Annotated in this window: 47 protein-coding genes, 1 tRNA gene and 1 pseudogene (1 of these 49 cut by a window edge); 37 read left to right on the top strand and 12 right to left on the bottom strand. The window is 50.5% G+C overall.

From position 1 onward, the window contains the following. Positions 1 to 406: exosortase family protein XrtM (xrtM, locus tag M0R33_RS08075; protein WP_292567642.1), on the top strand; the 406-nt coding region annotated here is incomplete at its 5' end. Next, a complete protein-coding gene (locus M0R33_RS08070; RefSeq protein ID WP_292567639.1) occupies positions 393 to 1,004 on the top strand; it encodes a hypothetical protein in 612 nt (203 codons plus the stop codon). The genes xrtM and M0R33_RS08070, both read left to right, overlap by 14 nt. A gap of 72 nt (positions 1,005 to 1,076) precedes the next feature. Here M0R33_RS08070 and M0R33_RS08065 read toward each other — a convergent pair whose 3' ends face one another. Next, positions 1,077 to 1,646 carry a recombinase family protein gene (locus M0R33_RS08065; RefSeq protein ID WP_292567636.1) on the bottom strand — a complete coding sequence of 190 codons (570 nt, stop codon included), beginning with the start codon at positions 1,644 to 1,646 and terminating at the stop codon, positions 1,077 to 1,079. 220 nt (positions 1,647 to 1,866) lie between these two features. On the opposite strand from M0R33_RS08065, the gene M0R33_RS08060 reads away from it, so the two are divergent. From M0R33_RS08060 to M0R33_RS08050, 3 genes are all read left to right on the top strand, one after another. After that, positions 1,867 to 4,938: a Tn3 family transposase gene (locus M0R33_RS08060; RefSeq protein WP_292567633.1), complete on the top strand. Its 3,072-nt coding sequence runs from the start codon at positions 1,867 to 1,869 to the stop codon at positions 4,936 to 4,938. 19 nt (positions 4,939 to 4,957) lie between these two features. Further along, positions 4,958 to 5,146, top strand: a complete 189-nt coding sequence (locus M0R33_RS08055; RefSeq protein ID WP_292567631.1) for a hypothetical protein — start codon at positions 4,958 to 4,960, stop codon at positions 5,144 to 5,146. A 128-nt stretch (positions 5,147 to 5,274) separates the two neighbouring features. After that, positions 5,275 to 6,132, top strand: coding sequence for a hypothetical protein (locus tag M0R33_RS08050; RefSeq protein WP_292567628.1), 858 nt, complete (start codon positions 5,275 to 5,277; stop codon positions 6,130 to 6,132). 269 nt (positions 6,133 to 6,401) lie between these two features. On the opposite strand, the gene M0R33_RS08045 is transcribed toward M0R33_RS08050, so the two are convergent. Then, on the bottom strand, positions 6,402 to 7,199 hold the full coding sequence (locus M0R33_RS08045; RefSeq protein ID WP_292567626.1) for a retropepsin-like aspartic protease: 798 nt from the start codon (positions 7,197 to 7,199) through the stop codon (positions 6,402 to 6,404). Positions 7,200 to 7,973: 774 nt separating this feature from the next. Here M0R33_RS08045 and M0R33_RS08040 point away from each other — a divergent pair. Continuing rightward, complete coding sequence (locus M0R33_RS08040; RefSeq protein WP_292567624.1) at positions 7,974 to 9,554, top strand: peroxidase family protein; 1,581 nt, start codon at positions 7,974 to 7,976, stop codon at positions 9,552 to 9,554. A gap of 53 nt (positions 9,555 to 9,607) precedes the next feature. After that, a complete protein-coding gene (locus M0R33_RS08035; RefSeq protein WP_292567622.1) occupies positions 9,608 to 11,329 on the top strand; it encodes a lipoxygenase family protein in 1,722 nt (573 codons plus the stop codon). Between the two features lie 338 nt (positions 11,330 to 11,667). On the opposite strand, the gene M0R33_RS08030 is transcribed toward M0R33_RS08035, so the two are convergent. The 3 genes and pseudogenes from M0R33_RS08030 to M0R33_RS08020 form a co-directional block, all read right to left on the bottom strand. Further along, positions 11,668 to 11,793, bottom strand: a complete 126-nt coding sequence (locus M0R33_RS08030) for a hypothetical protein (protein ID WP_292567620.1) — start codon at positions 11,791 to 11,793, stop codon at positions 11,668 to 11,670. A 69-nt stretch (positions 11,794 to 11,862) separates the two neighbouring features. Further along, positions 11,863 to 12,162, bottom strand: a pseudogene (locus tag M0R33_RS08025) (transposase); the annotation flags it as partial. Positions 12,163 to 12,369: 207 nt separating this feature from the next. Continuing rightward, positions 12,370 to 12,879: a transposase gene (locus M0R33_RS08020; protein WP_292567618.1), complete on the bottom strand. Its 510-nt coding sequence runs from the start codon at positions 12,877 to 12,879 to the stop codon at positions 12,370 to 12,372. A 603-nt stretch (positions 12,880 to 13,482) separates the two neighbouring features. Here M0R33_RS08020 and M0R33_RS08015 point away from each other — a divergent pair. From M0R33_RS08015 to M0R33_RS08000, 4 genes are all read left to right on the top strand, one after another. Continuing rightward, a complete protein-coding gene (locus tag M0R33_RS08015; protein ID WP_292567616.1) occupies positions 13,483 to 14,226 on the top strand; it encodes an SDR family oxidoreductase in 744 nt (247 codons plus the stop codon). Between the two features lie 107 nt (positions 14,227 to 14,333). Next, entirely contained in the window at positions 14,334 to 14,750 is a 417-nt protein-coding gene (locus tag M0R33_RS08010; protein ID WP_292567614.1) for a cupin domain-containing protein, read from the top strand. A gap of 37 nt (positions 14,751 to 14,787) precedes the next feature. After that, positions 14,788 to 15,243, top strand: coding sequence for a carboxymuconolactone decarboxylase family protein (locus tag M0R33_RS08005; RefSeq protein WP_292567612.1), 456 nt, complete (start codon positions 14,788 to 14,790; stop codon positions 15,241 to 15,243). Positions 15,244 to 15,480: 237 nt separating this feature from the next. Next, positions 15,481 to 16,233, top strand: coding sequence for an SDR family oxidoreductase (locus tag M0R33_RS08000; protein ID WP_292567609.1), 753 nt, complete (start codon positions 15,481 to 15,483; stop codon positions 16,231 to 16,233). A gap of 43 nt (positions 16,234 to 16,276) precedes the next feature. On the opposite strand, the gene M0R33_RS07995 is transcribed toward M0R33_RS08000, so the two are convergent. Further along, on the bottom strand, positions 16,277 to 17,860 hold the full coding sequence (locus M0R33_RS07995; protein ID WP_292567607.1) for a winged helix-turn-helix domain-containing protein: 1,584 nt from the start codon (positions 17,858 to 17,860) through the stop codon (positions 16,277 to 16,279). A gap of 400 nt (positions 17,861 to 18,260) precedes the next feature. Next, complete coding sequence (locus tag M0R33_RS07990; protein ID WP_292567604.1) at positions 18,261 to 19,385, bottom strand: aminotransferase class V-fold PLP-dependent enzyme; 1,125 nt, start codon at positions 19,383 to 19,385, stop codon at positions 18,261 to 18,263. Positions 19,386 to 19,639: 254 nt separating this feature from the next. Between M0R33_RS07990 and hrcA the strand changes: the two genes are divergently transcribed. From hrcA to greA, 8 genes are all read left to right on the top strand, one after another. Then, positions 19,640 to 20,680, top strand: coding sequence for a heat-inducible transcriptional repressor HrcA (gene hrcA / locus M0R33_RS07985; protein WP_292567601.1), 1,041 nt, complete (start codon positions 19,640 to 19,642; stop codon positions 20,678 to 20,680). 53 nt (positions 20,681 to 20,733) lie between these two features. After that, positions 20,734 to 21,378 carry a nucleotide exchange factor GrpE gene (gene grpE, locus M0R33_RS07980; protein ID WP_292567599.1) on the top strand — a complete coding sequence of 215 codons (645 nt, stop codon included), beginning with the start codon at positions 20,734 to 20,736 and terminating at the stop codon, positions 21,376 to 21,378. A gap of 71 nt (positions 21,379 to 21,449) precedes the next feature. Next, a complete protein-coding gene (gene dnaK / locus M0R33_RS07975) occupies positions 21,450 to 23,384 on the top strand; it encodes a molecular chaperone DnaK (protein ID WP_292567596.1) in 1,935 nt (644 codons plus the stop codon). A gap of 161 nt (positions 23,385 to 23,545) precedes the next feature. Beyond that, on the top strand, positions 23,546 to 24,688 hold the full coding sequence (gene dnaJ, locus M0R33_RS07970; RefSeq protein WP_292567593.1) for a molecular chaperone DnaJ: 1,143 nt from the start codon (positions 23,546 to 23,548) through the stop codon (positions 24,686 to 24,688). A 3-nt stretch (positions 24,689 to 24,691) separates the two neighbouring features. Beyond that, positions 24,692 to 25,501: a 4-hydroxy-tetrahydrodipicolinate reductase gene (gene dapB / locus M0R33_RS07965; protein WP_292567590.1), complete on the top strand. Its 810-nt coding sequence runs from the start codon at positions 24,692 to 24,694 to the stop codon at positions 25,499 to 25,501. 105 nt (positions 25,502 to 25,606) lie between these two features. Beyond that, a complete protein-coding gene (gene carA / locus M0R33_RS07960; protein WP_292567587.1) occupies positions 25,607 to 26,752 on the top strand; it encodes a glutamine-hydrolyzing carbamoyl-phosphate synthase small subunit in 1,146 nt (381 codons plus the stop codon). 17 nt (positions 26,753 to 26,769) lie between these two features. Then, positions 26,770 to 29,991: a carbamoyl-phosphate synthase large subunit gene (gene carB, locus M0R33_RS07955; protein ID WP_292567585.1), complete on the top strand. Its 3,222-nt coding sequence runs from the start codon at positions 26,770 to 26,772 to the stop codon at positions 29,989 to 29,991. A gap of 27 nt (positions 29,992 to 30,018) precedes the next feature. Next, complete coding sequence (greA, locus tag M0R33_RS07950) at positions 30,019 to 30,495, top strand: transcription elongation factor GreA (protein WP_292567582.1); 477 nt, start codon at positions 30,019 to 30,021, stop codon at positions 30,493 to 30,495. 42 nt (positions 30,496 to 30,537) lie between these two features. Here greA and yhbY read toward each other — a convergent pair whose 3' ends face one another. Then, positions 30,538 to 30,804: a ribosome assembly RNA-binding protein YhbY gene (gene yhbY, locus M0R33_RS07945; protein ID WP_292567579.1), complete on the bottom strand. Its 267-nt coding sequence runs from the start codon at positions 30,802 to 30,804 to the stop codon at positions 30,538 to 30,540. 50 nt (positions 30,805 to 30,854) lie between these two features. Here yhbY and rlmE point away from each other — a divergent pair, with 50 nt between their 5' ends. The 9 genes from rlmE (at position 30,855) to M0R33_RS07900 (ending at position 43,697) form a co-directional block, all read left to right on the top strand. Continuing rightward, positions 30,855 to 31,472 carry a 23S rRNA (uridine(2552)-2'-O)-methyltransferase RlmE gene (gene rlmE / locus M0R33_RS07940; RefSeq protein ID WP_292567577.1) on the top strand — a complete coding sequence of 206 codons (618 nt, stop codon included), beginning with the start codon at positions 30,855 to 30,857 and terminating at the stop codon, positions 31,470 to 31,472. 122 nt (positions 31,473 to 31,594) lie between these two features. Next, the gene (gene ftsH, locus M0R33_RS07935; RefSeq protein WP_292567574.1) at positions 31,595 to 33,514 is read left to right on the top strand and encodes an ATP-dependent zinc metalloprotease FtsH; all 1,920 of its coding nucleotides are present in this window, start codon (positions 31,595 to 31,597) and stop codon (positions 33,512 to 33,514) included. Between the two features lie 73 nt (positions 33,515 to 33,587). Continuing rightward, a complete protein-coding gene (gene glmM / locus M0R33_RS07930) occupies positions 33,588 to 34,928 on the top strand; it encodes a phosphoglucosamine mutase (RefSeq protein WP_292567572.1) in 1,341 nt (446 codons plus the stop codon). 54 nt (positions 34,929 to 34,982) lie between these two features. Then, positions 34,983 to 35,729, top strand: a complete 747-nt coding sequence (tpiA, locus tag M0R33_RS07925; RefSeq protein WP_292567570.1) for a triose-phosphate isomerase — start codon at positions 34,983 to 34,985, stop codon at positions 35,727 to 35,729. Positions 35,730 to 35,750: 21 nt separating this feature from the next. Then, complete coding sequence (secG, locus tag M0R33_RS07920; RefSeq protein ID WP_292567567.1) at positions 35,751 to 36,131, top strand: preprotein translocase subunit SecG; 381 nt, start codon at positions 35,751 to 35,753, stop codon at positions 36,129 to 36,131. 11 nt (positions 36,132 to 36,142) lie between these two features. Continuing rightward, a tRNA-Leu gene (locus M0R33_RS07915) sits at positions 36,143 to 36,227 on the top strand. A gap of 199 nt (positions 36,228 to 36,426) precedes the next feature. Then, positions 36,427 to 39,351: a UvrD-helicase domain-containing protein gene (locus M0R33_RS07910; RefSeq protein ID WP_292567565.1), complete on the top strand. Its 2,925-nt coding sequence runs from the start codon at positions 36,427 to 36,429 to the stop codon at positions 39,349 to 39,351. Between the two features lie 55 nt (positions 39,352 to 39,406). Further along, positions 39,407 to 40,282 carry a glycerol kinase gene (locus M0R33_RS07905; protein ID WP_292567562.1) on the top strand — a complete coding sequence of 292 codons (876 nt, stop codon included), beginning with the start codon at positions 39,407 to 39,409 and terminating at the stop codon, positions 40,280 to 40,282. Between the two features lie 115 nt (positions 40,283 to 40,397). Beyond that, positions 40,398 to 43,697, top strand: a complete 3,300-nt coding sequence (locus M0R33_RS07900; RefSeq protein ID WP_292567559.1) for a hypothetical protein — start codon at positions 40,398 to 40,400, stop codon at positions 43,695 to 43,697. Positions 43,698 to 43,779: 82 nt separating this feature from the next. On the opposite strand, the gene M0R33_RS07895 is transcribed toward M0R33_RS07900, so the two are convergent. Both M0R33_RS07895 and M0R33_RS07890 read right to left on the bottom strand, forming a co-directional pair. Continuing rightward, complete coding sequence (locus M0R33_RS07895) at positions 43,780 to 43,968, bottom strand: hypothetical protein (RefSeq protein WP_292567557.1); 189 nt, start codon at positions 43,966 to 43,968, stop codon at positions 43,780 to 43,782. A 138-nt stretch (positions 43,969 to 44,106) separates the two neighbouring features. Further along, positions 44,107 to 44,343, bottom strand: a complete 237-nt coding sequence (locus M0R33_RS07890; protein WP_292567556.1) for a type II toxin-antitoxin system VapB family antitoxin — start codon at positions 44,341 to 44,343, stop codon at positions 44,107 to 44,109. Positions 44,344 to 45,413: 1,070 nt separating this feature from the next. Between M0R33_RS07890 and M0R33_RS07885 the strand changes: the two genes are divergently transcribed. The 9 genes from M0R33_RS07885 to M0R33_RS07845 all read left to right on the top strand — a co-directional run bounded on the left by M0R33_RS07885 (position 45,414) and on the right by M0R33_RS07845 (position 54,943). Further along, entirely contained in the window at positions 45,414 to 45,953 is a 540-nt protein-coding gene (locus M0R33_RS07885) for a Slp family lipoprotein (RefSeq protein ID WP_292567554.1), read from the top strand. A 351-nt stretch (positions 45,954 to 46,304) separates the two neighbouring features. Further along, positions 46,305 to 47,093, top strand: coding sequence for a prolipoprotein diacylglyceryl transferase (lgt, locus tag M0R33_RS07880; RefSeq protein ID WP_292567551.1), 789 nt, complete (start codon positions 46,305 to 46,307; stop codon positions 47,091 to 47,093). 69 nt (positions 47,094 to 47,162) lie between these two features. Then, on the top strand, positions 47,163 to 48,260 hold the full coding sequence (prfB, locus tag M0R33_RS07875) for a peptide chain release factor 2 (protein WP_292567548.1): 1,098 nt from the start codon (positions 47,163 to 47,165) through the stop codon (positions 48,258 to 48,260). A 90-nt stretch (positions 48,261 to 48,350) separates the two neighbouring features. Then, the gene (gene lysS / locus M0R33_RS07870; RefSeq protein ID WP_292567545.1) at positions 48,351 to 49,847 is read left to right on the top strand and encodes a lysine--tRNA ligase; all 1,497 of its coding nucleotides are present in this window, start codon (positions 48,351 to 48,353) and stop codon (positions 49,845 to 49,847) included. Beyond that, positions 49,847 to 50,152 carry a DUF2818 family protein gene (locus M0R33_RS07865; RefSeq protein WP_292567542.1) on the top strand — a complete coding sequence of 102 codons (306 nt, stop codon included), beginning with the start codon at positions 49,847 to 49,849 and terminating at the stop codon, positions 50,150 to 50,152. Before lysS ends, M0R33_RS07865 begins: the two co-directional genes overlap by 1 nt. Positions 50,153 to 50,180: 28 nt before the next feature. Next, positions 50,181 to 50,666: a flavin reductase family protein gene (locus tag M0R33_RS07860; protein ID WP_292567539.1), complete on the top strand. Its 486-nt coding sequence runs from the start codon at positions 50,181 to 50,183 to the stop codon at positions 50,664 to 50,666. A 68-nt stretch (positions 50,667 to 50,734) separates the two neighbouring features. Next, on the top strand, positions 50,735 to 52,675 hold the full coding sequence (gene ftsH / locus M0R33_RS07855) for an ATP-dependent zinc metalloprotease FtsH (RefSeq protein ID WP_292567536.1): 1,941 nt from the start codon (positions 50,735 to 50,737) through the stop codon (positions 52,673 to 52,675). A 22-nt stretch (positions 52,676 to 52,697) separates the two neighbouring features. Next, positions 52,698 to 53,849, top strand: coding sequence for a glutaredoxin family protein (locus M0R33_RS07850; protein WP_292567532.1), 1,152 nt, complete (start codon positions 52,698 to 52,700; stop codon positions 53,847 to 53,849). A gap of 134 nt (positions 53,850 to 53,983) precedes the next feature. Further along, positions 53,984 to 54,943: a GNAT family N-acetyltransferase gene (locus M0R33_RS07845; RefSeq protein ID WP_292567530.1), complete on the top strand. Its 960-nt coding sequence runs from the start codon at positions 53,984 to 53,986 to the stop codon at positions 54,941 to 54,943. A gap of 52 nt (positions 54,944 to 54,995) precedes the next feature. Here the strand turns inward: M0R33_RS07845 and M0R33_RS07840 are convergent, their stop codons facing one another. Both M0R33_RS07840 and M0R33_RS07835 read right to left on the bottom strand, forming a co-directional pair. Continuing rightward, positions 54,996 to 56,297 (bottom strand): ATP-binding protein, encoded by a 1,302-nt coding sequence (locus tag M0R33_RS07840; protein WP_292567528.1) that lies wholly within the window; start codon positions 56,295 to 56,297, stop codon positions 54,996 to 54,998. Further along, on the bottom strand, positions 56,294 to 56,705 hold the 3' portion of the coding sequence (locus M0R33_RS07835; protein ID WP_292567525.1) for a response regulator. 308 nt of this gene lie beyond the right edge of the window; 412 of the gene's 720 nt are visible here — the last part of the coding sequence; its start codon lies off the right edge, out of view — the gene reads right to left on this strand; its stop codon occupies positions 56,294 to 56,296. The genes M0R33_RS07840 and M0R33_RS07835 overlap by 4 nt, the downstream gene beginning before the upstream one ends.

Genomic DNA, 56,705 nt, shown 5'->3' with positions numbered 1-56,705 from the left:
TATTTACTATCACGGCGTGGTGGCGGTTTGCGCCGATCTGGTCAACTGGCTGGTACCGTTGGAACAGGTATTGGCCAAGCAGAATCATCTGCTTTCCGCCAAGGCCGATCTGGAAATCGTGCGCGGCTGCGACGGTGCCGGTGTGTTGTTTTTGGTGGTATCCGCCGTGCTGGTTTTTCCATCCGGATTGAACCGGAAGGTGCTGGGTCTGCTGCTGGGCATCGGCTTGATCTACTTTCTCAATCTGCTGCGTATCTGCGTGCTGTATTTCGTCATTGCTTACCAACCGGGCTGGTTCCAATTGATTCACACTTATGTGGCGCCGACATTGATGGTGGTGCTGGGATGCTGTTATTTTGCCTGGTGGGCGTTCGGTTCGGCGCATCCAATCCATGAACCGGCGTGAATTGCTTTTCCTGACCCTGAAAGGCCTGCTGGCTTGGCTGGTGTTGTCCGGCTTGGTTTTGTATTTTGGAGAAAGGCTGATAACAGGCCTGTTCCCGTTGCTGAAGGCCGTCATGATTTCAATGGCGCCGGATTTATCGCCCAGTTTGCACGTGGTCAAATCGGTGCAATCCCAATTGGATGCATCGATTGAATTATCGGTTTTAGCCTTGAGGCCGATTTATCTGAATGCCGACCATTTCATTCCACCTCCAACCGAATTGAAATCGTCCGCCCATTTGCTGCATAGCTTCGTGCCATTGGTCATTGAAGGATCGATGTTGCTGGTTTGGCCGGTACAGCACTGGCGGCAACGGTTATGGTTACTCGGTTTGGGTTTGCTCTCGGCGGCGTTGGTGATCATGGCGACATTGCCGGCACAGCTATTAGGCAAATTGGAAATATCGTTTCAAGACATTGCCGAATCGGGCAGTAATCCCCGAGCGGTACCTTGGTTCGTGGACTGGATGGTGTTTTGTGAACTGGGCGGCCGTTGGTTGCTAGCGATCGCGGCAGCTTGGTTGTGTATTCAATTACAGCGGGGGTTGCTGCGGAACTGAGCATCATGAATGGCTACAAGTTGCGGGGTGATTTGTGCAGGAAGTGGCAGCGGTGTTACACCGCTCCATCAATTATCCGTCAGGCGATGCTTTTTTGAGAGCGGCCAGGATTCGATAAACGCTGGCCGCCCCGATGTTCAACTGTTGGGCAATGTTGGTTTTCACCATGCCGCTTGCGGCAAGCTTGACGACTTCTTGACGTACTTCAGCTGACAGCGGTGTTCGGCCTTTATATTTACCGGCCGCTTTGGCTTTAGCAACGCCTTCCCGTTGCCGCTCCAGCATCATTTCCCGCTCGAATTGTGCAACACCACCCAAGACGGTCAGCATCAGTTTTCCGGTCGGGGTCTGGGTGTCCATGCCCAGATTCAAAATCCTTAAGCCGACCGCTTTTTGTTCCAACGTTTTGATAATCGCCATGAGGTCGGCAACGGATCGGGCCAGCTGGTCGAGTTTGGTGGCCACCAGCACATCACCCTCTCGGGCGAATTCCAATGCGGCTTCAAGTTGTGCGCGGACGGCAACGGAGGACACTTGCTCCTGAAAGATTTTTTTGCACTGGGCGGCTTCGAGTTCCCGCAATTGTGCTTCAAGACCAGCTATTTGATCGAGCGTTGAGGTTCTGGCATAGCCGATGATCATTTTTCGCTCACTAGGATTTAAGATATTGTGATAGTGTGTCTATCATAAGTCTAAATCGTATCTATTGGTAGGCTTTTATAGCAGCTGCCGACTCTATCGCTAGGCCAAGGTCTATTGATAGACCAAACAGGGAAGATTTTTAGTAGCACGGCAAACTTTAACTATCTTGTGCGCTCATCTTCTGAAATAACTTGTCTTGCATTATTTTAAAAATCATAGTATGGAAAACTTTGAAGATGCCCACATCCCGCCAAGGCGCTCTGATAAAAGTAAACGCATAACTGTTTTATCAGAAACCGAGAAAGCCGCTTTATATGAATTACCAGACTTCGATGATTTTCAGCGCACTGAATTCTTCGAAATGACTGAGAAAGAACATGCCATTGTATTTGGGCGTAACGGCCTACGTGCACAGGTCTATTGCCTTTTACAGATCGGATATTTCAAAGCGAAGCACAGTTTTTTTCAGTTTACGTTACAAGACGTACCTCGGGAAGACATTACTTTTGTCATGGAACGGTATTTTCAAGGGATGGCATTGGCGGAACGCCCATTACCCTCTAAAGAATATTATCTGCAACGCAACGAGATTGTGGATTTATTGGGTTATCGGCTCTGGTTAGAAAGCGATGTGACATCGCTATTGGATAAAGCCACTGAACTGGCGAGGCAAGATGCTACACCGACATTTATCCTGACCGAATTGATTGTCTTTTTAAACAATCAGAAAATTGTGCGCCCAGGGTATACAACCCTACAAACGATCATTGGTGATGCCTTGACTTCCGAGCGCAACCGTTTGGAGCAATTGATCGACGAAATCGTAGATGAATCCGCACGGACCGAGCTTAAAAAACTACTCGTTCGCGAAGACACCTTATCTGGATTGGCAGCCATCAAGCAAGATACCAAGAACTTCAGCTACCAAATGATGGTGGTAGAACGCCAGAAGCGGGCAACGCTGGAGCCTTTGCACCAGATAGCGAAGACACTCCTGCCAAAACTCGAAATTTCGCAGCAAAATAAAAATTACTACGCCAGTCTCGCCAATTTTTACAGCATCTATGACTTAAGGCGATTGAAGCCTGGGCAAACCTATTTGTACCTGTTGTGCTACGCTTGGCAACGTTACCGGCAACTGAGTGATAACCTGGTCAGCAGTTTTTGTTACCAGCTTAAAAAACTGGAAGAAGAAACCAAGAGCGAGTCAAAGCAGCTGTTTAATCAATCCTTATCCAGTAAACAACAGGAGTCGCCACAAGTAGGTCGTTTGATTTTATTGTACGTTGATGAGGCAATTGACGACGCTACCTTATTCGGGACAGTACGCGATCAGGCCTTCAACATCATGCCGAAGGACTCCCTCATCACTGCGGGGCAACGCTTATGCGAAAAATCACCCAGTCAAATGGCTTTTCGCTGGGAGGCCGTCGATAAAGTTGCTGCGCGTTGCAAGAAAAATTTGCGTCCGTTGGCCATGGCCACCGATTTTTCCAGTACCGACCCCCAGAACCCGTGGCTGATGGCGTTGAACTGGATGAAGACCGTTTTTTCCCGCCAACAAACCTTAGCGCAACGGCCAGTTAGCGAAATTCCAGCCGACACGATACCAAATCGCCTGCGTCCCCATTTGCTGATATTGGATGAAGAAGGGAACGCCACCGGTATTCGTGGCGACCGATACGAATTCTGGATTTATCGGCAAATCAGAAAACGCTTCGACATAAACGAACTGTATCTGAATGATAGCGTTGTGAATCGCCGCTTTAGTGACGATCTGGTTTCGATGGAACAGCAAGCCGATGTTCTGAAGAAGCTGGACATCCCCTGGTTGCGTCAACCGTTGGTTGAATCAATTGACGCGTTGTACGCCGAACTTGGTCAGCAGTGGAAACCTTTCGACCGCGAGTTACGGCAAGGTAAACTAAAGCATCTGGAATATGACGCGGCTCGCAAGCATTTGACTTGGCGGAAAAAGCCTAAGGTCAACAAAGATGAGGCTTTAAAGGTGGGATTCTATGCCAAACTTCAAGCGCATGGTATCGCCGATATTTTCCGATTTGTTAATGACCAGTGCCAGTTTCTCTCGGCGCTAACGCCGTTACAACCGCGCTATGCCAAAAAAGTGGCCGATGGGGACAGTTTAATGGCAGTCATTATTGCTCAGGCGCTGAACCACGGCAACCTGAGCATGGCCGAGATCAGCGATATACCGTATCACGTCCTGGATGCCACCTATCAGCAATATTTACGACTCTCCACATTGAAAGCCAGTAATGATCGGATCAGCAATTTCATTGCGGAGTTAAGTATCTTTCCCTATTATTCATTCGGGCTGGAACAACTCTATGGCAGTGTCGATGGGCAACATCTTGAAATGGGAACGCCCACCCTCAAAGCGCGACATTCTAAAAAACACTTTAGGCGGGGGAAAGGCGTTGCCGCTTATACCCTGCTCGCCAATCATATCGCGTTGCAAACTGAATTAATCGGTTCGCATGAACATGAAAGCAATTTTTTATTCGATATTTGCTACAACAATACCTCGAATATCATGCCGACAGCCATTACCGGCGACATGCACAGCATTAATAAAGCCAATTTCGCTATTTTGCATTGGTTCGGCATGAAGCAGATGCCCCGATTCGTTAGTCTTCAAAATCAGCTGAAACACCTCTATTGTGCCGGTGATATTGCAAACTACCACAAATTTTTGATTAAGCCCGCCGGACAGATTAACCGTTCTGTGATTGAATCCGATCAAGCCCATATCGATCAAATCATCGCTACACTGGGCCTTAAGGAAATGACCCAGAGTACATTGATTAGAAAACTGTGCGCATTACCCGCACAAAATCGCACACGGAAGGCCATTTTTGAGTTCGACAAATTGGTGCGCAGCATTTACACCTTAAAGTATTTGCGTGATCCTCAGATAGAGCGTGATGTACATCGTTCGCAAAACCGTATTGAAGCCTACCACCAATTACGTTCATATACCTCCCAAGTCAGCGGCAAAAAGCAATTGATCGGCAGAACGGATCTGGAAGCCGCCATCACCAATCAGTGCGGCAGGCTAATCGCCAATGTCGTTATTGCCTATAACTCGATCATATTATCGCTGCTGGTCGATAAGTATAAAGCTGCCGGAAACGAGAAAGTGATTGCTCAACTCCAGAAAATTTCTCCTGTGGCTTGGCAACATATCCATTTTTTGGGTCATTATGACTTTAAGAACAACCACAACCCAATTAACTTCGAAGCGATGCTGGCCGATATAAAATTTGATTAAGTTATTGATTTAACTAGAAATGGAAAAATTACGCGGTTTTGGGCTTAGAACCCCGAATAGCTTTACGCGCAGCTGGGAAAATAATGCCCAATCTGTTTGCCTGCAAAACGGCGTGCAGAAATTCCAGAGATTGTCTTCCGGCCAAAGCTTTACATCACTTATGGCAAAGGCGGATGACGCTAAGGCAAACAGCAGCAGGATTTTCTAAGCACTTTAATAATAAGTCGTCTTTTAAATTTGTTGGTTAGCGTAAAAACACCTGCAACTTTTACGTTAGGGGAATATGATACCTAACGGTTTTTCCTGCGTGCTAATCACGCGTGCGCGGAGGTTGATATGGCGGGTCAAAAGTATCTAATTGAATTCAATTGTTTCGAGGCGTGCGTTCCCAAAAAACTTCAAGATAACGTGAAGAGGACAATCGTTGGCGCTTTCAAAGACTTCGATGTCGATCTCGATTTTTCCGGAAAAAAATCGGGTCATGATTTACTCGTGAAGTTCACGCGAGAGGTTCCGCCTCACCCTGTTTACGGAGAAAGCTCTCGTCCCTCGATGAATGACGTCATCCTGAGCGGCGATGCGACCGTGTATGTCGGTGGTATGAAGGCCATGCGACTGCAGATGGGTAATCAGTTATGCGAAGCCGCATTTCCCGAAACAGAAGCGAGTCTTGGTTCACTAATTGCCAATACTACAGCGCATGAAACCGCTCACATGCTGGGCTTGGATACAGGCGGTTATGACGATGGAGGGCACACAACCGATCTGAATAACTATATGTGGGATGCTCTTTCGCTACCGGGAGGCAGTACTCGCGTGACCCCGTTTTTCGAGTATGTCGTGGTGCGTGGCGATACGTTGTCGGGGTTGGTTCAGCGTTTCATTCGTGGGACGTTGGATCCCTGTCGTCTTGGTGCGACTAGCCTTACCTATAACGAAGTTTGGGACTTTCCACCAAACAAGGAACCGGGCTTCATTCGTGATCCCAAGAAAGGTGGTGTCATAGGTCGCCGCGCTAACAATCCAAATTGGATCTACCCTGGCGAGAAAGTTGCGTTTCCCAATAGCACGTTGCGGCTCCAGGCTTATCGCCGGAACTTTCCTGGCTTTCTTGGGAAAAAGACCTTCACGGATCAGCAAATTAGGACGATGAAAAAATTTATCGCGGATCGAATTGCGGCCGGTAAGGGCTAGAAGGGTAGCCGCCGTTTGTTGTAAAGCGCCGAATGACGCGTCAGGATCGTTAAAGCGTCAATCAACAACTCGCCTGACTTCTCCATTACATGCTTGGCATTTTCCAATTAGAACCAAGCTATTGCCTAACATTTCCACAGTATAATCGACGATAGTCGTGCGGTCGCTGCATTGAGCACACCAGGTAGAACTTAAGATCGCTGCTTGATGTGATTTGGAAATGGCTCGCCAAAGCTTTTCGGCTTCGAATGAAAATTGCTTAGCCATTGCTAACGGTCACTGTATTTTGTGGTGCAAACTTGCTTGGCATCACAAGTCACCGTTTTTTTGATCGTCGTTGGCCGCTTGAGCGTAGGTTGTATAAGCGGTTGTTCTGCTGTCATTGTATTTGCTCTGCTTGGGGTAGGGGCTGGCACGATTTGTTGTGGCGTTGAACCGTTGGCAACCAGCGTCAGGGTATTGCCGCTTTGGCTCATGTTGAAATACTTTAAGGTATTCATGCCGATCAAAACCTCGTCCAGATGTTGGTTGATGGCTGCATCAAGGTTCCTGATTTCCGCATTGCCGATTTTCAGACTGTTTATTTGGGTGAGTCGGTCAATTACCTTGCCACCTGCTGTGTTCGAGTTGATCTGCGCACCAATAGGTAGCCGAGCGGCATAGGCTAAATTGGCGGGGATTGAGGTTATAGTAGCGCCGGTATCGATCAAAAATGGCATGGGTACGTTATTGATTATCACCGTACCTCGGAAGTGCCCTTGCCGATCCGCTTTTATTTCGATGCCCCCGGAAATTGCCTGAATGGTTTCGGGTACAGCCGGAATTGCAATGGTGGGTAAGGCCGGCTGTTGAGTGGCTTTGAACTTTAAGAGTCTGTCCGCACCATGCCATAGCCCGAATAACATCAGCGCCGGCGTCAAAAGGTACCTAAGGTTACCGGAACTCTTTTTGGCGGGTTTCTGATAACGGCTTGGCTTTCGATTGAGCAACCCATCGAAGTCGCCGTTGTTTGATTTAGCCGCTTCCTTATGCCTTTCCCAGTAATAGTCTCGATCCTGTATGCCCATTTTGCCTCCTCAAGGTTGTAACGTTCGCCCTAATGCGCGCCGATTATCGTCGATGAAGCGTAGTCCGGGTGAGAAGTGTTGCACAAGTACTCTACGTTTCCTAGGTTATTCTTTTAGCGTGGTGAAAGCCGGGCTAGCTTTTGCCTTGCATACCGACCTTTCCGATCTATTTCTGGGTATTCTTGTTAACACCTTTTCGGTTTTAGGCAACATTAATCGTAGGGCGCTTGGATATATTTCGTGCATGTGCGGCTGACGGGAACGGACAAATGCGCCGCCGAGGCAAATTTTTGGCTATCGGTTTTGATCCGCGCCGGAATAGCGACCGGATCAACAAGCAAGTGTTTGTTTAAAGTTGGCTTCAAATTCTACCGGGCTTTGAAAGTCGCTGGTTGTCGGCTGTCTACTACTCGCGCAGGGGATCAGCTAAATTGATTATCTTAAAAATGAAAAATACTTTCATGTTTGCAGATATTTAAGCATTGACAAATCGATGTGCGATTGATACTTTCCGTTCGTAAGTTATTGACCTGTAAGTATTCTGCTCGATTTTCGAATACAGTAATGGCTAATGGCGGTTAGGCGATTCGTTTCCACTTCCTGATTTTGGATTGCACAACCGCCGCCGTGAAGGCTCGCGAATGCGTCTATAATAAAACGCTGTCGAATGCTTCGTAACATTGGCGTCCGGTTTTTGGATGCCTTTCATCTATGGATTCACTTATCCTTCACGGAAAGTAACCATGCATTCTGCAAAATAGCGGAGGTGAAATCATGAGTGACTTCTTATTCGGTCTTTTAATCCGCTTTCCGGGGATAATAGGATTTATATCGCGGATCACCTGGGTCCGGCGATTGATCAGCGATTTCTACATCAATAAGATCGCATATTCCGCTCCGCCGAGGCCGCGTCCGTTTTCCATGGCCTCATCCTACACGACATGGCAATCCTTAACGGATAGGCGCTTTACCGGGCGACATCTTCCCGAAGCCGAGCCTAACGATAATCTACCCAGTGCGGACAAGGTGGTCGATCTGTGGCGTAGAAAAGAGAATATAGAAATACCCTCGAGCAACACCAGTCTGCTGTTTGCTTTTTTCGCGCAATGGTTCACCGATAGTTTTCTGAGGACTAATCTGCTCGATCGCCGCAAAAACACTTCCAATCACGAAATCGACCTGTGTCAGATTTATGGCCTGCGCGAAGAGCTGACCGACATTCTGCGCTTGAAGGAAGGCGGCAAGTTGAAGTATCAGCTCATCGACGGCGAAGTTTATCCGCCCTATTTATTTGATGTCGAGAAAACCACGCGCGAGAATTGGGTGTTCGCCGAACCGGCATTCGAGAATCTGCACCCGCGTTATGCCTTGGAATTTATCTTCAACGACGTGCCGGAAGAACGCCTGAAACGCATGTTCGCGGTCGGCTTGGAACATGGTAATTCGGCGATCGGCTATTCGATTTTGAACACCATCATGCTGCGCGAGCACAACCGGATATGCGATTTGCTGACGGCGGCCTACCCGGAATGGGACGACGAACGTTTGTTCCAAACCGCCAGAAACACCATGATAGTCCTGCTGATAAAAGTGGTGTTACAAGACTACATCAGACAGTTTTCCGGTATTGGATTTACGCTGGACCCGACGCCGGGTATGGCGGAAAAACAGAATTGGTATCGAACCAATTGGATCGCGTTGGAATTCAACCTGCTTTACCGCTGGCACTCCTTGGTGCCTGAACATTTTGCGGTTGGCGATAAACGTTACGCGCTGGATGAATTTCGCAGTAATCCGCCCTTGGTGACCGAATATGGGCTTGGCCCTTTGATCACGGCGGCGTCCAAGCAAAAAGCTGGGCGGATCGGCCTTCACAACACCCACCGTTTCTTCTTCGAGCCGTTTCCGCTCGGCGATGACAAACGCAGCGTGATGGCACGCACCGTCGACATGGCACGCCAGGCCAAGCTCCGCTCCTTCAACGACTATCGGGAAGCCTTCAGCATGCCCCGTTTAAATAGCTTCGAGGAGTTGACCGATGACACTGATCTGCAACAGGAATTGAAGCAACTTTATAACGGCAATATCGACGACCTGGAATGGCATGTCGGCATATTTGCGGAGAAACCGGATGCGAGTTTCATGTTGGGACGGCTGATGGCCAGAATGGTGGGCTACGACGCCTTCACCCACGCACTAACCAATCCGCTGATGTCGGTCCATATCCAAAACCAAAACACGTTCTCCAAAGTCGGACTTTCCGTCATCGATGCAACCGGTGGCCTCGCCGATATCGTTAAACGCAACGTGAAAGATCCTGACAATGTCATTGCCAGCTTTCAATATATCGAGTGACTTGGATGTCAGTCGCAGCCTGAATCGAACCGCAGTCCGGCGCCGCGTACAACATGAATCGCTTATCGTTGCCGGGCGAAAAACCGACCAACAAGGGGGGAGGTATGAAAAACAAACTGCCACAGCAAGAAGATAACATAGCAACACGGGAAAAACGTCGCATTTACCTGGAGCGCATGCAAGCCATCTACGAATATGCCTATGAATATGCCGATACCATCGCGGTGCTGCGTAAGTTATCTTGGCGGGAAATACCCAGGCTGCGCTACCTATACCGGCTGGTTGCGAATCTGGCGCAATTGATCCCCAGCCTGCCGTGCCTGGCATATCAATACCTGCGCTATTTGTTGGGCCTGCCGCTGCGAAATTACCGGGATTACATTTTTTACCCGTTTAGCCCGCCACCCAACCAAACCCTGATCGACCGTTTTCAAGACGATCTGCAATTCGGGCTACAACGCGTCATCGGCGTCAATCCGGTCGCATTGCGGGCCGTATCCAGCCGCCAACCGCTACCGGAAGCGCTGCCAAAGAAGGAGATTCAGCGAATTTTTGCGGAGCAGGTTGACGAAATAAACTATACGGCCGCCGTCAAACAAAAACGGGTTTATTTACTGGATTATGCGGCTTTGCAAGTGTTGCAACAGAACCCGGGAAACATAGACGGAGGGCGTAAACAATACGTTACGACGCCGATCGTGGTCCTGTTTCAGCAAGCCGATGGCATGCTGAAACCGATCGCGATCCAGCTATACCAAGACGGCAGGCCGGACAATCCGGTTTATGCCCCCAACGACGGCGAACTGTGGCTGGCGGCCAAAACCTTCGCGCAAATTGCCGACGGCAACCACCACATCCTACATACCCACGCGACCCGCATCCATTACGTCATGGAAGCAATCATCATGGCCTCCCATCGGCAATTGTACCGTTCTCACCCGCTGTATGTGCTGTTGCGTCCGCATTTGCAATACACCTTGATCGTCAACCACCAGCATACTTTCCTAAGAGACCGAAAAGGCCGGCCGGGCCGCTTTGGCGAATTGTTCGCAGGCGACTATGAAGCCACCACCCAATGCATGGCCGAAGGCATGACCAGCTTCAATTTCGCCGACACGGCCTTTCCGAACGACATCGCTAGGCGTGAGGTCGATAATCCGGAATTGTTTTACCCGTTCCGCGACGACGGCATGCTGTTGTGGAACGCCATTCAAGTCTTTGCGAAAGACTATGTCGATCTCTATTACCAAAGCGATGCGGATGTGTCCGGCGACCGTGAACTACAAGCCTGGGCGAACGACATCACGGCTCAGGACCGCGGCAGGATACCGGGTTTCCCGAACGAATTCGGCTCCAAGCAAGCATTGGCCGGAACCCTAGGCCACTTCATTTTTCTCTGCACGGCCTATCATTCCTGCATTCACTTCAAGCAATATGAATACGCCGGCTTCGTTCCGAACATGCCGTATGCGGCTTATATTCCGCCGCCCGACGGAAAAGCGGCGCCGTGGACCGAAACGGATTTATTCAAGATCCAACCGGCGTTTCGCGCCGCCCTGTCGCAGACCTGGACGTTTTTTCAAACCAATTTTCGCGTCAACCGCATAGGCCAATACGACCTAAACCGCTTCGACCCCGAAGCGCATGCGGTCATCGAGCGATTCCAGAGTGAGTTGGAACGGATAGAAACACAAATCGATCAGGCAAACGCCAGCCGGCCGGTCGCTTATCAACGCCTGAAACCCAGCGAAATCCCCAACGGCGTTACCGTCTGAGGGATAGAACGCCGGCGCTTGAATGATCTGGAGTGGAAGTTAATCGACGCCATTTTCCCCTTGTCCGGAAAGTTTTGCGGCGCCGGTTACCCCCGCGCTTGGCCGCCGTCCCACGTGAACTGCCGTGGCCTCCGCATCGAACACGAACCTGCCGCACCATGAAATCCGGCGGCCGGTTTTCCCAAACGATTCTAGAATCGCCACCTCCGGTGTTGCGCAACGTCACTCCCGCCGATAGGAGGTATTCTCCTTCGAGAGACCGGCGCCCTAACCGATTTCGCCGAATTTCGCCACTCAGCACCGCAGCACCGCAGCCTTTCGCCGTTTGGTATCGTAGTCTAGCTTTGCAGCTCCGCCGCGGCTTTTTCCAGTTGCCTCAGCACGACGAAACCGTCTATCGCCCAAACGCCTGTTAGCAGAATGGCTCCACTCGCGTCGATTGTTTTTGCGGCGGATAATGTCATAAGTTGTATTAAAAATACCTAACCTTACGATTTTTTAAAATCGCTCGTAAATAGAGTTTGCTCAGTAAATCAGCCATAAACATGTCCAAGTCGGCGGGCTAAGCGGGGCTGAGCGCGCGGTGTTAAAACCCATTGTTCCCATACATGTGCAATTGCCTGCATCAAACCAGCAAGATGGCCTTTGCTGAGGACAAAAAAGATCCTTTCCAGGATCAACAGATTCATGACCAGGAAAATGGCATTGATCCAGGCGAATGAGGTGTTGGCACGCTTGGCCCGGATGTAGTTGAGCCGGTAACCCTTTTTGCCTTGGCCGAATTTGCCCTCGATGGGAATGCGTTGCAAATAGTCCTGTCTGCGTTGCGCCTTGGCTTGCTTGACCTGTTCGCGATTGGCGTCGGTGACTTATTTGGGGCGCCCGAGCGGCTTTCCGGCGGTAGGTTCTGGGTTTATTGACAACCTTCAGATCGGCACACAGGGTGTCGATGATGTGTTCACTGAATTCACGTGCTTCGTTCAACAAACTCAAGTCGGTGGGAAACCGGATGGCTTGTTCCACCACGGTGGCATCTAAAATCAATTGGCCGCGATGCGCAGGCTTCGTGGCTTCCGGCTCAGAGGCCGTTTCCGGGGAGTCACTGGGCTTTTCCTCGATTGGGCCGATATCAGGCTCGGAACGCTGAGCCGCGTCAGCCGGTGCTTGCGGATTTCGACCAATAACGATGGTGCAAACGGTGCCGCCGCCTGATAACCAGGCAACCCTACGAAATATTGCAGGTACGGGTTTTTCTGGATCTGGAGCACGGTTTCTACATCCGACAGGCACAGCTTGTGTTTGATGATCACGGCGCCTATCACCAGTCGCGCGTCTTTCAAAGGCCGGCCTCGATCAGCCGACAGGCCTTGATAATAGCTTTCAGCCAGTTCATCCCAAGGGATGCATTCGCTCAGCTTGACCCAGCGATTGTTTTTATCCAAGACCGTTTCAAAGGGCCAGTCGAATTCGGCTATCGTCAGTTGTTTTGAGCTGATGGTTTGAATCATAGGTGCACGGTTTTTGAAGTCAAAGGCCTGTTTTTTGTGCATTAATTATAGAAAATATCATCAAATAAGTACTGATATCAATGAGTTGTATTTGCTGAGTAGACTCTAAGTACTGTTGGGTTTATCAAAATGGACTATGTGAGTTCAGAAGATGAAATGACTCCACGACGAGGTGAATTGCCAGTGCCGAAAGTCAACTCCGGTTCTCTAAACGGAGAAAATGGGCGCAGCCGAACGCATCGTCTGCAATAGTGATCTTCCCCGTCCGGTCTGAAGCGGCGGCCAGCACCGCCGCGTCAATTAGGAACGTTGCAACCGGTTTTCCATCCGAAGGTGACCATGCTTTTAAGCAACGATCATAGCCACCGCAGACAACCAACTGCTGATCTCGAACAATTTGAAGAGTCCTGATTTTAGCTGTATGCAACGACACAATCCTAATCAAGTGCCCGGGTTTTGTTGACCATTACATAAGGCTTGAATCCGTTCGAGCCGGCCATCTGCGTGTATCCTCCTTTTGGACAAAAGCTAGAGGAAATTTCAAGAGTAATTCAAGGTCCTCGCAAGGTCTTCTATCCAACCATCCAGTAACCTTAGCTCACCGATTGCGATGGGCGCGGTCGGTATCACAATGAGGATATAGATATGAAGATAGTTATTATTGGAGGCACCGGTCTCATCGGAACAAAGCTTGTTTACAGACTTCGCCAGAAAGGACATGAGGTTGTAGCGGCGTCACCCAATACGGGCGTCAACACTATTACTCGGGAAGGACTGGCCGAGGTTCTTGTCGGCACTCAAGTCGTCGTCGACGTGGCCAACGCGCCTTCGTTTGAGGACAAGGCCGTGTTGGAGTTCTTCGAGATTTCCGGTCGCAATCTACTCGCCGCGGAGGAGGCCGCCGGCGTCGGGCATCACTTGGCCCTTTCAGTCGTAGGCACCGAGCGGCTACTGGATAGTGGCTATTTCCGCGCCAAGCTGGCCCAGGAAAAACTGGTCAAGACTTCAAAGATTCCGTACACCATTCTTCGCTCGACGCAGTTCTTCGAGTTTGCCAAAAGTATCATTCAGTCTGCCGTCGATGGTGACACGATTTATTTATCGCCTGCGTTGTTTCAACCGATTGCAGCGGATGATGTCGCCGCCGCGCTTGCCGATCTTGCGGTTGGGCTACCCATAAATGGTATGGTCGAAGTCGCCGGTCCGGACCGATTTCCCTTGGACGCATTTGCGCAACAATATCTCGACGCCACCAATGACAACCGTCGAGTGATCGCCGATGTCAACGCCCGCTATTTCGGTACTGAGTTGAACGATCAATCGCTCACTCCGGGCGACGGGCCACGCATCGGCTCAACCCGCTTCGAAGCATGGTTACACAATCAATGATGTCGTTTCGGCACTTTAAACTGGGATAAGACGCCGTGGCGACCGTCAACCAGACGGACCACGACCATGGCTTTGTTCTTTCACCCATCCATAACAGGAGATGAACCATGATTGCAAGATTACTTACTGCCGCGATGCTTGCGGCAACCCATATGAGTGCAGTACCCGCCGCCGATGCCTCGGACGACAGGTCGAAAGTGACGATGGTCTACGACCACGAGCTCCCGAACGTGCCCGGCAAGAGTATGCGTGGCGTGCTGGTCGAGTATGCCCCCGGCGGCACATCGCCCGCGCATACCCACCCGAACTCCGCATTCATCTATGCGACGGTTCTGCAAGGCGCGATCCGGAGCCAAGTCCACGACTGGCCGGTCACTACCTACCGTGCCGGCGAAAGTTTCTCAGAGCATCCCGGCGACCGTCACAGTGTCAGTGAGAATGCAAGCGCTAGCCAGCCTGCGCGCCTGCTCGCCGTGTTCGTTGTCGATACCGACGAAAAAGCGCTGACGACCTTTTCTAAATGACCACAACGTATCCCGATCGGAAACCAAGGAGATCAACATGACTCAGCGACTGAACATTTTTGCCCAAAAGAACGAGGGTATCGACAGCCTCATTGCCGCCGAAACCTGGATTTCAAAACAATTCGACCCCAAGCTGCTCGAACTCGTCAAGGTGCGGGTATCCCAGATCAATGGCTGCGCGCATTGCCTGCATATGCATCGGCAAGACGCGCTCAAACAGGGGGAGGACGAGGTCAGGCTGATGCTCCTGAGCGCCTGGCGCGAATCCGAGCTCTATTCGGAACGCGAACGCACGGCTCTCGGTTGGGCTGAGTCGCTCACCCGAATCGCAGAGAGCCACGCCGCGGATGCCGTCTACGAAGAGGCGAAAAGCACCTTTTCCGAAGACGAGCTCATCGCCCTTTCCATTGGTATAGCCATGATTAATGCCTGGAACAGGCTGGCGATCGGCTTTCGCCTGCAGCATCCGGCGGACCGCAAGCGAGCGGCGTGAGAGGAGGATAATGGTCGCGGGAAGAACAGGCCCTCGGCCTGCCGAATTGCCACGAAACCGGCGTGACCGAGCGAACGGCCCGGCAGCGGAATCGTTCGACCAGGATGCGCGACTCGGCGAGGCCCTGCGGCTATCCTTACCTGCCAGCGATCCGACAATAAGGGTCCGTCCGGATTGGACGGGCCGGACTGGCCTTCGGCAACTTAATGGCCATCCATGATGTAATGAGGAAATGTCATGTCTAGATTGAACGATAAGGTCGTCATTGTTACGGGCGGAAGCTCAGGCATCGGCCGCGCCGCGGCATTGACCTTTGCCAGACAGGGGGCAAAGACGATTATCACGGGTCGCCGCGTGGCGCCGATCGAGGCCGCCGCCGCAGCCCACCCCAACCTTATTGGCCTGGTTGCGGATGCCGCTTTGCCCGACGATGCCGTGCGCACCGTTGCACGGGCCATCGATTCATGGGGCCGCCTCGATGTGCTGGTGAACAACGCCGGCGCGGGTGCCATGCTCCCGCTGGCCGAAGCCACCGCCGATCGAATCGCACACATCCTCGCCGTGAACGTGCTGGGTCCGAGTCTTCTTGCAAGGGCTGCGCTCCCTTATCTGATGGCGACGAAAGGAACGATCATCAATATCTCGAGCACATTCGGCCACAAGCCGGCAGCCGGACTCTCTCATTACGCCGCCAGCAAGTCGGCATTGGAGCATCTCACTCGCTGCTGGGCGCTGGAGCTGGCTCCCCATGGTGTCCGCGTCAATGCTATCGCGGCCGGTCCGACTGAATCGGCCGCGTTAACGGGCATGATGGGGCTCACACCGGAACGGGCTGCAGTCATCAAGGAGCAGGAACGCGAACGCATCCCGCTCAAGCGGCGCGGCAATCCGGATGAAGTGGCCCGCTGGATCGTCTCGCTGGCCGATCCGGCTTCCACATGGGTAACGGGCCAAGTCATTGCGGTCGATGGCGGCCTGGGTCTGGCCTAGGCCGATCGTGCAAGTCCGCCCGAGCGTGTTTTCCGGCCTTTATTTATTCCGGTAATCCTGCTCTTCGCAGGCCGTCTGCGAGCGTGGCGAAATCTTGCGGTCGATGTATCGGCAGCCAGTCTTTCAGATTGGCGATACGCAACGAAGCATCGAGCCGGCGCAAATGGCGCATGGCTCGCCGCGCTTCGTCCATTCGCCCGGCCAACGCATGGCTGGCCGCGATGATGGCGACCACCATCAGGAATGTGGGCAAATCCGTGAAGGCCTTCTCTGCCCATGACGAAGCGATATTGAAGCGCCCGGCGAACAGGTGCGCTGCCGCCAATCCGGCCTGCATTCGGTATATTTCGGGATCAAGTGGGCTCAAACGCATGGCGTGCTCGAAATGTTCAATGGCGCTGTCGGGCTCACCATGCCAGACTCGCAGAAATCCGCCCAGGAACCAGGCTGCAGCCAGGTTCGGGTTGAGTACCAGCGCTCTATCCAACAATGCAATACCGGCATCGAGGTCTCCACTCAGATGCCCAAGCGCATGGCCACTTCGGGTGAGCGCGACGGCATCGTTCTTACCTAATTCCACGGCTTGGTGGGCCAAGCGAGTGCCTTCGGCAATTTCCCGCACAGGGTCCTTCATCCAACCGTTGATTTTGTGCCAGAAATGACACCATGCCGCCATCGCATAAGCGGAAGCGTAATTCGGATCAAGCTCTATCGCCTTCGAAAATAGCAAGAGCGCTTCGTCAATCGCGTTCTTGCTTCCTTTGTGTACGTTCGCCACGCCGCGCAGATAATAGTCGTAGGCGTCGAGGTTTTCAGTGGGTTTCCGCTTGGCGCGTTCAATCTCGGCATGTTCGACCTGCGGCACGATAGCGCCTACTACGCTGGCGGCGACCTGATCCTGGAGATCGAAGATGTCGTCAAGCGTGCTCTCGAAACGCTCCGCCCAGAGATTCCTTCCGGTCGCTGCATCGATCAGCTTGCCGGTGATGCGTACACGGTTTGCAGATTTTCGGACGCTGCCTTCCAGCACATAGCGCACGCCCAGTTCGCGACCCACCTGCCTCATGTCCACGGCGAGGCCCTTATAGGTGAAGCTGGAGTTGCGCGCAATGACATACAGCCAGCGCATGCGCGACAAGGCCGTGATGATATCCTCCACCACGCCGTCCGCAAAATACGCCTGCGCGAAATCGCCGCTCAAATTAAGGAACGGCAAGACGGCAATGGCAGGTTTTTCGGGAAGGACCGGCGCGCTAAGAAGGGACTCAGTCGATTTTGTCAAATCAACCTTTACTGAACTCATGTCCGCCGCCGATGCTGTTTCCTTGACTTCGCCGACGAATCGAAATCCTTTGCGCGCAACCGTTCGGATTAGGCGCTGATCCCGACCATTATCCCCAATCGCCTTGCGCGCTGCGTTAATGTGACTGGTCAGGGTTGATTCCGAAACGATCCGTCCACACCAAACCGCATCAAGCATGTCATCCTTGCTGACCACGCGTTCGCGGTTTTCCACCAGGTAAATCAAGAGATCAAAGACTTGCGGGCCAACAATAATCCCGCCTGTTGCCCCGGTCAACTCCCGCCGAACGGGATCGAGCAAGTAGTCTTCAAATGCAAAATGCACTTTGGCGCTCCTCATTTGGTGCGGGAACATAGCTTTGGTTGCCGGACCATTATCTGAAGCCGGGCGTGGTTATGTCATGTCGCTAAGGGATTGATGATGGCAAGTATACCGTATTATATTTCATAACTATCTTGATTTTATTGAACTTTAACGGCACGAAGGTCGATTGACACAACGAGCGGTGCCGCGACCGGTTTCCCGATAACTCCGGGATGAATACCCTGACGTACAGGACGATGCCGATTTTGAGAGCGGTTAAAAATGGGGGATTACCATTCTGATGAGCTTCAGATTCCTGATTGAGCCGAGCCAGAGTTTTATCAGCTGCCAGGGTTGACAACGCTACTTTGGCTTTGAATACCGGTGAATGTTTTCTTCTCGGTTTTTCGCCGCCATCGCTTTAGATTAGAGCGACCGCAAGTTTCAATGCTCGATCGAGTTCCGTAAAACTGTTATAAAAATGTGGCGAAAAACGGATGCCGCCGCCGCGCAACGCGCATACCACGCCGTTTTGTTGCAAATGTTGATACAGAGCCTGATTGTCGTGACTTTGATGTTTGAACACCACGATACCCGATTTAAGCGGGCTTTGCCGGTTGGACAATAAAACCAGTTGCGGATGATCGGCAATGGCGGCTTTTAAATAATCGCTGCGCTCGATTACCTTTGCCTCGACAGTCTCCATGCCGGTTTCCAACAGCAACGACAAGCTGGCGGATAGCGCTTGGATACCCAGCATATTGGGACTGCCGCATTCGAAGCGGCGGGCGCCGGGGTGAATTTCCCAGGGTACATTTTCGTAATTATGGATATCCTTCATCATGTGCCAACCGTATTGAGTCAGCATGAGTTGTGCTCTGGCTTCGGCCGTGCTGTAAAACACTCCCAGGCCTTCCGGCCCGAACATCCACTTGTGGCCGTCAGCCATTACAAAGTCGGCCTGACAGGCCTGGGCGTCGAATTGCACCGCGCCCAGGCTTTGAATGGCGTCCACGCAAAACAGAATGCCGCGCTGTTTGCAAAATTCACCGATGCGGGGCAAGTCCATGCGCAAGCCGGATGCAAACTGGATCGAGCTGATGGTGAGCAGGCGGGTGCGGTCGTCTACCAACGCAAACAAGGCATCTTCCGGCGTATCCGTGCCGCCGAGATCGGCCTGACGGAATTCCACGCCCTGGTCGGCTAGCGATTGCCAGGGCAAGCGGTTGGATGGAAATTCTTCATTGCTGGAAACGATATTGTCGCCGGACTGCCAGGGTAGGCCATAGGCTACAAAAGACAAGGCTTCCGAGGTGTTTTTCACCAGAGCTATATCCTCAGAGGAGGCGGCATTGAGCAAGGTTTGCAGTTGCCGGCGCAATTCGGCTTCTTTCTTCAGCCAGTCCAAATAAAAATGCGAGCCGAAGCGGCTGTTTTGTTCGGCAAAGGCAATGACTGTATCGCTGGTACGTTTGGGCCAGGGTGCGACGGCGGCGTGGTTGAGATAAATCAGCTGGTCGGTGAGTGGGAATTCCGGATGTTTCATAGGTATGAGCGCATGGGTGTATGAAGGAAAGCGGATTGCCAGGTATTGCCGGTTAGCCAATTTAAGGTTTGGTTTTGTGATTGGCCTTGGATTATCCGCGAAGATGTTGGGCGAAACAACTGGATAGCGGTCGATGCTGTTGGTTTAGGAATTTAGCGGCCAAGCAACACTCAGTTGACAAGGGTATGTCCAGCTGATAGTTTTCTCTGGCACTCTCGTATTTAGAGTGCTAACAGTCGACTTTGGGTGATGGTGTGGCAAGCAATCAGGATTTAAACGAAAGATCGCTCTATTTATTGAAAACACTGGTGGAGCGTTATATTCACGACGGTCAGCCCGTGGGATCGCGGGTATTGTCGAAAGATCCCAATCTAAAGCTCAGTCCGGCCACCATTCGCAATGTGATGGCCGACTTGGAGGACATGGGCTTGATCCATTCACCGCATACCTCGGCCGGCAGGGTGCCAACCGTCAGCGGCTACCGGTTGTTTGTCAACAGTCTGTTGACGGTCAAACCTTTGGAATCCAGCGAACTGGATCAGCTGCAAAATAGTTTGCTGACAGAATACGACGGGCCCGGCGACGTACTGAACAAGGCGTCCCGCCTGCTTTCGGACGTGACCAAAATGGCCGGCGTGGTGACCCTGCCGCGCCGGGAAACCGTGACGCTGCGGCATATCGAATTTTTGCCGATGTCCAATACCCGGGTGTTGGTGATATTTGTCACCGACGGCCAGGAAGTGCATAACAAGATCATTCACACCGACCGGTTATATAGCCCGGCGGAATTGCAGCAAGCCGCCAATTATCTGAATTCGGTGTTTGCCGGACGCAGTCTGGCCAAGATCAGGGATTTGATCTTAAAAGAGATGGATCAGGATCGTAGGCAGGTCAATCAGGGCATGATAGATGCGGTCAATATGGCGCAGCTAACCTTCGCCCAGCAGCCCAAGGACGATTATGTGCTGAGTGGCGAAACCAATTTAATGGGTTTTTCGGAATTATCCGACATGGAACGTTTGAAGCAGTTATTCGAAGCTTTCAGCCAAAAACGCGGGGTGATTCATCTGCTGGATCAGTGCCTGCTGGCTGAAGGCGTACAGATTTTTATCGGCGAAGAATCCGGTTATCGGGCCTTCGATCATTGCAGTCTGGTGACTTCTTCGTATTCCATCAACGATGAAGTGGTCGGCGTGTTGGGTGTGATCGGCCCGACCCGTATGGCTTATGAAAAGGTGATTCCCTTCGTTGATGTCACCGCAAAATTATTGGGCGCGGCCTTGAATAGCAAATAAACGCCCCTATCGTTATAGGCAATTAAAAAATATCACAACCTTTGGAGTGAACTATGAGTCATCAGCAATCAAGCCACGAACAGCAAACCGATAGTGATTTAATCGCTGAAGTGCTTGATCAAACCAACGAGGCCTTGGCTGAGCAAGCAGAAGCAGCGGAAACTGCTCCCGCCAATGAAGAGATTAGTGTCGAGGTTCTGCAGAAACAATTGGAAGAAGCACAAAAGCAGGCTGCCGACAATTTGGATAAGGCCATCCGTACCTTGGCGGAAATGGAAAATCTGAAAAAACGGGTGCAAAAAGATCTGGAAGACGAGCGTAAATACGGTTTGGCCAAGTTTGCCAAGGAATTACTCAGCGTGCTGGATAGTTTGGAGCTGGGCATTCAAGCCGCTACCGGCGACAGTCCGGAAGTGGTGAAACTGCGAGAAGGCAGCGAATTGACCATGAAGCAGTTCGAAACCGTATTCGCCAAATTCAATATAGAAACCGTCGATCCTACCGGACAGCCGTTCAACCCCGAACTGCATCAGGCCATGGTCATGCAGCCGAGCGCCACGGTGGCGCCGAACCACGTCATTACCGTGTTTCAAAAAGGTTATGTATTAAACGGTCGTTTGTTGCGTCCGGCCATGGTGGTAGTCGCCAAAGCCGAAGACAAACCGGCCGATAATGCAAAAATTGATGAGCAGGCTTGAAATTAAAACTATCAACCGCATATCCCACACAAATTCTTATTTAATAACTAATTCAAGTCTGGAGAAATTCAATGGCTAAAATGATCGGCATCGATTTGGGTACCACCAACTCTTGCGTAGCTGTACTGGAAAACGGTACCGCGCGCGTTATCGAGAACAGCGAAGGTGCGCGTACCACCCCATCCATTATCGCCTTTACCGGCGACAACGAAGTGTTGGTAGGTCAATCCGCAAAGCGTCAGGCAGTGACCAATCCTGAAAACACCTTATTCGCCATCAAGCGTTTGATAGGCCGTCGTTTCAAGGAAGACGCGGTACAAAAAGACATCAAAATGGTGCCTTACAAAATTATGGAAGCCAATAATGGTGACGCCTGGGTGGAATGCCACGGAAAAAAAATGGCCCCGCCTGAAGTGTCTTCCCGGGTATTGATGAAACTGAAAAAGGACGCCGAAGCATTTTTGGGTGAAGAAGTCACCGAAGCGGTTATCACCGTGCCGGCTTACTTTAACGACTCGCAACGTCAAGCCACTAAAGATGCCGGCCGTATTGCCGGTCTGGATGTCAAACGCATTATCAACGAACCGACTGCGGCGGCGTTGGCGTTCGGTATGGACAAACCTAAGGGTGACACCACCATCGCGGTTTATGACTTGGGTGGCGGTACGTTTGATATCTCCATCATCGAAATCGCCGAAATCGAAGGCGAGCACCAGTTCGAAGTATTGGCCACCAACGGCGATACCTTCCTGGGCGGTGAAGATTTCGATTTGCGCATCATCGATTTCCTGGCTGGCGAATTCAAAAAAGACAGCGGTATCGATCTGCACAATGACCCATTGGCCTTGCAACGTCTGAAAGAAGCGGCGGAAAAAGCCAAAATCGAGTTGTCGTCTTCCGAGCAAACCGACATCAATCTGCCGTACATCACGGCCGATGCCTCGGGTCCAAAACATTTAAACGTCAAACTAACCCGTGCCAAACTGGAGTCGTTGGTCGACGAATTGATCGAAAGAACCAAAGGTCCTTGCCTGCAAGCGATTAAAGATGCCGGTATTTCCACTGCAAAAATCAACGATGTGATTTTGGTGGGCGGTCAATCGCGGATGCCGAAAGTACAGGCGTTCGTGAAAGAATTGTTTGGCAAAGAACCACGTAAAGACGTTAACCCCGATGAGGCGGTAGCCTTGGGTGCGGCGATTCAAGCCGGCGTATTGGGCGGCGACGTTAAAGACGTATTGTTGCTGGACGTTACGCCACTGTCTTTGGGTATCGAAACCCTGGGCGGCGTGATGACCAAGCTGATCGAGAAAAACACCACCATACCGACCAATGCCTCGCAAGTGTTCTCGACCGCTGAAGACAACCAAACCGCCGTTACCGTACATGTATTGCAAGGCGAGCGGGAAATGGCCTCCGGCAACAAATCGCTGGGCCGTTTCGATTTGCAGGATATTCCACCGGCGCCACGAGGTATTCCGCAAGTCGAAGTGTCTTTTGATATCGATGCCAACGGTATTTTGAACGTCTCCGCGAAAGACAAGGCTACCGGTAAAAAGCAATCGATTATTATCAAAGCCTCCAGCGGTTTGTCCGACGACGAAGTTGAACGCATGGTCAGAGATGCGGAATTGCATGCCGATGAAGACCGCAAGTTGAAAGAACTGGTTTCCGCGCGTAATTCAGCCGAAGGCATGATACACGCCACCGAAAAATCTCTGAAAGAGTTGGGCGACCAAGTTAGCGGCGAAGAAAAATCGGCGATTGAATCCGCAATTAGCGACCTGCAAGGTGCGTTGAAAGGTGATGACAAAGACGCCATTGAAGCCAAAACCAATGCCTTGACCGAATTGTCCGGCAAACTGGCCGAACGGATTTATGCGCAAAAAGGCGGCGCGGAAGCTGAAGCAGGCGAAGCGCATGCTGAAGGTGGCGAGCAACAAGCCGCTGCTGATCACGATGTGGTCGATGCCGAGTTCGAAGAAGTCAAGGACGACAACAAATAAGGGCTTACGGCAAGCGTCTTTACGGCGCTTGCCGATTTTATCCGCAGTCCATAATGGGTGGCGCGCCGAGGGGCGATTCCGCCTCAGGTGCTTAAATGCGTTTTTCTATCCCGAGGTAGCGTGGATTGGCTAACGAAAATTAATAACAAAACCATAACGAAATGGCCGCAAAAGAAGATTTTTACAAATTGCTGGAAGTTGATCGCAACGCCAGTGAAGCCGAGATCAAGAAAAGCTATCGCAAGATGGCGATGAAATTTCATCCGGACAGAAACAAGGATAATCCCGAGGAAGCCGAGAAGAAATTCAAGCTGATCAAGGAAGCATACGAGGTGTTGTCCGATCCTAAAAAGCGATCGGCATACGATCAGTTCGGCCATGCCGGCGTCGATCCGTCCATGGGCGGACGCGGCGGATTCAGTGGCGCGGAGAGCTTCAGCGACATTTTCGGCGATGTGTTCGGCGATATCTTCGGCGGGGCCGGCGGACGGCAACAACGCAGCAATGTACAGCGTGGCTCGGATTTACGCTACAACCTGGAATTAACCCTGGAAGAAGCGGTTGGCGGCACCGAAGCCGTCGTTAAAGTTCCGGTGTTGGTGGCCTGTACCGAATGTAGCGGCTCCGGTGCTAAAAAAGGCAGTAGTCCGGTTATTTGTAGTACTTGCCATGGCCACGGCCAGGTCAGAATGCAGCAGGGCTTTTTTTCCGTGCAGCAAACCTGTCCGACCTGTCATGGTACCGGCAAGCAGATCAAAGACCCTTGTTCGAAATGTTACGGGCAGGGCCGGGTACAGGAAACCAAAACCCTCAATGTCAAAGTGCCGCCCGGCGTCGATACCGGCGACCGGATTCGCTTGGCGGGCGAAGGCGAGGCCGGCCTAAATGGCGGACCATCGGGCGATTTATATGTACAGGTTCAGGTTAAGGATCACACAATCTTTACCCGGGATGGGGCGAATTTGTATTGTGAAGTACCGATCAGCTTCCCAACCGCCTGTTTGGGTGGAGAATTGGAAGTACCGACTTTGGATGGCAAGGTTAAACTGAAAATTCCGGCCGAAACTCAGACCGGCAAGTTATTCCGCTTGCGCAGCAAAGGCGTCAAGCCTGTTCGTGGTGGTCCGACGGGAGACCTGTTGTGCCGGGTGCAGATCGAAACGCCGGTGCGCTTGACCAAGGAACAGCAGGCCCTGGTTGAGCAGTTGCAGGCTTCTTTGAGCGGCGGCGGTAAACAGCACAGTCCGCAGGAGCATGGCTGGATAGACGGCGTCAAAAGCTTTTTCGATAAATTGACGGGATAAGTCATGGTGAAAATTGCCTTGGTCGGCGTGTCCGGTCGGATGGGAGTTTGTTTGGTCAAAGCGGCGGCGTTGTCCGATCGGGCGAAGCTGACGGTGGCGGTGTCGCGTCCGGAAAGTCTGGCGGTGGGTAAGGATGCCGGTGAGCTTGCGGGTATCTCAACCTTGGGATTGTCGGTGGCCAACGACTTGGCGGCTGTTGTCGATCAATTTGATGTTTTGATCGATTTCACCCGGCCCGAAGCGTCGATGGAATATATCGAAATATGCCGACGGGCCGGTAAAAAAATCGTCATCGGCACCACTGGCTATTCCGACGAACAAAAAGCCCGGATTGCCGAAGTAGCCAAACAAATTGCCATCGTCATGGCGCCAAATTTTAGTGTTGGGGTTAATCTTTCGCTGAAATTGCTGGAAATGACGGCCAAAGTAATGGGCGACTACACCGATATCGAGGTCATCGAAGCTCATCACCGGCACAAAGTGGATGCGCCGTCCGGTACGGCTTTGCGCATGGGCGAAGTGGTGGCGGCGACCCTGGGTCGCGATCTGAAGGATTGTGCGATTTACGGGCGCGAAGGCGAGACGGGCGCTCGTGACCGTAAAACTATCGGTTTTTCTACCATACGGGCAGGCGATATCGTTGGCGAGCACACGGTAATGTTTGCCGATGAGGGCGAACGGGTGGAAATCACCCATAAAGCTACCAGCCGCATGACCTTCGCCAATGGGGCGGTCAGGGCAGCGATATGGCTGGAGGACAAGGCCGCCGGGCTTTACGATATGCAGGATGTGCTGGACTTGAAAAATTGTTAATGGACCTATCTGCCATAATTTCGTAAAATCACTACAGTTTTTATCTCTCTGGAACGGGATTAGTCGTCAGGCTCATCCCGTTTTCTACATCTAAGGTGGCCAATCTTGAATAAACCTGCATTACTGGTATTAGAAGACGGTACGGAGTTTCACGGCATTTCAATCGGTGTCGATGGTTGTTCCGTGGGGGAAGTGGTTTTTAATACGGCGCTCACCGGCTATCAGGAAATACTCAGCGATCCTTCTTATGCGCGGCAAATCGTCACGCTAACCTATCCTCACATCGGCAATGTCGGCACTAACAGCGAAGATGACGAGTCGGTGTCGGTATTTGCCAGCGGTCTGGTGATACGCGATTTACCGATGTTGGCCAGCAATTGGCGTATCGAAAAAACCTTGCCGGAATATCTGCGTGAAAACAAAGTGGTGGCCATCGCCGACATCGATACCCGCAAACTGACCCGCTTATTGCGGGACGGGGGGGCGCAACGCGGATGTATCGTGGCTGGCGAGGGAATCGACATTGAAGTTGCTAAGCGTGCGATTGAAGGTTTCCCTGGCTTGCAGGGCATGGATTTGGCTCGGGAAGTTACGACGAGCAGATCTTATGAGTGGCTTGAAAGCGTCTGGAAGCTGGGTGAGGGTCATGCCGAAGCGGCTAATTTTAGTAAGCATGTAGTGGCTTACGATTTCGGCGTAAAACGCAATATTTTGCGCTTGCTGGTCAAGCGTGGATGCCGGGTCACCGTTGTGCCGGCAACGACAGCGGCGGAAAAAGTATTGGCGATGAATCCGGATGGGGTGTTTTTGTCAAACGGCCCCGGCGATCCCGAACCTTGCGACTATGCGATTGAAGCCATCAAAACCATTTTGGAACATAAAATTCCGGTATTCGGTATCTGTTTGGGGCATCAATTACTGGCCTTGGCCAGCGGGGCCAAAACCGAAAAAATGAAGTTCGGCCATCACGGCGCCAATCATCCGGTGCAACACAAAGACAGCGGGCGAGTAATGATCAGCAGTCAGAATCATGGTTTCGCGGTCAGCGCCGATTCTTTGCCGGCTAATTTGCGGGCAACCTACCACTCGCTGTTCGACGGCAGCCTGCAAGGGATAGAACGTACCGATTGCCCTGCTTTCAGTTTTCAGGGGCACCCCGAAGCCAGTCCCGGGCCGCATGATGTCGAAGCCCTATTCGACGATTTCATCGCCTTGATGAATAGTCAGCCGAATCAGTCCCGTACCGCTTAAGTTTAATACAGAGTCCTATGCCAAAAAGAACCGACATTAAATCGATTTTACTACTGGGCGCCGGGCCGATTGTAATCGGCCAAGCCTGCGAGTTTGATTACTCAGGTACTCAGGCCTGCAAAGCCTTGCGCGAAGAAGGATACCGGGTGATTCTGGTCAACTCCAACCCCGCCACCATCATGACCGATCCGGACATGGCCGATGCGATTTATATCGAACCCATCGACTGGCAGACGGTGGAAAAAATTATCGAAAAAGAGCGCCCCGATGCGGTTTTGCCGACCATGGGCGGCCAAACGGCGTTGAATTGCGCTTTGGCGCTGGACAAACACGGCGTGCTGGAAAAGTACGGCGTGGAAATGATCGGTGCCAGCAAGGAAGCCATCAATAAAGCCGAAGATCGCGATTTATTCAATCAAGCCATGCGCAGGATTGGTTTGGAGGTGTCCAAGGCCAAAGTTGCCCACAGCATGGAAGAAGCTTTCGCGGCACAGGAAGAAGTCGGTTATCCGACCGTTATTCGTCCATCGTTTACCATGGGCGGCAGCGGCGGCGGTATTGCCTATAACCGCGAAGAATTCGTCGAGATTTGCGAGCGCGGCTTGTATTTGTCGCCAACCAGCGAATTGTTGATTGAAGAATCGATTTTGGGCTGGAAAGAGTTTGAAATGGAGGTGGTGCGCGATTCCAAGGACAACTGCATCATCATCTGTTCGATCGAAAACTTCGATCCGATGGGGGTGCATACCGGTGATTCGATTACCGTGGCGCCCGCGCAAACCCTGACCGACAAGGAATACCAAATCCTGCGTAACGCTTCGTTGGCGGTGTTGCGGGAAATCGGCGTCGATACCGGTGGTTCCAACGTGCAGTTTGCGGTGAATCCGGACAATGGCCGCCTGATCGTTATCGAGATGAATCCGCGGGTATCGCGTTCTTCGGCATTGGCCTCTAAAGCCACTGGTTTCCCGATCGCCAAAGTCGCCGCCAAATTGGCGGTAGGTTATACGCTGGATGAATTGCGCAATGAGATTACCGGCGACACTACCCCGGCCTCTTTCGAACCCAGCATCGATTACGTGGTCACTAAAGTGCCGCGTTTCGCTTTTGAAAAATTCCCGCAAGCCAATGACCGCTTGACTACCCAGATGAAGTCGGTTGGCGAAGTGATGGCTATCGGCCGGACTTTTCAAGAGTCCCTGCAAAAAGCCTTGCGCGGACTGGAAGTGGGCGTCGACGGCCTGGATGAGATCATCGATCTGGACGACGAAAATAGCGAAGACAGCATTCTGCGTGAGTTACGTTATCCAGGCCCGGAGCGTTTGTGGTATCTGGCGGATGCGTTTCGTAGCGGTATGAGTTTTGACGAGATTCATCAGGCTTCGAAAATCGATCCGTGGTTTTTGGCGCAGGTTGAGGATTTGGTCACTACCGAAAAAACCTTGTCCACCAAAACCCTGGCAACCCTGGAAAAAGGCGAACTGTTGCGTTTGAAGCGCAAAGGTTTTTCCGACAGACGTTTGGCCAAGTTACTGGAAACCAAAGAGTCGGAAGTGCGCAATATCCGCCATAAACAAGGCGTGCGTCCGGTTTATAAGCGCATCGATTCCTGTGCGGCGGAATTTGCCTCGGACACCGCTTATCTGTATTCGACTTACGAGCAGGAATGCGAGGCCAATCCTACCGATAGAGAAAAAATCATTATTCTCGGTGGCGGTCCAAACCGGATCGGGCAGGGTATCGAGTTTGATTATTGCTGCGTGCATGCGGCATTGGCGTTGCGTGAAGACGGTTACGAAACCATCATGGTCAACTGTAACCCGGAAACCGTTTCCACCGATTTCGACACCTCGGATCGGTTGTATTTCGAACCGTTGACGCTGGAAGATGTACTGGAAATCATCGACTTGGAAAAACCCAAAGGCGTTATCGTCCAGTACGGCGGGCAAACGCCGTTAAAATTGGCGCGAGCCTTGGAAGCTGCGGGTGCGCCGATTATCGGCACTTCGCCTGATTCTATCGATTTGGCGGAAGATCGAGAACGTTTCCAGAAATTGTTGGAGCGCCTGAGCTTGTTGCAGCCGCCCAATGCGACTGCGCGTTCTGTTGATCAAGCCATCAATTCAGCCAAAGAATTGGGTTATCCGCTGGTGGTGCGTCCTTCATACGTGTTGGGCGGTCGGGCGATGGAAATCGTCTTTAACGAAGAAGGCCTGCGTCGCTACATGAAAGAAGCGGTCAGCGTCTCCAACGATTCGCCGGTATTGCTGGATAGATTCCTGGATGATGCGGTAGAAATGGACGTCGATGCCATTTACGACGGCGAAACTGTTCTGATCGGCGGCTTGATGGAGCATATCGAGCAGGCGGGCGTACATTCCGGCGACTCGGCGTGTTCAATTCCGCCTTATGATTTGCCTGTGCATCTGCAAGATCAATTGCGCGCTCAGGTTGCAAAAATGGCCGAAGCGTTGGGTGTCTGCGGTTTGATGAATACCCAATTTGCCATTCAGGGCGAGACTATTTATGTGTTGGAGGTTAACCCAAGGGCGTCGCGTACCGCACCATTCGTGTCTAAAGCCACCGGTTATCCGCTGGCCAAAATCGCCGCCCGTTGCATGGTCGGTAAAACCCTGAAACAGCAAGGCATCACCAAAGAGCGTATCCCTGAGTATTTTTCAGTTAAGGAAGCCGTTTTCCCATTCATTAAATTCCCCGGCGTCGATTCCTTATTGGGGCCGGAAATGAAGTCAACCGGTGAAGTAATGGGGGTCGGTAAAACCTTTGGCGAGGCTTTTGCTAAATCGCAAAGAGCGGCTGGTGTCGACTTGAGTCAAAGCGGCAAAGTGTTGATTAGTATTCGCGATGCCGATAAACCTAAATTACCCGATTTGGCTAAGATGTTGATCGACAAAAATTATGAAATTGTCGCAACCCGGGGGACGGCTAAAGTCTTGAAGGCGGCCGGCATTCCATGCCAGGAAATTTTTAAGGTCAATGAAGGCCGACCGAATACGGTGGACATGATCAAAAACGGCGAGATCCAGTTGATCGTTAATACCACCGAGGGCGTCAAAGCCGTGGCAGATTCGTTTACCATGCGCAGGGAAGCCTTGCAGCGCAAAGTGACCTATTACACCACCATGGCCGGAGCGCGTGCGGCATGTTTCGCCCTGGGCGAGTTATCCGCGGGTTCCGTGAATTGTTTGCAGGATTTGCACAAAACCTTTAAAGGATGATGTTAGAAATGTTTTTAGGAGTTGTTTATGAATAAAGTGCCGCTAACAGTGGCTGGTGCCAATAAACTGCGTACCGAGCTGGAAGAGTTAAAAACCGTGGTCAGACCGCGTATCATTCAGGCAATTTCCGATGCCAGAGCGCACGGGGATTTAAAAGAAAATGCCGAGTATCATGCTGCGCGCGAGCAACAAAGTTTTGCCGAAGGCCGTATTGCCGAGATTGAGGGCAAGCTATCCAATGCCAATATTATTGACGTCACTAAAGCCGATGCCAACGGCAAGGTGGTATTTGGCGCCACGGTCAAAATCGAAGATCTGGATTCAGGTAAAGAAGTCAGCTATCAAATTGTGGGCGAGGATGAGGCCAATATTAAGGAAGGTCGCATTTCCGTGGGTTCTCCGATTGCCAGGGCCTTGATCGGCAAGGAAGTGGAAGATGTGGTGACGGTAAAGGCGCCAGGGGGCAATATTGAGTATGAAATTCTTGCGGTTGAGTATATTTAATCGTAAATAAAGACGGGATAGGGAGGTATCACCTCCCTAGCTTTACTTTTTGGGGTTTTTTCTGTAAATAACAATAATTTGCCCAATAGACTGAACCAGTTCCGCGTGAGCCTCCGCGCAAATCTGTTCACTGATGACCTTGCGATCATCTCGTTCGGCACGGATTTTGACTTTGATTAATTCATGCGCATCCAGCGCAAGATTGATTTCTTTCAATACTGCTGGGGTTAAGCCGGATTGCCCAATCATCACCACTGGATTTAGTGGGTGTGCCTGAGCTTTCAACTTCTTCTTCTCAATAGGGTTCACTCTGTTTCCTTTAGCTTTAAAAACCGAACAATTTTACACCAATCGATACTATGTCACGCACTAAAAGTAGTCATCAGTGGATGCAGGAGCATTTTCAGGATGAATATGTCAAAAAAGCGCAAGCGCTGGGTTATCGGTCGCGTGCGGTGTTTAAACTGATTGAAATTCAAGAGAAAGATAAAATTATTCGTCCTGGTATCAATATTGTTGACCTAGGGGCCGCGCCCGGCGGTTGGTCTGAATATGCCAGAAAATTGCTCGGTAAAAACGATAAAGTGATTGCTCTGGATCTACTGGATATCGAGCCGATTGCGGGAGTTGAGTTTATTCAGGGCGATTTTAGAGAAGACGATGTGTTAGAAAAACTTTATAAAGTGCTTGATGGTCAGCCCGTTCACTTGTTATTGTCGGACATGGCCCCAAATATAAGTGGTAACAAAGAGACGGATCAGCCCAGGTCAATCTATTTGGGGGAATTGGCTTTGGATGCGGCGAACAGTATTTTAGTTAAAGGCGGAGTGTTTTTAATTAAAATGTTTCAAGGGGCTGGGTTTGATGAGTACTACAATCAGGTGAGGCAGCGCTTTGCCAGTGTGGTGATTCGAAAACCCAAAGCATCAAGGGCCAGAAGTAATGAAGTCTATATTTTGGCAAAAGGTTTTAAATAGCTTGGTACACTCTACACAGTATCAGGTAAAGTTGGTCGGTAGGATGTAAGGTATTCCTGATAGAATTACTTGGTTTTAATATTTTAGGCCGTTTTACGGCCGGAGCGCGTAAATTGAGCGATATGATGAAAAATTTAGTGCTGTGGGTCGTCATCGCAGTAGTTTTGATGGCGATATTTAACAATTTCGGCTCCAGGTCGATCCGAAGCGATGCCACCTTGTCTTATTCGCAGCTGATCGATGCCGTGAAGGCGGGGCAGGTGCAGCAGGTTTCCATTGCCGACAACACTGTGACAGGCAGAATGCAGTCGGGGGATAAGTTTAAGACTTACATGCCGAATGATCCGCATTTGATTGATGACTTGTTGGCGAATGGTGTGGAGATCGTGGTTCGTCCGCCGGAAGAGCCATCGATGCTGATGTCGATCTTTGTCTCCTTCGGACCGATTTTGCTGTTGATTGCGGTGTGGGTGTTCTTCATGCGGCAGATGCAGGGCGGCGGTGTTGGCGGTCGCGGTGGAGCCATGGGGTTCGGCAAAAGCAAGGCCCGCATGCTGGATCAGGATCAGAATAAAGTCACGTTTGCCGATGTGGCCGGCTGTGACGAAGCCAAGGAAGAAGTGCAGGAGATGGTCGACTTTCTGAAAGACCCGGCCAAATACCAAAAATTGGGCGGTAAAGTGCCGCGCGGTGCTTTAATGGTGGGACCTCCAGGTACCGGTAAAACCTTGTTGGCCCGTGCAATAGCCGGCGAAGCCAAGGTGCCGTTTTTTACTATTTCGGGTTCCGATTTCGTGGAAATGTTCGTGGGTGTCGGTGCCTCCAGAGTGCGTGATATGTTCGAGCAAGCCAAAAAACATGCGCCCTGTATTATTTTTATCGACGAGATAGATGCAGTGGGTCGTTCGCGTGGTGCCGGGCTAGGTGGCGGTAATGACGAGCGCGAACAAACCTTGAATCAGTTGCTGGTCGAAATGGACGGATTCGAAGGTCACGAAGGCATTATTGTTATTGCCGCGACTAACCGTTCCGATGTGTTGGATAAAGCTTTGCTGCGTCCCGGTCGTTTCGACAGACAAGTCGTGGTCGGATTGCCGGATGTCAGGGGCCGCGAACAAATCTTGAATGTGCATTTGAAAAAAGTGCCTGTTTCGGACGATGTCAAAATCAAATATATCGCTCAAGGTACGCCGGGTTTTTCTGGTGCGGACTTGGCTAATCTGGTCAATGAGGCTGCGTTGTTTGCCGCCCGCTTTAACAAGCGTTTGGTCAGCATGGTCGATCTAGAAAAAGCTAAGGACAAGTTGATCATGGGCGCCGAAAGACATTCCATGGTGATGGACGAAAAAGAAAAGAGAATGACTGCTTATCATGAAGCGGGACATGCCATCGTAGGTAAGGTAGTGCCTGAGCATGATCCGGTCTATAAGGTTAGTATCATGCCGCGTGGTCGAGCATTGGGTGTGACCATGTTTTTGCCTGAGCGAGACCAATATAGTGCGAGTAAATGTAAGCTGGATAGTATGATTTCCAGCTTATATGGTGGCCGTATTGCGGAGGAACTGGTGTTCGGTTGGGAGCAAGTCTCAACTGGGGCTTCAAACGACATCGAGCGTGCGACCGAGTTGGCCAGAAATATGGTGACTAAGTGGGGCTTGTCGCAACGCTTGGGGCCATTGGCGTATAGTGAAGAGGAAGGCGAGATATTCCTGGGTCGCTCCGTGACTCAGCATAAATCGGTGGCGGAAGAGACCTCGCATACCATTGATGAAGAAATTCGTTCCATCATCGACAGGAACTATGAGCGTGCCGAAAACATCCTGAAAGAAAACATGGATATACTGCACGCGATGTCCGAAGCGCTGATGAAATACGAAACCATCGATAAGTATCAAATAGAAGATCTGATGAACAGAAAGCCGGTCAGAGAACCGAAAGGTTGGGACGATACCCCGCCCTCTTCAAACAGCGATATTGAGGTCGAACCTTGGAGTGCGGCTGATAAAGATCCGTCTATTGGTGATGCGGCCGAACAAGGCTAATCGTCGGACAATTTAAAAACAGAGAGAGGCTTCGGTCTCTCTTTTTTTTGTAAACAGGAAAGTGGAATTGGCTATGGCAAAAAAATATTTCGGTACCGACGGTATTCGCGGCAAAGTGGGAGAATATCCCATTACGGCGGATTTTATGTTGAAGTTGGGATGGGCGACCGGTCGGGTATTTGCCAAAGAAGGTAGTGGTTTTGTGTTGGTGGGTAAAGATACGCGTATTTCCGGCTATATGTTCGAGTCTGCCTTGGAGGCGGGTTTGTCCGCGGCAGGCGTAGATACTCGCATGCTGGGGCCTATGCCGACGCCGGGTATCGCTTATCTGACTCGCACTTTGCGGGCCAAGGCCGGCATAGTCATCAGCGCTTCACATAACCCGTATTACGATAACGGTATCAAATTCTTTTCCGTGAATGGCACCAAATTGCCGGACGAATTGGAACATCAAATCGAACAATATATCGATGCGCCCATGACCACGGTAGAGTCGGCGAAGCTGGGTAAGGTCAAACGGGTCAGCGATGCCGCGGGACGCTACATCGAATTTTGCAAGGCCACGGTGCCGCCGCATTTGGATTTTAAAGGCATGCGCATCGTCATCGATTGCGCGCACGGCGCCACCTATCATATTGCCCCGCACGTTTTTAGCGAAGTGGGTGCGGAAGTGGTGACCATAGGCGGAGAGCCTGATGGTTTAAACATTAATGACGAATGTGGCGCTACACATCCGGAAGCATTGGCGGCCAAGGTTTGGGAATACCGGGCCGATTTGGGTATCGCATTGGATGGTGACGGCGACAGAATCATTATGGTCGATCATAAAGGCGAGATCGTCGATGGCGATGAGTTGATTTACATCATTGCCAAATCCCGGCAGGAAGAAGGTAAATTGCACGGACCGGTAGTCGGCACCCTGATGTCGAATCTAGGTATGGAGCATGCCTTAAAAGCCCTTGGTATTCCGTTGTTTCGCGCTAATGTCGGCGACCGCTACGTAATGGAGTTGTTGACTGAAAAGAACGGTATGTTGGGTGGGGAAGGTTCCGGACACATTATTTGTCTGGATAAAACCACTACTGGTGACGGCATTGTTTCCGCGTTGCAGGTATTGGCGGAAATGCAGCGCACCGGTAAAAGCTTGCACGAATTAAAGTCCGGCATGAAAAAATATCCGCAGGTCTTGATCAACATCAGAACGGATAAAAAAGTTAAGCTCGACGAAATAGACGCCGTCAAAAAAGCCGTGGATGCGGTCGAGAAAAAGCTGGGAGACAAAGGCCGGGTATTGTTGCGTTCGTCCGGTACAGAGCCTCTGGTGCGCGTGATGGTTGAAGGCGTGGACGAAGATGATGTCAACAAATATGCCAATCAACTGGCCAACGATGTCAGGAAAGCAATCGTATCTTGAACTGAAAGCGTTCAAGGTTTATTATAGGCGGCTTTATTTAGCCTGGAGTATGTGATGCGGCAACCTTTGATCATGGGAAACTGGAAAATGAATGGCTCTCGGGAAGAGGGTGTGCAACTGGCGAAAGCTTTGGCGGACGGCTTGAATGCAGGCAGTCAAGAAGTTGCGGTTTGTGTTCCTTTTGTCTACTTGTCAGATATTCGCGGCGCATTGGCTTCATCACCTATTGCTTTGGGCGCGCAAAACGTAGCCGATCAAGCATCCGGCGCATACACTGGCGAAATTTCAGCGGCTATGCTGGTTGATTGCGGAGTTAAATACGCGTTAGTAGGCCATTCGGAAAGACGCTCTTACTATGGCGATACCAATCAAACCGTAGCCAGCCGTTTTTGCCAGGCTCAGAAACAAAATGTAGTGCCGGTATTGTGCGTAGGCGAAAGTTTGGAAGAGCGCGAACAGAACAAAACTTTCCAAGTGGTTGACCAACAATTGGATGCGGTTATCGATGCTGCCGGCATCGAAGCATTCGAAAATGCCGTTATTGCTTACGAACCCGTTTGGGCAATCGGCACCGGTAAAACAGCCAGTGACGAACAAGCGCAAGAAGTTCATCAATATATCCGTCGACGCATTGCGGATAGAAACCCTGCTATTGCCGGAAAAGTACAGATTTTGTACGGCGGTAGCGTTAAACCAGACAACGCTAAAGGCTTGTTTGCCATGCCGGATATCGATGGTGGCCTAGTAGGCGGCGCTTCGCTGGATGCAAAAGGTTTCTTGCAGATTTGTCATTCAGTTTAGTATTTTTGCTTTAGGATTAATATGCTGTATCAAATTATCATTGTTGTACACATCCTGTTAGGAATTGGGATTATTGGTCTGGTTCTGATGCAGCAGGGTAAAGGCGCTGACGCCGGTGCTGCTTTCGGAAGCGGTGCTTCCGGTTCGGTTTTCGGGGCTCAGGGCTCGGCTTCTTTCCTGTCCAGAACTACCGCAATTTTTGCCAGCTTGTTTTTCGTGACCAGTTTGGGCTTGGCTTTTTTGAGTGGTTATCATGGTAAGAAATCCGACATTATGGATGTGCCGGCGGTTGAAGAAGTGACCTCCGACGTGCCGTTATCGCAAAATAAAGCAGCTGACTCAGTGCCCGTGGCAACACTGCCCGAAGCGCCTGCAATTAAAGAAGTAACACCAGCGGAATAAATGACGATTAAGCCGATGTGGTGAAATTGGTAGACACGCCATCTTGAGGGGGTGGTGACGCAAGTCGTGGCGGTTCAAGTCCGCCCATCGGTACCAATTCAGGGCTTGAATAGTCCGGTAATAACCCGCAAGCTGAAAAGCTTGGCGGGTTTTTTATTGTCCAATGATGAACGACTAAAATAGTAGCATACAGGTAAATGAATGCTCCCTGCCGTTAATTTCCTCCGTTGTTTGCTATTTAAGTAGCTTAATAAACCATATGTTGGTCTTACCCCGGATTATATTTTAAGGAAATATGCTCAATCCTACGCCTGCACCTTTATCTCTCTATCAACTAAGTCACTGGGCTAGGTGGTTTGCGAAAGATGGACGTTTTCATAGTTTTACTCTTGAGCAAGAAACGTTAGTGTTTAGAGATGGGCGCCAGAAGAGGTACGGCATGCATATATTGAGTATTCAGTTAGGCATAGGCCTTGAATCCGGTTGGTTTTGGGATACCTTGCTTTTGACCCAAACAGACGGCCGGACATTACGCTTCGGCGGTGTCGATAAAGCTCAATCGGCATTGTTACAGAGGTCGCTGAAGCGCCATATTAAGCAACATATCCAGCGCTTTTATCGGCAGTTTATCCCTGCATTAATCCAAGCTTCTCAAGACGCCAGATGGCTGTTTTCTAGCAGCCGTTACATTCGTCGCTCCATAGTCGAACATTGGTGCGATAATCATTTGTGGTTGGCGGCGGGACTCAAACGACAGGATTGTCTGCAGCATTTGCCAGCCGAACTTCATCAGGATTACCTGAATATTCGTCCTCTACTGGACAATACGCACCAGCAGGTTGCCAAGTTGAATCAAGGGTTTATCGCTCAACAAGCCCGGCAGTTCAGGGATTTTTTTGATCAGGTCGAAACCAATCCGCTAACCGCAGCGCAACGTAACGCCTGCATCATAGACGAACAGCACAATCTGGTGCTGGCCGGCGCAGGTACCGGCAAGACCAGTACCATGATCGGCCGCGCCGGTTATTTGATCAAAGCCGGCCTGGCAAAACCCGAACAAATCTTGATGTTGGCCTACGCCCGAAAGGCGGCGGAAGAAATGGACGAGCGCATGCAGACAAAGTTAGGCATTCAAAACCTGACGGTAAAAACCTTTCATAGTTTGGGTTTACGCATCATTAGTCAGGTTGAAGGTACCGTGCCGGCCATCGACAAAATGGCGGAAGACGAAGCCCTGCGTGCTGCGTTTGTCGATAACCAAATTCAAAGCCTGCTGGAAGATGAACGCTATCGCTCGCGGCTGCTGACGTATTTTCTGCGTTTTGCCTATCCCTACAAAAGCCAATTCAATTTCAAAAGTTTGGGTGCCTACAACGCTTACATCCTCGAAAATGATATTCGCACCTTGCAAGGCGAACTGGTTAAAAGCTACGAAGAATGCGAGATCGCCAATTTCTTGTATCGGCAAGGGGTCGCCTATCAATACGAGGCCAATTACCAGGTCAATACCTCCGGCCCGGACTACCGCGTCTACCAACCCGATTTCTTTCTACCGGCGTACGGTATTTACATCGAACATTTTGCCGTTAACCAGCATGATCAAACGCCGCCTTTTATCGATCAACCAAGCTACCTGGCCGGCATGGCCTGGAAACGCGAGTTACACGCAAAATATCAAACCACGCTGATCGAAATGAAACAACAAGGGCGACTGACCGAGGTACTCAGCGAAAAATTACTGGCTGCCGGGGTTCAGTTCAAACCCTTGCCGCAAAATGAGTTATTAAGCCAGCTCAATCAATTGGGCCGGGTATCGGAATTCAGCAAACTGATGGCGCAAATCCTCGGCTTGTTCAAAGCCGCCTACCTCGGCATCAAACAACTGGTCGAGAAGGCCGACAAGCACGAAGACCGCGAACGCATGCGTGCTGCCGCGTATTTATTCGAGCCCATCTACCAAGCCTACCAGCAACAGTTACGCGACAACGCCACCATCGATTTTGACGACATGATTGGTCGCGCCATCGACTATGTCGAATCCGGCCGTTTTCCATCGCCTTACCGATATTTGTTGGTGGACGAGTTTCAGGATATTTCCGCCAGCCGGGCACGCTTGCTCCAAGCCTTAATGGCGCAGCAACCGGAAGCCAGCTTATTCGGCGTTGGCGACGACTGGCAATCCATCTACCGTTTTACCGGCAGCGATGTCGCGCTGACCAAAGACTTTCAAGCTTACTTTGGCGACACGGCGACCAGTGTGCTGGATCAAACCTTTCGCTTTAATAATAAAATCGGCGAAGTGGCGTCGCGCTTCATCACCCAAAACCCCAGCCAGATCGAAAAACAAATCCGCAGCTTACGGCTTGTCGAACAGCCTGCCGTATCCCTAATCAATACCAATCAGGATTTAACCGGCATACAGGCGGCGCTCGATGCCATCGCGGGCAAAGCCGAGTCATCCGCCAGTGTCTTGCTGTTAGCGCGCTTCAACTTCAAACGGCCCGATGTCGCCGCCTTAAAGCGCCGTTATCCGCAATTGTCACTGCAATTCATGAGTGTGCATGCATCAAAAGGCAAGGAAGCCGATTACGTGATCGTGTTCAGCTTGGAGAAGGGCGCACATGGCTTTCCGTCGGAAAAAGCTACTCATCCCTTGCTGGAATTATTGCTGCCTCAAGCCGAGGCCTTCGCGCACGCCGAAGAACGTCGCCTGTTCTACGTGGCGCTGACGCGGGCGCGGCATCATGTGTATTTAGTCAGCAACGGCCTTAAGCCGTCGCCATTCGTCAGGGAATTAGTCGACGGCGATTATGCCGTCAGCATCGACGAATTTAGCGGGCCCGGCTTTCAAGAGCAGCTGGCCGATATTCCCTGTCCGGTCTGTAAAACCGGCTGGATGGTACCCCGAGATAGCCAGTACGGCAGCTTTTTCGGCTGCAACCAATATCCACTTTGTAATCACACGCAGCGGGCTTGCCAGTGGTGCGGCGGCGGTTTGAAAACTCATGGCCGCTTTCGTGTTTGTGAAAATCGCCGTTGCGACTTCGTCGAACCGATCTGCCCCCGTTGCCAAGGCGCCATGGTGTTGCGCAAAGGCCCACATGGCCAATTCTGGGGCTGCTCGCATTACCGCAAAAATGCAGCGTTTTCCTGCTCCCACACCGAGCAAACTATTGATTTGCAGGTAGCGAAGGCCAAGAAATCGGTTAAACCGGACTAAATAACTCACCGACAATGGTCTACACTGTGTGCGGTCTAACAATAGAGTTACAGCAATGAGTGAGGAAAAACGCCTATCTACCACCCAACTGGCCAAACTGCGCGGCGTGTCTCAAGAGCAGATGTTCGGGCAATTGACGGCTTTGGGACTGATTGTAAAACAGGATGACAAATGGCAATTGACCGATGCAGGCACTGCCGCCGGCGGTGTCTATCTGACCGGCAAATACGGTCAGTACGTCGCCTGGCCGGAGTGTTTTCAATTGCCAACCGCCGCTGCCAAACCGGAAGCGGCTAAACTGCTGACTGCCACCGTACTGGGTCAGAATTTCGAACTCTCCGCCAACAAAATGAATTACATCCTGTCGGAACTGGGCTGGATCAAAAAAGGCTTGAAGGGCTGGTTGGCCACCGAGCAAGGTTTGGCCATGGGTGCCGAGCAAGGCGAAGACAGCCGTTCGGGTATTCCTTACGTGCGCTGGCCGGAAAAAATCACCCGCATTCGCGCGCTGAAAGACAGCATCGACAACATCAAGGGCGTCGACAAACCCAAAACCGACGCCGATAAAATGGACAGCTTCCGCCACAAGTTCGAAGCCACTCATCGCAGCACCGACGGCCACTTCGTCCGTTCGAAGGCGGAAATGCTGATCGACAACTGGCTGTACATGGCAGAAATCGTCCACGCCTACGAACGCAAACTGCCGATTGAAGAAGAAATGTACTGCGACTTTTACATCCCTACCGGCAAGGTCTATATCGAATTCTGGGGCTACGAAAACGACGCCAAATACCAAGCCCGAAAACAGGAAAAACTCGCGATTTATCAGAAATATAATTTCAATCTGATTGAATTGACCGACAAAGACGTGTTGAATCTGGACGATATTTTGCCGAGGTTGTTGTTGAAATTTGGGGTACAGGCGTATTGATTATTTTTGTAAATAATAGAGTTTGTAGCTTGCTGAACTTGTTTAACTGAATCCGGTTGTCCTAGTTATCTTTTTTGCACACAAAACATGGCCTTATTAAAACGCGGGTGATTAAATGACAATAACTTATAAACCATCTGATTATCTTCGTGCGAGAAGGCCTGAACGCTATTCGGATTCCATTATTACAGAAGAACCACAAATCACTCGGGATATATTGGAATATCATCTTGAAACGCTAACAAATCGAAGCCAGGAAAAAGAATTTGAATATTTTGCAAGACGATTAGCTGAAAAAGAGCTCTGTCCAAATCTGTTACCTCAAACTGGCCCTACTGGAGGCGGAGATAGCAAAGTAGATTCTGAAACATATCCCGTTGCTGAAGAAATTTCCTTGCGTTGGTATCAAGGTGATGCTGGGTCAAAAGATCGTTGGGCGTTTGCAATGAGTGCCAAAAAGGAATGGAGGGGAAAAGTCAACAGTGATGTAAAAAAGATTACCGAGACGGAGCGTGGTTACTCATTAATATATTTCATCACAAATCAGTTCGTAAGTGATAAAAAAAGGGCGGAAGTTGAAGATAAACTAAAAAATGATTTTGGTATAACTGTTCGAATTTTAGACCGTAGCTGGATTGTAGATCGAGTTATAAATCATAGTCGAATTGAAATCGCCGCTCAAACTTTATCTATTGATAGTCTTGGCTTAACTCCCCGCAGAAAAACTGGGCCTCATGACGCGAAGAAAGAAGTCGAATTAAAAGAATTAGATAACCAAATAAACGATCCTGAACGCTATTTAGGAATTCCCTATCAACTTGCTGAAGACATTCTTAGTGCAGCAGTTCTTGCCAGTGAACTGGAGCGTGATCGACATGAGGTAGATGGGCGATTTTCGGCTGCTTTACGAGTTGCCGAAAATGTTAGTGATAAAAGGCAAATTTTAAGAGTTAACTACCGTCATGCATGGGTTGCTTGTTATGTATATGATGATATCAAAGAGCTGTCCCGTCTTTACAGCAGAGTTGAAGAACTTGGATTATCAAGCCGCTATGCTGATGATGTAGAGCTGGTGAGCAATCTCTGGAATTCAATTTTTGGGTCACTAGCGTTTGGAGATGTTGCTACAAATGAAAAGACTAAACTTTTGGAAAGAGCTAATGCGCTAAAAAGTAAATTGGAAGAGTTGTCAAATGATGACGCTCGTCCAAATAATGCGTTGCATGCTCAGACTATGCTTTGCTTTCATAAGCTTAGAGGAGCACTCAGTAATAATTCAGAACAAAAAGACTTTAAAGGTATTTTTGCTGAATTTGTAACCATATTTGAACGTTCGCGAGGACTTGGGCAATATCCTTTTGATTCCTATAAAAGCGTTATCTTTGAATTAGGAGATTTGTTTTTTGATAATGAAGACTATGAAAATCTATTTGATACTGTTGTATCTATCCAGCAAGAAAGAACAGGCGAAGCTGATGTTGGTGCAGTTATAACGAATAGGGGTATTCAAAAATTAAAAAGTGGGAAAATTTATGACGCAATTATACTCTTTGGTCGCGCACAAGAAAAACTCGCAAAGAAAGAATATCAACATGAATTAATCGAATGTTTAATTGCTTGCGGGGGAGCTTATGATGCTGCTGGCTTAAGTTGGGCTGCCAGATCAAGTTTACTTGCTGCTTTATCGATTTGCATTACCGAATTTGACGGTTCGGGGTTTTTGCATTCAAGAGCGCTTCTTGCGGCACAGCAGCTTACCTGGATAGAGATCAGATTAGGGCGAGTTCCACACATATTTTTTGTTCTGAATCTAACAAACTTCATTGCTAATCATTTACAACTTAATGAGGAAGGTCAGACAAAATATTGGGAATTTATTCAACACGTCGATGCGGTATTCTCAATACTAATCTTGCATTTAAATACTCAACAGTTAAAAGAGATAAATAAAATACCTCACCTGCTAGATCAATTAAATCTGGTCTGCTCTGAAGGAACGCTGTTATTTGCACTGGGTCACATTGACAAATTGAGAGAAGATGTCTGGTTTGACAATGAAGATAGTATCGAAAAAATCGAAGAGTTCTATGAGCTTGTTTGCGCACAGCCAGCAAGTGATGATTTGCCTGACGTGCCTGAATTATGTTTAGGCAAAACTATAGAATTGAAGAGTGATGTATTAGGAATTAACTTAATCTTTCATGTAGATGCTAACCAAATTTCAATTTGGTTAGCAGAGTCAATTTTGGGTGCTTTAGAAGCTTTTTTAGCAACCAGTTTAATGGGTGGCATCATGCCCTATAAGCAGATTGCAAAGGTGTCTATTAGAATTGATGGAAATTTAAAAGAAGCCTTGGGGATAGAGCTGATAAAAACCAGTAAACAATACGAATTAGAAGTCGTCCACAATAAAAACTTTGCACTTAGTTCTGCGGATGAAGTCAAAAGGTTTAGATACCTAATAGGGGATTTGATTGTTGATCTTCTTCCAAAAATTGCGATCTACGATGACAAGGACAACCATTTTAAAAAACTTGCTGAGGACGAAAATGTTTTTAGCCGAGCTCTGCTATTTTCTGATGTCATTACCTTAAGCCAAAACATCTGCGGCAATTTGGATTGGACTAGCCTTCGCGAAGTATCCAATTCAATTGAAGGGGAAGTGTATGAGCTAAAGCGCAAAAGCCAATGGAGACCCAAGAAAAAAGTGGAGCAAGCAAACGAACCGCTGAAACCTGGGGAAGGCGAACCACCAGAACACATTGTTAATGCAGAAAACTTAAAACACAACGAAAGAAGAATCCTGTCTCTAATTGATATACCTGTTTGGGATAAGGCTCAATGGAGTGGTATGTTTTTTATAGTTTACCCTGATGGACAATTTCCTCCCTGCATAGGATTGATGTTTAAAAACGAGGAGGGAGCAAGGAGTATTTTTAAGGGATGGCGAGAACGATTAGGTAATAAAGACGAAAAAGATGCGCTTAGAGTTTGTATTGTTACTGGTGTTGATAAAAATAATCCCGCACATTACCGAATTCACCTTGGTACAAATGCAAATGCCTACAGAAAAATTGGAGTGCAAGAACAAATGGTGATGGTTTCTCGCATACAGACGATGACGCCAGAGAACGACAAGAATTTGAATATGTTTCTCGACGCTTATAAAAAATATGGAGTTTATTGTTTTTTACCAGCCATTTTTCAAGACGGTCAACCTGAGCCAAAAATAATACGTGATATGTTACTTTTTAAAAAACTGCTGATTGTAAAGCCAGCTTGGCAAATTGGTGACAACGATGAAGATTTAGTCGTTCTGCAATCAAATGATGACCCAATTATTCCTGAAAATATAAATGATGTACCTGTAGTTAAAGCGTTAAAAAGAAATCAAGAAATGAAAATGAAGAAATAGTAAGGTGGGGACGACTTTCGTGTCCTCACGGAATTAACGGCCGCATGGTGGGCAAATTTGCTCACCCTACGAATCCGTTGTTTCAATTCGCGGTCGGCGATGCTTGATAAGCCACACCAAAGCGCTCGGCTAGTTTCGCCAAGGGCTTGTCCATCGTCCACAGCGTTGCGCCGGGTGTGATCAAAACCGAGGCCAGCAACTGCAAATCAATCAGTCCGCAACCTAAGCCATACAGTGCTTCCCGCTCGATAAATTCTTCCACTTCATGCAAAACTGCTTGATTGCAGATGGTTAATTGGTTGAGGTTGTTCAGGGTGCGGGCGGCGTACCGCAGGCCAAACTTGCAATAATCAACGCCGAATCGGAAACAAGCAAGCGCACCAAGTCTTCGTTACGAATTTTGAAATGGTCAACCCAAACCGAGGTGTCGACCAATATCATGCAGACGGTTCGGTTTGGCCGCGTTCTCGAGGAATTCGGCCATATCCGGCAGGGTTCCGCCCAATGCGGCCAAACGTTTGGCTGCCTGAATGCGCACAAAGGTTTTCATCGCCTCCCGGAAGATTTCGGTTTTATCCATGTCCGGATCGGCCATTTCCAGGGCTTTTTGGTACAACGCATCGTCTATGGTTACAGTGGTTCTCATAGTTTTTTCTCGGCATCAATTCTGATGATGTACTGTATCAAAAAATGACTCACGGCATTGTGCTATAAACATGCACCGCACGCCAATGCCTCCAGCGTCACATTAGAAACGGTTTCGAAAAAATCAGGGCCGTAGGTCCGATTGGTGAAACGTAATCGGACGCATGTTCAAAGTCGCGTAGCGTGGGCAGAAATTTCGTGCTTACGCGGATTTAACGGCCGCATGGTGGGCAAATCTGCTCAACCTGCGAATTTGTTTATTTCATTTCGCGGTCGGCGATGCATGATAAGCCACACCAAAGCGCTCGGCCAATCTCGCCACGCGCTTGTCCAACGTCCACAGCGTTGCGCCGGGCGTGATCAAAACCGAGGCAAGCAACAGCCAGTCCTCAGATTGGATTCGCTCGAACAGGGCGTAACCCGACAGTCGAAAGCCAACCTGTTGGGTTACGGCTAACGCCTAGCCCAACCTACCTGGTTGCTCAGGGTGCGTGGGCGGCGTACCGCAGGTCAATTCTCTAATGCCCAGCGGGTGAATCAACGCCGAATCGGAAAGTAGTCACCGAACCGAGTCTTCGTTATGATCTTTGAAGTAATTAACCAAGCCGAGGTGTCGAGTAATATCATGCGGACTGGACGGTTTGGCCGCGTTCTTGGGGAATATCGACCAACTCCGGCAGCGTTTCGCACAAGGCGGCTAACTGTTTAGCGGCCTGAATCCGAAAAAGGTTTTCATCGCTTCCCGGAAAATTTCGGCCTTGTGCATGTCAGGGTCGGCCAGTCCCAGGGCTTTTTGGTACATGATGTCGTCAATGCTTACAGTGGTTCGTATATCGCTTTCTCGACATCAATATTTGTATTTAGCACCCGAATGCGAATACGGGAAAATGACGGCTATAGATGGTCGAGGGCTATCTAGACCGGCAACAGCGTAGCCTGGCAAGGTGGCAGCTGTTGAATATATACGTTGCTTTGAATTTTTATAGCAAACCAGATGTCTGTCTTTTAATGGCGCAAAGATGGTGTGTATCATTTCTTCAACAGCATAAGGCGCCTTAGGAGGGTTAAATTATGAAAATCTGTTGGTTTCTAATCCCTGGATTTTTTTTATTCGGTTGTGCTGGCAGTGTTCCTCAAGATATCAGTCAAGCGCCTATGCCAAATCTGACGCTTTCGGAGGCGGTTGCTCAAACTAGTGCCCATAAAGACAAACCCGTGCGTTGGGGGGGTACTATTTTGGCGGTCACCAATTACGCGAACGATACGGAAATAGAAATATTGGCTCAGAAAGTCGACAGTTCAGGAAAGCCTGTCTACGGCGATGTTACCCATGGCCGGTTTCTAGCTAAGGTGAATGGATTTGTTGATCCGGTCATCTATGCCCGTGGGCGCATGATGACCGCCTACGGTTTGATGGATTCTTTGGTAACCAGAGATATTGGTGAAAAACCGTATGTTTACCCAGTAGTTAAGATTCAGAAGTTTTATCTTTGGCCGAACGAGTCCGAAAGCGATTATGCGGATAATTATAATTGCGGCCCATTTAGTTTGACAGCAGTCGCTGGAATTTACCCGTACGGCTACAGATTCGGTCATGGCCGATGTTTTTAGGTCCGTGGATTGAGTGCGGCGGGTTTTTTAAACCGATAGGGCAAAAGTCATGATTGCTAGCGTTATTTTTTAATCAATCGACGTATCTTAATCGGCACGTTTGTGCTGGGGGTCAATGCCAGCTATCGGTATTTGGGTTTAATGGAACACAAAAATAACCAGAGTCCGCGCGTCGACCGGCGTGGGATTTTATATCGCTTAAGGCGTTTCAAAAAATGTCAGTATCGATGCCGTTACTGATTGACAAGGGGGCGTTGCTGGGTGGATAGATTGCATCGTTTGGCTGCATAACGTGGTATGCGAGGTTACAATCAGTATTAAATTCTTTTTTATTAACTAGCCTATCTATTCATGCAACATATCATCTGGAATATCGACCCCATTCTTCTCGACTTTGGCGTTATAAAAATTCGCTGGTACGGCCTTATGTTTGCCACAGGGTTTGTGGGCAGTTTTTTGACCATGCAATGGATTTATCAGCGCGAGAGTAAAAATGTCGAAGAACTGGATACCTTGCTCTGGTATATGGTGGTCGCTACCATTGTGGGAGCAAGGTTGGGACATGTCTTGTTCTACGATCCAGCCTATTATTTGTCGCATCCCTTAAAGATTCTGGCGATTTGGGAAGGTGGTTTGGCGAGTCATGGAGCGGCAATAGGCATACTGACCGCTTTGTATTTATATAGGCGTCGATTTGGCGATAGTTATTTCTGGCTGCTGGATAGGGTGACTATTCCGACAGCTTTGGCCGGCGCTTTAATCAGGATTGGGAATTTTTTCAATTCGGAAATTCTGGGTTTGCCGACTCAAGAGCCTTGGGGCATTATTTTCGCCCGGGTCGACCCGCTACCGCGTCATCCGGTGCAGCTTTACGAAGCTTTCGCTTATTTAGTGGTGTACGGTATCTGTTTGCAGATCTACAAAAAACAAGCTGACAAGCCAGGCTTTGTGTTTGGCAGTTTTCTTATCATGATGTTTAGTGTGCGTTTTCTGTTGGAATATTTTAAAACCGAGCAAGCCATGTATGACACCGGTCTGGCCTTGACTGCGGGTCAGCTGCTCAGCATTCCGTTTATAGTGGGCGGTATTGCTTGCATTATCCGGTCGTTGAAAAACCACCCGAGCAAGTCGGTCGCGTAATCGTTTATAATTACAGGCTTTTTCTAGTCGCCGGGTAAGCCCGGTGTTTTGCTTGGGTTTTGAGAGTGCATGCAAGAAATTAATCCCATTAAATACAAAATAGCCGATTTACGCGAACGTAGCGCCGGGCTGAAAATCTATCTGGATTTCGACAGCAAAAGCGAACGGTTGGTGGAAGTGCTGCGCGAATTGGAAGATCCGGCCATCTGGAACAAACCGGAACAGGCGCAGGCAATGGGCAAGGAACGGGCCATGCTGGAAGATATCGTCTTGACCATCAAGGACTTGGAGCAGGGGCTCAACGACGCCGAAGAATTGCTGCTGATGGCGGTGGAAGAAAACGACGAAGATACCGTCGATACCGTGGCTGCCGATTTGGAACAGTACGAAAAACAGGTCGCCGGCCTGGAATTTCAACGCATGTTTAGCGGCGAAATGGACGTCAACAATGCCTTTTTGGATATTCAATCCGGTTCCGGCGGTACCGAAGCCCAGGATTGGGCCTCGATGATAGAACGTATGTATTTGCGCTGGGGTGAAGCCAAAGGATTTAAAACCGAGTTGATCGAAGAATCGCCCGGTGATGTGGCGGGCATTAAAAGCGCGACGATTAAATTTGAAGGTCCGTATGCTTTTGGCTGGTTGCGTACCGAAACCGGCGTCCACCGCTTGGTGCGCAAATCGCCATTCGATTCCGGCAACCGTCGGCATACCTCGTTTGCCTCGGTGTTTGTGTCGCCGGAAATCGACGACGATATAGAAATCGAAATTAATCCGGCCGATCTACGTATCGACGTGTATCGGGCCAGCGGAGCCGGTGGTCAGCACGTCAACAGAACCGAGTCGGCGGTGCGGATTACCCATAATCCCAGCGGTATCGTTACGCAGTGCCAAAACGATCGCTCGCAGCATAAGAACAAAGACACTGCGATGAAACAGTTGAAAGCCAAGCTCTACGAGATGGAAATGTTGAAGCGCAGCGAAAGCCAGCAGGCCGTGGAAGATTCAAAATCCGATATAGGCTGGGGCAGCCAGATTCGTTCTTACGTGTTGGATCAATCCCGCATCAAGGACTTGCGTACCAACGTCGAAACCGGTAATACCCAAGCGGTATTGGATGGGGCGCTGGACCAGTTTATCGAGGCCAGCTTGAAGAGCGGCTTGTAACAGCTGTAGACGGATTAATTTATTCAATACCGTTGTTGGTTTGTTGGTTGACGAAGCAACTTAAATCAGAAATATCCTTTTATTAATATCATGTCAGAACTCGAACAAGACGAACAAGAACAGATTAGGCAGCGCCGCGAAAAACTTAACGCCATCCGCGAAGAGGGTATCGCGTTTCCGACCGATTTTCGCCGCAACGTGGTGGCCGGAGAACTAATAGCCGAATACGGCGAAAAACCGGAAGACGAATTATTAGCCGAACCGATTCGGGTCAAAATCGCCGGTCGGATGATGACCCGGCGTATCATGGGTAAGGCCAGTTTTTGCCATTTGCAGGATATGTCCGGGCAGATTCAGGTCTATGTGGCTCGCGACAATTTACCGGAAGGCGTCTACAACGATCAGTTCAAAAAATGGGATATCGGCGATATCGTTGGTGCCGAGGGCGTGTTGTTCAAAACCAAAACGGGTGAGTTGAGCGTCAAGGTCGACATAATGCGTTTGCTGACCAAGGCGCTGCGGCCGCTGCCGGAAAAATTTCACGGCATCGCCGATCAGGAGATCAAATACCGCCAGCGTTATCTGGATTTGATCATGAGCGTCGAGGCGCGCAAAACCTTCCTGATGCGTTCCAAAATCGTCAATTACATCCGGGATTTTTTAAGCCAGCGCGATTTTCTGGAAGTAGAAACCCCGATGATGCAGGTGATTCCCGGCGGCGCCACAGCGCGGCCTTTTACAACCTTTCATAATGCGCTGGACATGGATTTGTATCTGCGTATCGCGCCGGAGTTGTATCTGAAACGATTGGTGGTAGGCGGTTTCGAGCGGGTGTTCGAGATTAATCGTAATTTCCGCAACGAAGGGTTGTCGACCCGGCATAACCCTGAATTCACCATGCTGGAGTTCTATCAGGCCTACGCGGAATACGGTGATTTGATGGATTTGACCGAAGCCATGTTGCGCGGTATCGCCGAAGATGTCGTCGGGCAAGCCATCATTGAATATCAGGGCGAGCATTACGATTTCGGTAAACCTTTTGTACGGATGACCGTGCTGGAGTCGATTCTGCATTTCAATCCGGATTTGAGTGCGGAAAATCTGCAAAGCCGCGAAGCGGCGGCAAAAGTGGCGGAAAATTTGAAAATTCCGCTTAAGGATAGTTACGGTTTGGGCAAGATCCAGATCGAAATTTTCGAGAAAACCGTCGAACACCGCTTGATGAATCCGACTTTTATTACCGCTTATCCGGTGGAAGTGTCGCCGTTGGCCCGTCGTAACGATGACGACCCGCATGTCACCGACCGGTTCGAGTTTTTCGTCGGCGGCCGTGAAATTGCCAACGGTTTTACCGAGCTGAACGACGCCGAGGATCAGGCCGAACGATTCCAGAAACAAGTGCAGGAAAAAGAAGCGGGCGATAATGAAGCCATGCATTTCGACGCCGATTACATCACGGCACTGGAGCACGGCATGCCGCCGACTGCCGGCGAAGGCATCGGTATCGATCGTTTGGTGATGTTGTTTACCAACGCGCCGAGTATTCGCGACGTGTTGCTGTTCCCACACATGCGGCCAAAAAATTAATGGCTCACAGTCATGTTTACGGGGTATTGTTGGCCATGGCATTTGCCGCCGCCAATTTGCCCTGGCTAAGCGAGCGCTTTTTATTGCTGATCAAGCTGAATAAAACCGCATGCTGGCGCTGGCTGGAATGGTGGGTATGTTATGGGGTGGTCGGGTTGCTGGCCATGGCGTTGGAAAATAAACTCACCGGGGGGGTACATGGTCAGCAGTGGGAATTCTATGTCGCTACCCTCTGTCTGTTCGTGGTATTTGCCCTGCCGGGGTTTATTTATCACTATGATTTGAAAAAACTGTTAAAACCCTAGTTCGGTAATAGTAATCTAAGAGAAATTTATGAGTGTTGATGCAAGTCAATTTAAAAATGCCCTGAAACTATGGGCAAGTGGCGTTACCGTGGTGACCGCGCAATCCGAGCAACAAGGTCTTAAAGGGATGACGGCCACTTCTTTTAGCAGTGTGTCCGTTGATCCGCCGCAAATTTTAGTGTGCCTGAATCAAAATACCGACACCGGCGCAGTGGTGCTGGAACAAAAGCAGTTTGCAGTAAACATACTGGGAACGGAGCAGCAAGATGTTTCCAATCAATTCGCTGGCGGCGGTACTCAGGAAGAACGTTTTGCCAACGTGGCATGGGAGTCCGGCGAACACGGCGCGCCGTTATTGACTGAGTCGCTGGCTAGCCTGGAATGTAAAGTGGTCGATCAGGTGTTGGCCGGGACGCATTGGATTGTGATCGGCGCAGTACAAAAAGTGGTCTGCCGGGACGGCGAGCCGTTGTTATATTACAGTGGGGCGTATCGGCAATTGTCTCAGGATTAGCAATCAAAATCGGGCTGCGGGAGTCGCTTAAGTTAAGCGTTTAATGATTGAGTCGGGAGTGGGGCGTCATGCTAGACAAGCAAAAACTGACCGAAATATTCAAAACTTTATTTGATTGGCTATGTCTGGCCTGGGGCTGGCTGGAAAAGGTCTTCAGATCGTTGTTTAAGTCGCCGCAACAGACCGATAGTAAGTCCAATAGTCCGGACTCACCGCCAACCAAACCATCCCGGTTTTTCCTGTATGCGGTGCTGGGGATTGTTTTGTTGTCCATGTTGGCCGGCGGCGAAAAACCCTTGGGTGAAGAGATTCCCTACAGCCAATTCCTGACACTGGTAAACGACAACAAAATCGATAAGGCGGTTGTGACCCAGCGCTTCATCAACGGCACGTTAAAAGTAGAAGATAAAAAAATCGGCAGCCATTTTTTCACCATTCCGTTGTGGGATGAGTCGCTGACCAAAAACCTGCAGGCGCATAAAGTCGAATACGTGGTCAGAAGCGGCGATAACTGGCTCAGTAATATCTTGTTCAACTGGATCATCCCCATCGCCATTTTTGCCGGCATCTGGATGTGGCTGTTGCCGCGCATGACCGGTGGTGCAGGGCGTTCGTTTTTGAATTTGGGCAACAAAATCAAAATTCAGCAGGAAGCCAGCAAAATTACCTTTGACGATGTGGCGGGAGCGGAAAGCGCCAAACAGGAACTCAAGGAAACCATCGAGTTTTTAAAATCCCCCGAAAAACTGCAAAAACTGGGCGGCCGCATGCCGAAAGGCGTGTTGCTGGTCGGTTCGCCGGGTACCGGTAAAACCTTGCTGGCGCGAGCCGTTTCCGGCGAAGCCGGGGTGCCATTTTTCAATATCAGCGCGTCTGAATTCATCGAGTTGTTTGTCGGTATCGGCGCGGCGCGGGTGCGGGACTTGTTCGAACAGGCCAGACAAAAAGCCCCCTGTATCATTTTTATCGACGAACTGGATGCCATCGGCCGCTCGCGCGGCGGGCCGGCTATCATGGGCGGTAATGACGAGCGCGAGCAAACCCTCAATCAATTGCTGACCGAAATGGACGGTTTCGATCCAACTGCCGGTGTGGTGGTGATGGCTGCCACCAATCGGCCGGAAATATTGGATAAAGCCTTGCTGCGGGCCGGTCGATTCGACAGGCAAATTGTGGTCGATAAGCCCGATTTGGCCGACCGGATCGCCATACTAAAACTGCATAGCAAAGCGATGCAATTGGATAAAAATGTCGACTTGGAAACCGTCGCCAAACGTACCCCGGGTTTCGTCGGTGCCGATTTGTCCAATATTGCCAACGAGGCGGCCATCCTGGCGGCGCGCAGTGGACGCGATAGTGTGAACATGGCCGATTTCGAAGCGGCTATCGACAGAGTCATGGCCGGCCCCGAGAAGAAAAATCGTGTGCTGGGGCCCGACGAAAAACGGCGGGTGGCTTTTCATGAAGCGGGTCACGCACTGGTAGCGGAGACGGTTCCGACCGGCCAACCGGTGCACAAAATCTCCATCATTCCGCGCGGCGTGTCTGCGTTAGGATTTACGCTGCAATTACCGGTGGAGGAAAAATATCTATCTACCGAAGCAGAGCTGAAGGATCAGTTGGCGATTCTGTTAGGCGGTCGGGTGGCGGAGCAATTGGCTTTGGACAGCGTCTCCACCGGCGCGCAAAACGATCTGGAAAAAGCCAGCGAAATCGCCCGTAACATGGTTTGTTATCTGGGTATGAGTGAGAAACTCGGGCCGCTGATTTACGGCCAGCGCCAACAATTGCAATTTTTGAGCGGCGATGTGTCCGAGCAGCGCAATTACAGCGAAGAAACTGCTCGTATCGTCGATGCCGAAATTAAAGCACTGGTAGAACAAGCCCAAACACGTGCCCAAGATATTTTGACGGCTAAACGCCGGCAACTTGAACAACTGGCCGGACTGTTGCAGGAAAAAGAAGTGATTCAGCGCGAGGAAATGCTGGCGCTGTTGGGACGAACTTAGCAAGCAGGTAAGGTTGCGGCCTATGTTGATATCGGTACTGCGGTTAATCAGGATGGGGCGCAACCGATGGCTTTACTGTGTTTTGGGATTGTTATTTGCCCTGTTGCCGCCTGTTAACGCGGAGGCTGTCGATTCGGCCGCGCCAGGCGTTTTGCGGGTTTATGTCCGCGAAGGGTGCCCGCATTGCGCGGAAGCCAAAAAATTTCTGCCTCGGGTTGTCGAACAACGTCCCCATCTCAAAATTGTCTATCGATCCCTGGATCAAGATCCTAGCGCCCGTATCGAGCTGATTACATTGTCTCAGCAACACGGGCTATGGCCGCCGGGGGTGCCCACCTTTGTGATGCACGACAAAGTGCTGGTGGGTTTTAATGATGCCGAAACCAGCGGTGCGGTGCTGCTGGCGTTTATCGACGAAGCGGTAACTGCCGGCCGAAAAGTGAATGCCGGCCGGTTCGGCGAAATCAGCGTCGAACGTTTGGGTTTACCCCTGTTTACCCTGGCGCTGGGGTTGCTGGATGGCTTTAACCCCTGCGCGATGTGGGTGTTGCTGTTTCTATTGTCGTTGTTGATCCGGCTGCAGAATCGGCGGCGCATGGCATTGGTGGCGGGTACTTTCGTGTTTGTCAGCGGTGCTGTGTATTATGCCTTTATGGCCGCCTGGTTAAATGTGTTTCTTATCATGGGTATGTCCAACACGGTGCGCTGGACTTTAGCGGGTTTGGCGTTTGTGATCGGCGCCGTCAACGTGAAAGATTACTTCGCTTTCAAACAAGGACTTTCATTTTCCATACCGGAAGCGGCCAAACCCGGTTTATATGCACGCATGCGGCAATTACTGCAGACGGAAGCATTGGCGGCTTCGCTGTTGTCGGTGACGGTTTTGGCGGTACTGGTCAACTTTATCGAATTACTTTGTACCGCGGGCTTGCCGGCTATCTATACCGCCGTGCTCAGTCAACAGGGTTTGAGTATGCTGCAGTATTACGGTTATCTGCTGTTGTATATTGTCGCCTACATCGCCGATGACTCGCTGATGGTGGCGATTGCCGTCATTACGCTTGGCAGCCACAAACTCACCGAGCAATCCGGCCGCTGGTTAAAGCTGATTAGCGGGGCAGTGATGCTGGCTTTGGCTGCGACTATGGTGCTACGACCGGATTTATTGATCTAATCCCGGCTATCTGGCAATCATTTCTGGATTGGAAAAAGCTTTACTGTAAGCCGAAAGGATGACCGAGGCTAGGCTGCTGGCGGGTTGGTCGATAAAGTTCGTCGCTTCTAATTTAATCATCATGGTATTGAGTTATGAATATCACAAACTATTACCTAGAACCCGCCAACTATGCAGCTGATTTTGAAGCGCTGCATTATGTGCGACACGAGGTGTTCGTGCTTGAACAACAAATACCGCAGGAAGTCGAGTTCGACGAGTTGGATAGCCACTGCCATCATTTTATCGCCCGTGATGAACAGTCCCGGCCCATAGCGACGGGCAGATTGTCGCCGGACGGTAAAATAGGCCGTATGGCGGTGTTGCCAGACTGGCGGCGGCAACGGGTTGGTCAGTCGTTGCTGCGTGTGTTAATTGAAAAAGCCCGCGCGCTGGGACTGTCAAGGGTGTCGGCAAACGCGCAAATTTCCGCGCTGGGATTTTACCGGAAGCTGGGTTTCGTCACGGAAGGCGAAGCCTTTATGGAGGCGGGCATTCCCCACCAAACGATGGTTTTATTGCTGCCGCCGCTGGACACCTCAGCGCGTCCCAAGGCCAAGCCCAGAGCCGCCGCGGTTGAGGCATTACGGTTGGAAACCCTGGAGTCCGCCTTAAACGCCAGCCTGCAACTCATCGAGAGCGCGCAGCGCCAACTGTACATTTACAGCCGGGATTTGGAATATTCCCTTTACGGGCAGAATGACATGGTGGAAGCCCTTAAACAACTGGCTCTTCGCAATCGCGGCGGCGGGGTGCGGATCATCATTCAGGAGCCCGCCAATCTCAGAGGTCAAACGCACCCTGTCTTGGAATTGGCACAAAGATTGACTTCCCATTTTCAGATCCGTACGCCGGTGGAAAGCGAGGATTTGCAATATCTATCCGCATTTCTGCTCAATGATAACGACGGCTATTTGTTTCGCTTACTTGGTAACCGCTATGAAGGCCACTGGAGTCCAAACTTACCGGCAAAAAATCGTCGATTGCAGGAAGAATTCGAGCGGGTTTGGCAGCGCTCGGTACCTTGCTCCGAGTTTAGAGTGTTAGGTTTATAGCCTTAAGCTATTGCTATCGAGGTCGATCGTGTAAAGAGCCTCGCCTTTATGGCTAAAATATTTGCAACCAGACGCTGGCACCACCGCGCCAGCGGGATTTAATCGCTATCTTCCAGCCCTGCGTTTCCGCCAGTTGCCGGGTTATGGCCAAGCCCAGGCCGCTGCCGCCGCTGATGCGGTTGCGGGACGATTCCAGTCGATAGAAAGGTCGAAACACCTGCTCGGCTAGTTGGGGCGGAATGCCCGGGCCGCGGTCGCGGACACCGATAAAGATCCTACCCTTGATACAGCGTCGTACGACTTGTATGTTATCTTCGCCGCCGTAACGCAAGGCATTTTCCAGCAGGTTGCCGATACAGCGGCACAGACTTACCGGGGCAAGCTCGGCCAGACAACTATCGCCTTTAGCGCGCAGATACACGCGGCCTGGGGCTTGCGCCTGCGCGGCTTCAACCGCGTCCTGTAACAATTCGTCCAGATCGACTGGTTCGGCCGGTTCGCCTTCCTGGGCGCGAGCCAGTTCCAGTTGCGCGCCAATCAAATTGTCCATTTCCGCAATATCCCGCTCCATACGTAATAACAGCGGTGATGGAGTTTGTTCCGCGAGTAAACCGACTGCCATCTTCATGCGCGCCAGCGGGCTGCGCAGATCGTGGGAAACGCCGGCCAGCAGGGTGGTTTGGTTCTCGCGTTGCGCCTGTAACTGACGGGCTGTTTCATTGAATACCCTCGCCAACTCGATAAACTCGGCGCAGCCCGTTTCAGGTAAGGGTGACACATGCCCGGCGTTGGCAATGCGCCGCGCCGCCACCGCCAGTTGGGCCACGGGCGCAGTGACCCGGCGCGCCAACAGCCAGGCCAGGGTCAGGGTTGCCAGGATGCCGAATAGAACGACCCAAGCCAAAGCCAGGCTTGGGCGAGGGGTGATACGCTCTTTGGAAAATTCGAATTGCATCGGTTGACCCGCCCAGGAAAATGCCACCCGAAACTGTTCGTGATCGTCTTCCGACACACTGGGCGTTTGTCCGGGCAGTCGGGCAATCAGCGCCGAACGCAAAAAACGAATGTAGGGATACCAGCCGATTTCATCCGTTGGTTCGGCTTGCGGTTGCAGCAGGGATAGTCCGTATTTTGTGCGTATTTCCGTTTCAAATGCCGGGCGTTTGTCGGCCGGCAGGCCATGCCAGACCCGTGCCGACAGAATCAATAAATCAGCCAGATCGTCGGCGGAACGATGAGCCAGCGGCAGCACCAGATTCGCAAACAGGGCCGCTCCGGCGGCGATTTGGAAAATCAGCAGTCCAACAGCTAGCGTCATTGCAGTGCTGCGGAACAGGGAAATCAGCCGTCTCATCCGTTATCCTCGCCCTTCGGTGTGAACAGATAGCCTTCGCCCCATACGGTGCGCAGATAAATCGGGCTGTCCGGTTTCGGTTCTATCTTGCGCCGCAAGCGGGTCACCCGCACATCGATGCTGCGGTCAAACGGCGATCTTTCATAGCCTTTCAACAAGCTGATCAAATGGTCTCGCGATAGCACTTGGTTGGCATGTTCCAGAAACACCCTTAACAAATTAAATTCACCAAACGTCAGCGGTACTTCGGTACCGTCCCGGCTCATGACATGGCTATTGAGATGCAGGCGAAACGGGCCGAATGTTAAGACTTGTTCCTCGGCGGCCGACTCTTGTTCGCCGCTACGGCGCATAACCGCACGAATACGGGCCAACAGTTCGCGCGGACCGAAGGGTTTGGCCAGATAA

Origin of the sequence: Methylomonas sp. (genome assembly GCF_023228165.1) — a bacterium.
Classification (GTDB): domain Bacteria; phylum Pseudomonadota; class Gammaproteobacteria; order Methylococcales; family Methylomonadaceae; genus Methylomonas.
Note: the sequence above shows the minus strand (reverse complement) of the source record. Positions and strands in the feature narration are given on the sequence as shown.

Bases quoted from the DNA above. Each gene is read 5' to 3' on its own strand.
- glmM (WP_292567572.1), top strand. From the start codon at position 33,588: ATGGCAAAAAAATATTTCGGTACCGACGGTATTCGCGGCAAAGTGGGA.
- prfB (WP_292567548.1), top strand. From the start codon at position 47,163: ATGCAAGAAATTAATCCCATTAAATACAAAATAGCCGATTTACGCGAA.
- M0R33_RS08010 (WP_292567614.1), top strand. From the start codon at position 14,334: ATGATTGCAAGATTACTTACTGCCGCGATGCTTGCGGCAACCCATATG.
- greA (WP_292567582.1), top strand. From the start codon at position 30,019: ATGAATAAAGTGCCGCTAACAGTGGCTGGTGCCAATAAACTGCGTACC.
- M0R33_RS08015 (WP_292567616.1), top strand. From the start codon at position 13,483: ATGAAGATAGTTATTATTGGAGGCACCGGTCTCATCGGAACAAAGCTT.
- carB (WP_292567585.1), top strand. From the start codon at position 26,770: ATGCCAAAAAGAACCGACATTAAATCGATTTTACTACTGGGCGCCGGG.
- secG (WP_292567567.1), top strand. From the start codon at position 35,751: ATGCTGTATCAAATTATCATTGTTGTACACATCCTGTTAGGAATTGGG.
- M0R33_RS07850 (WP_292567532.1), top strand. From the start codon at position 52,698: ATGTTGATATCGGTACTGCGGTTAATCAGGATGGGGCGCAACCGATGG.
- M0R33_RS08065 (WP_292567636.1), bottom strand. From the start codon at position 1,646: ATGATCATCGGCTATGCCAGAACCTCAACGCTCGATCAAATAGCTGGT.
- dnaJ (WP_292567593.1), top strand. From the start codon at position 23,546: ATGGCCGCAAAAGAAGATTTTTACAAATTGCTGGAAGTTGATCGCAAC.
- rlmE (WP_292567577.1), top strand. From the start codon at position 30,855: ATGTCACGCACTAAAAGTAGTCATCAGTGGATGCAGGAGCATTTTCAG.
- M0R33_RS08035 (WP_292567622.1), top strand. From the start codon at position 9,608: ATGAATCGCTTATCGTTGCCGGGCGAAAAACCGACCAACAAGGGGGGA.
- dapB (WP_292567590.1), top strand. From the start codon at position 24,692: ATGGTGAAAATTGCCTTGGTCGGCGTGTCCGGTCGGATGGGAGTTTGT.
- ftsH (WP_292567536.1), top strand. From the start codon at position 50,735: ATGCTAGACAAGCAAAAACTGACCGAAATATTCAAAACTTTATTTGAT.
- lysS (WP_292567545.1), top strand. From the start codon at position 48,351: ATGTCAGAACTCGAACAAGACGAACAAGAACAGATTAGGCAGCGCCGC.
- M0R33_RS08045 (WP_292567626.1), bottom strand. From the start codon at position 7,199: ATGGGCATACAGGATCGAGACTATTACTGGGAAAGGCATAAGGAAGCG.
- M0R33_RS08020 (WP_292567618.1), bottom strand. From the start codon at position 12,879: ATGCACAAAAAACAGGCCTTTGACTTCAAAAACCGTGCACCTATGATT.
- M0R33_RS08060 (WP_292567633.1), top strand. From the start codon at position 1,867: ATGGAAAACTTTGAAGATGCCCACATCCCGCCAAGGCGCTCTGATAAA.
- M0R33_RS08000 (WP_292567609.1), top strand. From the start codon at position 15,481: ATGTCTAGATTGAACGATAAGGTCGTCATTGTTACGGGCGGAAGCTCA.
- lgt (WP_292567551.1), top strand. From the start codon at position 46,305: ATGCAACATATCATCTGGAATATCGACCCCATTCTTCTCGACTTTGGC.
- M0R33_RS08030 (WP_292567620.1), bottom strand. From the start codon at position 11,793: ATGACATTATCCGCCGCAAAAACAATCGACGCGAGTGGAGCCATTCTG.
- M0R33_RS08040 (WP_292567624.1), top strand. From the start codon at position 7,974: ATGAGTGACTTCTTATTCGGTCTTTTAATCCGCTTTCCGGGGATAATA.
- grpE (WP_292567599.1), top strand. From the start codon at position 20,734: ATGAGTCATCAGCAATCAAGCCACGAACAGCAAACCGATAGTGATTTA.
- M0R33_RS07900 (WP_292567559.1), top strand. From the start codon at position 40,398: ATGACAATAACTTATAAACCATCTGATTATCTTCGTGCGAGAAGGCCT.
- M0R33_RS07905 (WP_292567562.1), top strand. From the start codon at position 39,407: ATGAGTGAGGAAAAACGCCTATCTACCACCCAACTGGCCAAACTGCGC.
- M0R33_RS07865 (WP_292567542.1), top strand. From the start codon at position 49,847: ATGGCTCACAGTCATGTTTACGGGGTATTGTTGGCCATGGCATTTGCC.
- M0R33_RS07860 (WP_292567539.1), top strand. From the start codon at position 50,181: ATGAGTGTTGATGCAAGTCAATTTAAAAATGCCCTGAAACTATGGGCA.
- M0R33_RS07840 (WP_292567528.1), bottom strand. From the start codon at position 56,297: ATGAGACGGCTGATTTCCCTGTTCCGCAGCACTGCAATGACGCTAGCT.
- M0R33_RS08005 (WP_292567612.1), top strand. From the start codon at position 14,788: ATGACTCAGCGACTGAACATTTTTGCCCAAAAGAACGAGGGTATCGAC.
- M0R33_RS07910 (WP_292567565.1), top strand. From the start codon at position 36,427: ATGCTCAATCCTACGCCTGCACCTTTATCTCTCTATCAACTAAGTCAC.
- tpiA (WP_292567570.1), top strand. From the start codon at position 34,983: ATGCGGCAACCTTTGATCATGGGAAACTGGAAAATGAATGGCTCTCGG.
- M0R33_RS08050 (WP_292567628.1), top strand. From the start codon at position 5,275: ATGGCGGGTCAAAAGTATCTAATTGAATTCAATTGTTTCGAGGCGTGC.
- M0R33_RS07890 (WP_292567556.1), bottom strand. From the start codon at position 44,343: ATGAGAACCACTGTAACCATAGACGATGCGTTGTACCAAAAAGCCCTG.
- ftsH (WP_292567574.1), top strand. From the start codon at position 31,595: ATGATGAAAAATTTAGTGCTGTGGGTCGTCATCGCAGTAGTTTTGATG.
- dnaK (WP_292567596.1), top strand. From the start codon at position 21,450: ATGGCTAAAATGATCGGCATCGATTTGGGTACCACCAACTCTTGCGTA.
- M0R33_RS07990 (WP_292567604.1), bottom strand. From the start codon at position 19,385: ATGAAACATCCGGAATTCCCACTCACCGACCAGCTGATTTATCTCAAC.
- M0R33_RS07885 (WP_292567554.1), top strand. From the start codon at position 45,414: ATGAAAATCTGTTGGTTTCTAATCCCTGGATTTTTTTTATTCGGTTGT.
- M0R33_RS08070 (WP_292567639.1), top strand. From the start codon at position 393: ATGAACCGGCGTGAATTGCTTTTCCTGACCCTGAAAGGCCTGCTGGCT.
- M0R33_RS07845 (WP_292567530.1), top strand. From the start codon at position 53,984: ATGAATATCACAAACTATTACCTAGAACCCGCCAACTATGCAGCTGAT.
- M0R33_RS08055 (WP_292567631.1), top strand. From the start codon at position 4,958: ATGGAAAAATTACGCGGTTTTGGGCTTAGAACCCCGAATAGCTTTACG.